This is a genomic window from Campylobacter sp. DY7 (genome assembly GCF_057802535.1).
This window is the reverse complement of record NZ_JBYJAU010000011.1, coordinates 1-49,461: the sequence shown is the minus strand read 5'-3', so window position 1 is coordinate 49,461 and position 49,461 is coordinate 1. Positions and strand designations below refer to the sequence as shown.

Annotated in this window: 32 protein-coding genes and 2 pseudogenes; 6 read left to right on the top strand and 28 right to left on the bottom strand. The window is 27.7% G+C overall.

Features of this window, described 5'->3' with window-relative positions; genetic code table 11:
• Positions 1–163: 163 nt before the first annotated feature.
• From AC1B00_RS07530 to AC1B00_RS07500, 7 genes are all read right to left on the bottom strand, one after another.
• Entirely contained in the window at positions 164–295 is a 132-nt protein-coding gene (locus tag AC1B00_RS07530) for an alpha-amylase (protein ID WP_488849079.1), read from the bottom strand.
• Positions 296–414: 119 nt separating this feature from the next.
• The gene (locus AC1B00_RS07525; RefSeq protein ID WP_488849077.1) at positions 415–3,324 is read right to left on the bottom strand and encodes a type I restriction endonuclease subunit R; all 2,910 of its coding nucleotides are present in this window, start codon (positions 3,322–3,324) and stop codon (positions 415–417) included.
• On the bottom strand, positions 3,321–6,080 hold the full coding sequence (locus AC1B00_RS07520; RefSeq protein ID WP_488849075.1) for a P-loop NTPase fold protein: 2,760 nt from the start codon (positions 6,078–6,080) through the stop codon (positions 3,321–3,323). Before AC1B00_RS07520 ends, AC1B00_RS07525 begins: the two co-directional genes overlap by 4 nt.
• A complete protein-coding gene (locus AC1B00_RS07515; protein WP_488849073.1) occupies positions 6,077–7,378 on the bottom strand; it encodes a restriction endonuclease subunit S in 1,302 nt (433 codons plus the stop codon). The genes AC1B00_RS07520 and AC1B00_RS07515 overlap by 4 nt, the downstream gene beginning before the upstream one ends.
• Complete coding sequence (locus AC1B00_RS07510) at positions 7,375–9,273, bottom strand: type I restriction-modification system subunit M (RefSeq protein WP_488849071.1); 1,899 nt, start codon at positions 9,271–9,273, stop codon at positions 7,375–7,377. The genes AC1B00_RS07515 and AC1B00_RS07510 overlap by 4 nt, the downstream gene beginning before the upstream one ends.
• Positions 9,274–9,403: 130 nt before the next feature.
• The gene (locus AC1B00_RS07505) at positions 9,404–10,618 is read right to left on the bottom strand and encodes an McrC family protein (RefSeq protein ID WP_488849068.1); all 1,215 of its coding nucleotides are present in this window, start codon (positions 10,616–10,618) and stop codon (positions 9,404–9,406) included.
• Complete coding sequence (locus AC1B00_RS07500; protein WP_488849066.1) at positions 10,608–12,971, bottom strand: McrB family protein; 2,364 nt, start codon at positions 12,969–12,971, stop codon at positions 10,608–10,610. The genes AC1B00_RS07505 and AC1B00_RS07500 overlap by 11 nt, the downstream gene beginning before the upstream one ends.
• Before the next feature lie 91 nt (positions 12,972–13,062).
• Between AC1B00_RS07500 and AC1B00_RS07495 the strand changes: the two genes are divergently transcribed.
• Entirely contained in the window at positions 13,063–14,133 is a 1,071-nt protein-coding gene (locus tag AC1B00_RS07495) for a hypothetical protein (RefSeq protein ID WP_488849064.1), read from the top strand.
• A 164-nt stretch (positions 14,134–14,297) separates the two neighbouring features.
• Here the strand turns inward: AC1B00_RS07495 and AC1B00_RS07490 are convergent.
• The 6 genes and pseudogenes from AC1B00_RS07490 to AC1B00_RS07465 form a co-directional block, all read right to left on the bottom strand.
• Positions 14,298–15,047: pseudogene (locus AC1B00_RS07490) on the bottom strand (DUF3387 domain-containing protein); the annotation flags it as partial.
• A gap of 11 nt (positions 15,048–15,058) precedes the next feature.
• On the bottom strand, positions 15,059–16,486 hold the full coding sequence (locus AC1B00_RS07485) for a hypothetical protein (protein ID WP_488849062.1): 1,428 nt from the start codon (positions 16,484–16,486) through the stop codon (positions 15,059–15,061).
• Entirely contained in the window at positions 16,479–17,534 is a 1,056-nt protein-coding gene (locus AC1B00_RS07480; protein WP_488849060.1) for a DNA cytosine methyltransferase, read from the bottom strand. Before AC1B00_RS07480 ends, AC1B00_RS07485 begins: the two co-directional genes overlap by 8 nt.
• The gene (locus AC1B00_RS07475) at positions 17,531–18,568 is read right to left on the bottom strand and encodes a DNA cytosine methyltransferase (RefSeq protein ID WP_488849058.1); all 1,038 of its coding nucleotides are present in this window, start codon (positions 18,566–18,568) and stop codon (positions 17,531–17,533) included. Before AC1B00_RS07475 ends, AC1B00_RS07480 begins: the two co-directional genes overlap by 4 nt.
• Positions 18,569–18,685: 117 nt before the next feature.
• Positions 18,686–18,796, bottom strand: a pseudogene (locus tag AC1B00_RS07470) (hypothetical protein); the annotation flags it as partial.
• Between the two features lie 82 nt (positions 18,797–18,878).
• Positions 18,879–19,925 carry a hypothetical protein gene (locus tag AC1B00_RS07465; protein ID WP_488849056.1) on the bottom strand — a complete coding sequence of 349 codons (1,047 nt, stop codon included), beginning with the start codon at positions 19,923–19,925 and terminating at the stop codon, positions 18,879–18,881.
• A gap of 131 nt (positions 19,926–20,056) precedes the next feature.
• On the opposite strand from AC1B00_RS07465, the gene AC1B00_RS07460 reads away from it, so the two are divergent.
• Positions 20,057–20,956: a hypothetical protein gene (locus AC1B00_RS07460; RefSeq protein WP_488849054.1), complete on the top strand. Its 900-nt coding sequence runs from the start codon at positions 20,057–20,059 to the stop codon at positions 20,954–20,956.
• A gap of 33 nt (positions 20,957–20,989) precedes the next feature.
• Here the strand turns inward: AC1B00_RS07460 and AC1B00_RS07455 are convergent, their stop codons facing one another.
• Positions 20,990–21,400: a hypothetical protein gene (locus AC1B00_RS07455; RefSeq protein WP_488849052.1), complete on the bottom strand. Its 411-nt coding sequence runs from the start codon at positions 21,398–21,400 to the stop codon at positions 20,990–20,992.
• Positions 21,401–21,533: 133 nt separating this feature from the next.
• On the opposite strand from AC1B00_RS07455, the gene AC1B00_RS07450 reads away from it, so the two are divergent.
• The 4 genes from AC1B00_RS07450 (at position 21,534) to AC1B00_RS07435 (ending at position 27,513) form a co-directional block, all read left to right on the top strand.
• Positions 21,534–23,621, top strand: coding sequence for a GTPase (locus tag AC1B00_RS07450; RefSeq protein WP_488849050.1), 2,088 nt, complete (start codon positions 21,534–21,536; stop codon positions 23,619–23,621).
• Positions 23,603–26,329, top strand: a complete 2,727-nt coding sequence (locus AC1B00_RS07445; RefSeq protein WP_488849049.1) for a LeoA/HP0731 family dynamin-like GTPase — start codon at positions 23,603–23,605, stop codon at positions 26,327–26,329. Before AC1B00_RS07450 ends, AC1B00_RS07445 begins: the two co-directional genes overlap by 19 nt.
• Positions 26,330–26,594: 265 nt before the next feature.
• Positions 26,595–26,903, top strand: coding sequence for a hypothetical protein (locus tag AC1B00_RS07440; RefSeq protein ID WP_488849047.1), 309 nt, complete (start codon positions 26,595–26,597; stop codon positions 26,901–26,903).
• A gap of 157 nt (positions 26,904–27,060) precedes the next feature.
• Positions 27,061–27,513 carry a hypothetical protein gene (locus AC1B00_RS07435; RefSeq protein ID WP_488849046.1) on the top strand — a complete coding sequence of 151 codons (453 nt, stop codon included), beginning with the start codon at positions 27,061–27,063 and terminating at the stop codon, positions 27,511–27,513.
• An 11-nt stretch (positions 27,514–27,524) separates the two neighbouring features.
• Here AC1B00_RS07435 and AC1B00_RS07430 read toward each other — a convergent pair whose 3' ends face one another.
• The 14 genes from AC1B00_RS07430 to AC1B00_RS07365 form a co-directional block, all read right to left on the bottom strand.
• Positions 27,525–28,082, bottom strand: coding sequence for a 4Fe-4S single cluster domain-containing protein (locus AC1B00_RS07430; protein ID WP_488849045.1), 558 nt, complete (start codon positions 28,080–28,082; stop codon positions 27,525–27,527).
• On the bottom strand, positions 28,082–29,890 hold the full coding sequence (locus tag AC1B00_RS07425) for an AAA family ATPase (RefSeq protein WP_488849044.1): 1,809 nt from the start codon (positions 29,888–29,890) through the stop codon (positions 28,082–28,084). The genes AC1B00_RS07430 and AC1B00_RS07425 overlap by 1 nt, the downstream gene beginning before the upstream one ends.
• A 9-nt stretch (positions 29,891–29,899) precedes the next feature.
• The gene (locus AC1B00_RS07420) at positions 29,900–30,994 is read right to left on the bottom strand and encodes a hypothetical protein (protein ID WP_488849043.1); all 1,095 of its coding nucleotides are present in this window, start codon (positions 30,992–30,994) and stop codon (positions 29,900–29,902) included.
• Positions 30,991–33,216: a PIN domain-containing protein gene (locus tag AC1B00_RS07415; protein WP_488849041.1), complete on the bottom strand. Its 2,226-nt coding sequence runs from the start codon at positions 33,214–33,216 to the stop codon at positions 30,991–30,993. The genes AC1B00_RS07420 and AC1B00_RS07415 overlap by 4 nt, the downstream gene beginning before the upstream one ends.
• Complete coding sequence (locus tag AC1B00_RS07410) at positions 33,206–36,913, bottom strand: AAA domain-containing protein (protein ID WP_488849040.1); 3,708 nt, start codon at positions 36,911–36,913, stop codon at positions 33,206–33,208. Before AC1B00_RS07410 ends, AC1B00_RS07415 begins: the two co-directional genes overlap by 11 nt.
• Positions 36,914–36,957: 44 nt before the next feature.
• On the bottom strand, positions 36,958–39,831 hold the full coding sequence (locus AC1B00_RS07405) for a type I restriction endonuclease subunit R (protein WP_488849038.1): 2,874 nt from the start codon (positions 39,829–39,831) through the stop codon (positions 36,958–36,960).
• A gap of 236 nt (positions 39,832–40,067) precedes the next feature.
• A complete protein-coding gene (locus AC1B00_RS07400) occupies positions 40,068–41,282 on the bottom strand; it encodes a hypothetical protein (protein ID WP_488849037.1) in 1,215 nt (404 codons plus the stop codon).
• A 234-nt stretch (positions 41,283–41,516) separates the two neighbouring features.
• Positions 41,517–43,493, bottom strand: a complete 1,977-nt coding sequence (locus AC1B00_RS07395; RefSeq protein WP_488849036.1) for a hypothetical protein — start codon at positions 43,491–43,493, stop codon at positions 41,517–41,519.
• Positions 43,494–43,506: 13 nt separating this feature from the next.
• Entirely contained in the window at positions 43,507–44,673 is a 1,167-nt protein-coding gene (locus AC1B00_RS07390; RefSeq protein ID WP_488849035.1) for a restriction endonuclease subunit S, read from the bottom strand.
• On the bottom strand, positions 44,670–46,304 hold the full coding sequence (locus AC1B00_RS07385; protein ID WP_488849033.1) for a type I restriction-modification system subunit M: 1,635 nt from the start codon (positions 46,302–46,304) through the stop codon (positions 44,670–44,672). Before AC1B00_RS07385 ends, AC1B00_RS07390 begins: the two co-directional genes overlap by 4 nt.
• Before the next feature lie 10 nt (positions 46,305–46,314).
• Positions 46,315–47,928, bottom strand: coding sequence for a hypothetical protein (locus AC1B00_RS07380; protein ID WP_488849032.1), 1,614 nt, complete (start codon positions 47,926–47,928; stop codon positions 46,315–46,317).
• A gap of 3 nt (positions 47,929–47,931) precedes the next feature.
• Complete coding sequence (locus AC1B00_RS07375) at positions 47,932–48,282, bottom strand: hypothetical protein (protein ID WP_488849031.1); 351 nt, start codon at positions 48,280–48,282, stop codon at positions 47,932–47,934.
• A 288-nt stretch (positions 48,283–48,570) separates the two neighbouring features.
• Positions 48,571–48,810 (bottom strand): hypothetical protein, encoded by a 240-nt coding sequence (locus tag AC1B00_RS07370; RefSeq protein WP_488849030.1) that lies wholly within the window; start codon positions 48,808–48,810, stop codon positions 48,571–48,573.
• Positions 48,811–48,825: 15 nt separating this feature from the next.
• The coding region (locus AC1B00_RS07365) for a restriction endonuclease (protein WP_488849029.1) at positions 48,826–49,461 on the bottom strand (636 nt) is incomplete at its 5' end.

Here is a 49,461-nt window from a genome sequence, read left to right as displayed (position 1 = left end):
TAAAAGGAAACATTGGTTTTTCATATAAGTTTTAATTCTTAATTCCTAATCCAAATTCTTTTAGAGTTTGGGTTGGGATTGGTTAAGTAATTTGAAAAAGAATTTGAAATAGGAATTACGAAAAGAAATTAATTCCTATTTTGATTAAAATAGGAATTTTAAATTATTTTTTATTATTTGGATTTAATTGCGCACCACGATTGCCATGAACTTTTGCATGAGCTGTGTTTTGACCTGGGGTGCCCTTGTTAGCATTAGCTTGGTTAGCTTTATGATTAGCGTTTGCGTTACTCATATTTACTCCTTTCTTGTTTTTTTAATTATACCCCCCCCCAAGCTTAAATATAACTTAATTTCAAGGCAAAGGGGCGAAAAGGAGCTTGTAAAATACTATAAAAATTTAATTTTTTTACTTTAAATACTTAAAAAATTCTCTTTTATATTGTTAAAAAGCTCATTAGATATTGCTTTTTTAAATTCTTTATCAACATTTAAAGCATTAAAAAACTCTTGATAATCAAAATATAAATCAGATGAGATTTTTTCTAAGCTATCATAAAAACTCTTTTTGGCATTATTTTCATCATAGTTAAATGTAAATGAGCTTTTTAGTAAAGAATCGTTTTCTAATTCTTCTATAATGGTGCTTAAAATCTCTTTGGTTTTATTATCATTATCTTTATAAATATCATTAAAGTTTTTAATAATTTTTACTAATTCTTCTAATTGCTCTTCTTTGCTCTTTTTTATTTTTATGCCTGATTGTTTGATTATAGGATTGCTTGCTAGTTCAATATTTGTTGTGCCTTGATATTTCACATTAAATTTTTGTAGTCTTACATGATCTAGCAAATCTTTTATATCTTGAGCGGTTTTTCTTTGAATTTTGCATATTAGATATTTTAAAAATATAGATAATTTTTCTAATTTTACATCGTCAATATCCATAATAGGACTTAAGTATTCATAATGGTTTATGTATTTATTGGCTACTTTGTAAAACTCATCTCCTAAACATTTTTCACCTATTAAAGTAGAAAATTTATCTAAATAAGAGCATATATTAGCCCCCATACTCTCATAATCAACTTTAGTTGTATCTTTTATATATTCATAATAAAGTCTTATAAACTCATCAACATCACATTCATTGAATACACCATAATTTAGCACTATATAATAAAGCTCATAAAGTTCATTTGGATCACTAGCCTTCTCAAGACAGCTAAATTCACAATATCTTGAAAAAGCATTTTGAATATTTTCATAATTATTAGCAAAATCTATTATACAAGTATCTATTTTGCCGTTTTTTGTGCGATTTAGCCTTGATAGGGTTTGCACTGCTGCTACATCGCTAATTACCTTATCAAGATACATAGTATGTAGCAATGGTTCATCAAAGCCTGTTTGGTATTTGTTCGCTACCACTAGAATTTTATTCTCATCTTTTTTAAACTCTTTTGGTAAATTATTTTCACTAAAGCCATTTAAACTTCTTTCTGTATATTTAACATTATCTAGCTCTAATTCACCAGAAAAAGCCACTAAAACACCTATTTTATAATCTTTAAACAATTCTTTTAGATTTAAATAATATCTTAAAGCACTTAGCCTATCATCAGCTACTACCATTGCTTTTGCTTGATTGTTTATCTTGTATAAAGTATTAGCCATAAAATGCTTTAAGATTATTTGTGATTTTTGCTCTATCGCTTGAGCTGAATTTGTAGCGAATTTAACAAGCTTTGCCATAGCTTTACTTTCATCATAAACCTTATTACCATTACCTTTCACACTTAATTCAAAAAAGCTTTTGTATGAAGTATAGTTTTGTAAAACATCTAAAATATAACCTTCTTCAATGGCTTGTTGCATAGAATATAAATGAAATGGGTAAAAACTCTCATCAATTTTAGTGCCAAAAGTTTGTAAGGTTTTGTCTTTTGGTGTTGCTGTGAATGCAAAATATGATATATTTTTATGATATTTGGCTTTATTTATTTCATCTAAAATTAAATCATCAATATCATAACATTCTTCATTAGTATTTGATAATGCACTATTTACACTTGAAGCTGTTTTGCCGTCTTGAGATGAATGAGCTTCATCTATAATTAGAGCGTAGTTTTTATTATCTAAATTAGCTAAATCTTTTATAATATACGGGAATTTTTGAATAGTTGAGATTATTATTCTTTTATTCTCTTCTAAGGCTTGTTTTAATTGCTTGCTACCTTTTCTAATGCTTTCTACATAGCCTTTGGTATTATTAAAATTACTTATGGTACTTTGGATTTGATTATCTAAAACCACTCTATCAGTTATCACAATAACAGCATCAAATACAGCTTTATTATCCACATGTAAATTACTAAGCTTAAATGTAAGCCAAGCGATAGAATTACTCTTGCCACTGCCTGCACTATGTTGGATTAAATATCTTTTTCCGATTTTAAATTCTTTAACATCTTTGCATAATTTATCCACCACATCAAACTGATGATATCTAGGATAGATTAGGCGTTTTTCTTTGGTTTTTTTATCTTTTACTATTTTCATATAATTTATGATGATATCACTTAAAGTATCTTTAGATAGCATTCTCTTCCATAAATAAGAAGTCTTGTAATCATTATTTATTGCTGGATTTCCTGCACCTGTTTTGATATCCAAGGTTGCTTTACCATCGTTTAAGCCTTTATTAAATGGTATGAATTTCGTTTGATTTCCTTGGATTTTAAGACTTAGATAAACTTCGCTAGAATCCATTGCAAAATGTATTAAAGAATGCCTAAATATAATCTCATCTGCTTTGCGTTTTTTATATTGAGTTTTAGCATTTTCTATATTTTGCCCTGTTAGCTCGTATTTTAGCTCTATTGTAGCTATACTTAAGCCGTTTATGAAAATTACTAAATCTATACTTTCGCTATCTTCATTAGAAAAATGAAGCTGCCTAATACATGAGAAAATATTCTTAGTATAATCATCACATAATTTAGAGTTTAAAGTATTGTTTGGCTTAGGAGAAAACAGCTTGAACTCAAACTCATCTAGCTTGATTGATTTTTGAAATAAATTCAAATAATCTATATTTGGGGTGTTTTTAATAATATTTAAAATCTTGTTTTTGTAGTCTTGATAGCGTGAGCTTAAAATGCTTAGTTCTTTAGGATATACGCTATTTAAATAAGTGAAAAAGATTTCTTCATCAAGCCCAAAGGCTTTATTATAATCTTGGCTAGTTCTTTTAATATAGCCTTGATTTAACAAATGCCTTTCTATGTAGCTTTCATAATCTTTTTCACTTGGTTTAATCATAACGCTTCTCCTTTAAAAAATGTTTCTTTAAAATCTTCTGATAGCTGTGAATGTTTATCTTTGTATCTTTTAAGATTTTCACAAATTAAACTATCCAATTTAACCTTTTTGTGCAAGCCTATATAAAATTCTTGCATTTTCAAAAACAACTCTTCATTTATATTTTTAAACATCTCATACATATCATAATAAATATCATCTTTAATTTCTTCTGCAACATTATCTTGCGTAATATTATCTAAGTATATATATTTTTTTATTTCTAACACTAGCTCCAAATGAGATGGAATAAAATCTTTTATAATATTTAAATACACAAGATTGCCTTTAAAGGTTTTAATATCTTCTAAAATATTATTTAAATACAATGTAATCAATTCATTTAAAACATTAGTTTCAATATTTTTGAAACCCTCTAAAATCTCTTTAATACTTTTTGAAAAAACCACCTTATCATCATATAAATGATTAATATTCATTAGATATTCAAAATTAGTTTTTAACTTATCCGCACCACTTTGTATTGCTTCATTAACTAGTATCGTAAAAAAATCTTGATTTATTATGTTTGTTAAATTATCTCGTTTTTGTATTTTACTTTCTATAAAATTTTTAGCATAATCAGCTTTATTCTGATAATTTACATTATTAAACCTACAAATAATTCTTATCAAGCTTTTTAAAATTTCACTATCTAAATTATCTATTAAATTATGTTTGTTTAATTTAAGAAGAACATTCATAACATTAGAGCTGATATCTTTTAGTTGTGAAACTAATTTATTGGCAATTCTATTATTTATAACTTTTTCTAAAATATCTACTTCTAGTTTCATATAAGGTTCAAAATGATTATATTCTGAATAAATATAAAAATATTCTTTAATTTGGGCTTTATCTCTATCGCTAAATAAACCTAATGCAACAAATTTTTCAAACCCATCTTTATATATTTTATGTATTCCTTCATAAAAAACTTGTGAGTTGCTATGAAATTGTTGGGTATCTTTAGTATATTTATCCCAAGTCTCTATTAAATTTTTCTCATAAAAATCAGCAAAAATATCAACCTTTCCTTTTTTACAAAAATACATAAATTCAATAAAACTATCAGCTATGTCATCAAACAAAGAAGGCAAAATTTCATCTATTAATCCTTCCATAAAACATTCAACTTGCTTTAAATTGTTTTTAAGATTAGAATTGTGAAAATTTTTATCTTCACGATAAATAGCCTTATGAAATAAAACTATTTTTCTAAAATACTCCCTAAGTTCAGTTTCATAAGCTTTCAACTCATAACCCTTTTTTAAATTATCCAATAAATACTTCATCACTTTTCGATAATCAGAGTTAAATACAGCCATACCATAATCATCATCTTTTGCAATATTTATCAATAATTGTGATGTATTTTCATCGCTACATTTATTATAGATAATAAAATCTACATCTATTTGCTTAGCATTACCCCATATAAATTTTGTATATCTTAAAAACTTCATCAACCTGTTATCTTCTATCGTCTCAGCATTTTCATTAATTAATTCTCTATTCAATAGATTTTTTAAACTATCAACATTATGAAATATTTTATAAAATAATTCTCCATATTCTTCTCTTAAAATAAGCAAAAATGCAATTAACGGCTCATTCTCTTCTACAAAATCTCTTTTGATATTCTTTTTATTTTTTAACAAGTTGCATTCAATTTGAAAATTATTTAAAAAATGGATAATTCTTCTTGGGTTACTTGCATATTCTCTTACTACAATAGTCCTTGTGTTTGGGTTTAGCTTATTTAAACCATATTTATCCAAAAGCTTATCATATAAAATTGATAAATCCCCATCATGATAACCTTTAATAAAAATATACATATTAAATATTTTTCTTAATTTTTCAAACTTATCTCTAACTTTATCATCAATAATCCGTGTATCATCAATAGGTATTACAAAAACAACATCCTTTAATCCTAAAAAATTCTTAATGTCTTGCAAAGTTGTATTTACCGTATCTTTTTCGCACCTATCAAGGTTATCTATAACTATCACTAACTTATTTATATCATTGTTTGAAAAAATTTTATTTTTTAGTTTTTTAAAACAATCTTCAAATTCTTCAGGGGCAAACATTAATGGCTCTTGAATAGTGGTTTTATAATCAATTGAAATATTCTTAGAAAAAGTAGCTATAAAAGATAACAAAGCCAGTATTCCAACTTGTTCAATTTTTATAGATTTCATAATTTGCATTATATTATCTATTTCAACACCATTAAAATAAATAATTTCTATTATTTTTAAAAATAACACTACTAAAATCCCAACACCAAACAATGCTAAAAATATACCTAAATATTTCCAATTAAATTTACTAGATACCACTATATCTTGAGTTTTGTTTGTATAAAAACTTTTACAACCCCATTCTTTTATATTAAATCGTTTTGCAACTTCTAGCAAAAAGGTTCTTCTAAATGAGTCGTGAGAATATTTCCAAACGTCATAGACAACAAAAGATACTTTTTCTTTACTAATGCCATAATTATTAAACTTATCTATAACATCTCTTATGATAGATGATTTGCCGCTGCCCCATTCTCCAAAAAGTCCTATCGTGCAAGGTGTATGAGTGGTTTTTATTATTTCTTGTAAAGTATCTGAATATTTTCTAGTTTCTAAAAAATCATTTTCATCATTTAAATTATCTAGTTCTATATCTTGTATAAGCTTGAGTTTATTATCACTCATTTTAGCTCCTTTAGCATGCCTTTGGTGGTGGTGTCTATTAGGCTTGTTTTGTATTCTTGAATAAGGCTTATTTGTTTTGTTATATTGTTTATCGCTTTGTCTATCTTCTCGCACTTATCATCTAAATATTTTGCGATTTTCTCTTGCTCTTCTAGTGGTGGTAATGGAGTTTTTATACCCATAAAAGTTTCAAGATTAATTACTTTTCTAAGGCTTGTATAATAAGGCTTTAATGCTTTTTTATCATCTACCGATAAATAGTAATAATAAATATATCTAGGATTTGCATTTTGTATTGAAAATACATTATAAGCTCCCGTTATCATTCCGTTATCATTTGAAATACCAACAGTTCTAGGGGTTTCATCAATATCAAATAAACAAAATACTAAATTATTTGGATTTACTATTTTATATGTATTAAATTCAGCTGGAAATTTTCCTTTTCCACTTTCCATGTCTCTAGGTATAATTCCTTGTTTTGTTAATGATAATAATGTGTAGCTGTGTGAATTTTCTCCTACAACTTCTTTTAAATCTGTAAAAATAAGACTGTTTCTTACCATTTCCCAATGGGTGGGGATTTTGCCTAAGTGGGAAATGTGGGTGTCTTTTAGTTCGGTAGATTTGTTTAAGCCTTTTGTGGTAGCTTGATTTATCAAAACTTGTTTTTGTTCTTTTAAAAGTTCTATAAATTTCGTTTGTTTAGTTACAAAATAATCTATCTTTTCAAGTTTTTTATCTAAAAAATCAGCGATTTTCTCTTGCTCTTCTAGTGGTGGGAGTAAAACTAATAAATTTTCTATGATTTCTTTTTTTAGATTAATCCTAATATCCCCATTACTAGAAGAACTAAAATAATATCTATATGTTTTTGATGACAATAAATAATTTATAAATAATGGATTTATTTCATTAGAAGTAAATCTAAAGCCCCTACAAAAAGAATTTAAATACAACTCTTTTTCATCGCCTAAATAGATAGCATTTTTTCCTATTTCTTCTTTTGTTTCACTACTTGACATAAAAAATAAATCGTATTTTAAAACTTTATTTTGTGTTTCATTTTCTTCAATTTTTACATAATGTAATAACTCATTATCTAAATAATGATTTTTGCAAATATTTATAAAAGGTATATATGGTTTAAAGTCTTGAATTTTATCTTTACTAAAATCTTTACCTTTTTTTCCACTTAAACCAGAGTATAAAAAGCCTAAATATTTTAATGGTTTTATTTCCCAATGAGCGGGGATTTTACCTAGCCATTTTATGCCACTTTCTTTGTATGCTGTCATGATAAAATCTCGCCTAAAAGGTCTTTTAGTTCATTTTCAAGTGAGCTTAATTCGTGTTTTATCTCATCTAATTCTCTTGGCTTTTCGTAGGTATAAAAATACTTGTTAAATAGTATTTCATAGCCTATTTGCTTACTTTCTAAATCCACCCAAGAGTTTGGCATAAATGGTTTTATTTCTTTTTCATAGTATTCGTTTATATCGCTAGTGAGTGGGATTTTTTCTGTGTTGGTGTTTTTGTCGCTGTTTATTAGGAGTTTTAGCTCTGATTTGCTTAGCTTTACGCCTAAAAACTTTGCAAATTCTAAAGAGTTTTTAAAATCTTTTGGACTTTGTTCAAGTTCTTTTAGTTTAGAGATAATTGTTTCTTTATCTTTTAGTTTGTTAAAGCTTTCGTTATTTTGTAATTCATTTAGCGTTTTTACTTGCTCAACTACTACTTTTATATAACCCAAATCATCATTATTTAAGATGATACAATCATCATTGCTAGCATTGTTTAAAAACTGCTCGGTGATTTTTTCTATTTGTTCGCTTGAGATTTCGTTTGATTTTGAGCCTAAGGATTTTTTCATTTTTTGATAATAATTTGTAGCATTCATTAGCCACACTTTGCCTTTTTTGTGCTCTGGTTTTTTGTTTGTAAGAATCCATATAAAAGTAGGTATAGCTGTGTTATAAAACATATTTGTAGGGAGTGCGATTATGGCTTCTAGCAAATCATTTTTTATAATATGGCTTCTTATGGCTACTTGACCGCTGTCTGAATTAAAAAGTGGGCTACCATTATGAACGCTAGCAATTCGGCTGCCTATACCGTTAGGATTCATCTTGCTAATCATATTTAGCAAAAACATCATCTGACCATCGCCTTTACCTGTAATGCCTATCTTAAATCTATCATCATTGCAAACGGTTTCATTTTTGACCTTTTTTACACCTAGTTTTCTTTGATCTTCTTCCCAGTTTTTGCCATAAGGTGGGTTTGTTAGCATGAAATTAAATTTTTCATTAGGGAAGGCATCTTCGCTTAGGGTTGAGCCAAATTTTATGTATTGAGCGTTTTCTCCTTTAATTAGCATATCTGCTATACAAGTTGCGTAGGCTTCTGGATTTACTTCTTGTCCGTGTAGGTGGATTGTTAATTGATTTTTATTTTTATCAATTTTATTTAGCAAAAAATCTTTAGCTTCTGTTAGCATTCCGCCACTTCCACAAGCATTATCATATATGGTATATGAACCACCTTCTAGGCTGTCTTTAATAGGTAAAAATATTAGATTTGTCATAAGCTTTATGATTTCTCTTGGGGTGAAGTGCTGTCCTGCTTCTTCATTGTTTTCTTCGTTAAACTTACGAATAAGCTCTTCAAATACATAGCCCATTCCAAGATTGCTTAAACCTTCGCTTATTAGATTGCCATTACTATCATACACTGGCTCTAGTGAGAAATTTATCTTTGGGTCGCAAAAGTTTTTTATGATTGGATACAGGATATTTGCTTTATCTAATTTATCAATTTCATTAAAGAAGCTAAACTTATCAATAATATCAACTACATTTTGGCTAAAGCCTCTAAGATATGCTTTAAAATTATCCTTTAAAAACTGCTCGTCTTTCAGTAATGTTTCTAAGCTAAATTCTGAGATATTGTAAAAATCATATCCACTTCCGTGTTTGATACTTTTTAGAATATTGAAATTTGAATTTTCATCTAGTTTTTTGTAGGTATTTAACACTTTTTCTTTTGTTGGAAGTAGCACTACATCAAGGCGACGAATAATACACATCGGTAAAATTACATCTCTATATCTGCCCTTTACATAATGGTCTCTTAAACAATCTGCTATATTCCAAATAAAATTAATCATATTTTGGTGTTTTTCTATATTCATAAAAATCCTTATATTTTAAATAGGCTATTATGGCAAAAGAATGCTAAAAATATTGATATTTTATTTTAAAAATATTTTATGATTAGAGAATTTAAAATAGGAATTTCGTTTGTTTATAAATATATTAATTTCAAGGCAAAGGGGCGAAAAGAAGCTTTAGCTTTATTTTGTTTTCAAAAATTTCTGGCTTATATTCTAAGGTTTTTCCTTGCAAAATATCATCTAAAAGTGGATATATAAGCCATACTTCACTAGCTTTAAACTTTGCTGCATAGGCAAATACTTGATATAAATCAGCTTGGCTAATATCACTTAAATCGTTTATGATTTTATACTTTGTATCAGCGATAATTGTTTTATCTTTAAGCCTAATCAAAATATCAGGTCGCATTAAAAAACAATCTTTTCTCTCATCTTTTATCAAATGTCTGCTTGATACTTGAGTATGTATGCTTATATTTGGATTTTGTTTTTGAAGCATAAAAGCTACAAAATCTTCAAAAAGCCTATTCATATCAAAAAGCAAAGCATAAGCATTTTTATCCCCTGCAAATGGCGTAAAACTAAAGCCATTTAGAAATAACTTGCACCATAAAAGTATATTTTCATAATAACTATAATGCTTATTTTTTATACTAAATTCACATTTTTTAATGTTAATTAAACTCACCTCATCAAAAAATCCTAAAAACTTCAAAATCTTTTTATTTTGACTTAGTTTTTTTAGATGAAAAAGCGTGGTTTTTATGGTTTGATTTGTCGCATTATCTATGATATATTCATCATTTTCGGTAAAAAATCGCTCTTTATGAGCTAGATTTTGCCTTAAATGCTCGCTAAAAATCAATTTTCCTTTTAAAAACGCTTTATTGTTTGATACTTTCACATAATCACTCATAAGCCCTTTGTTTAAAAGCACGAAAAGTTCTTCCAAAAACATCTCAACAAAGACTTCAAAAAGCGGCATTTTTTCATCTTTTAGCATTGCTTTAAGCGATTTTTTAAATGGACTTTCTTGTAAAGTTCTTAAAAGTTCTAAAAGTAGTTTTTTAGGATTTAACTCTCTTGCTTTACACTCCCTAAACATCTCATCTTTTAGCTCATAAGCCTTACTTAAATCTACGCTCGGAATTATCTCATCGCTTTGTTTTGAAACCTTAGGATAGATTTCTAAAACCCCACTTTTTGTTTTTATAAGCCCTACGAAATTTCTTGCTTTTAGCTTATTTTTACCGACTATTCTTAAAAACTCTGGGTTGTTTTCAGCAAAACTTATAAGCTCGTTTAAAAACTCATCGTTCTTAAACTCACTTATGATTTCATGCTCATAGGCTTCAATCTTCATAGATTTTCTTAAAATCCACTTCGCTAAAATCATCGCTTAAATAAAGCGTATCAGTATTTAAAATATTTTTAGTTTTTATCATGCCATTATCATTAAGCACCGATTTTATCTGCGAATAATCATTATAAAAATACTCTTCTAAAAGTGGTAAAATCTTATTTCTAAACACAGCTTTAAGCTCATCAATGCTGTTTATATCCATAAAATACGAATGTCCGATAAGCTTTTCATCGCCTATTAGACACTCAATTCTTTCATTCATTTTATCCAATAGTTTATCTAATTCAATCTCATCGAGTTTAAATTTTAAAAGAGAACTATCAGGCATAATCTTTTTAAACTCAAACCTACGCCTAAGCGCCGTATCAAGGGTAGTGATACTTCTATCTGCTGTATTCATAGTGCCTATTATATAGACATTATTTGGCACCGAAAAACGCTCTTTGCTATATGGCAACACCACTTCTAGCTCTTCAGCATTTCCTAGCCTTTTACTAGGCTCAATAAGAGTTATAAGCTCTCCAAAAATCTTACTAATATTCCCACGATTTATCTCATCCATGATGATTACATAAGGCTTTTTTATTGAATTTTCAGTATATTCTTTTAAACCTAAAATTTTTAAATACTCTATAATTACTTTTGCATAAGCAGAATTATAAATCTCTAATTTTGGATTTTTATACATTTCTCTTATTGATTCTATATTAACTGGATAATCCTTATATTTATCGCTCATTCCATCAAATTTAATTCTAAAAGTTCTACCATCTCTAAACTGAATATGGTATTTTGTATTTGGAATATTAAAATATTTTTCAGGGTCAGCTAAATCTATTGATGATTTTTCCTTTAATTTTTCTATTAAAGTATCAAAATTATTAATTAATTCTGTATTACCCTTTGCTTGTTCACACAAACTCTTAAAAATACCATTAGCTACAATATATTTTATTTCACCATTATCAGAAATGGGTCTAATTCCTTCTACAAATTCTTCATATCCGTAACTTTGATGAAAGGTAGTAAATACGATTTGTTCTTTTTCTAAATACTCTTTAAATTTTTCTTGCATAGCTTTTCTTTTTAGGGTTTTGTCTGAGTAATTAGAAAAATCTTCGCCCAAAATCTCTAAAGCTATATTTATGGTATTGTAAGTCTTACCAACCCCAGGCGCTCCGTATAAAATCTGATTTAGTGGGATATTTTTAAGATTTTGTTTTGGCTCATCTTGTAAAAATATATTTTTAGCATCGCTTGAGTAGTCTTTTATCAAAAATCTAATAAACTCTTTCATAGTTCTTTTAGCGTCGCTTTTGCTTGCTATGTAGTCGTTGTAGGTATTTTTGCTGATTATGTTTATTAGCTCGTTTAACTCTAAAATACTAAAAATATTTCTTTGATATTTAGCCAAAAACGAGCTTTTAAAATCATCAATTAGCTTTAAATAATCCTTGCTATCTCTTAAGCGAACTTCTAACCAAAAAGCAAATCTTTGCTCTTGTTCTTCTTCACTTGGGGCTTTGTTTTGTTTATAGTATTTTTCATTTAAATAATCAGCGTAAATCCTTGCTGTATAGACAAAATCTCTACCTTTTCTGCTATCTTGAATACTTATAAAATCATCGCTTTTTATATAATTTGCCAAATCTTTTAAGCTTTTATTTTTAATCAAAGTTTTTAGGGTATTTGTCTTTGAGCTTTCGTTTTTCTTGCTCTCATCTGAGTAAAACTCTCCGTTATCTTGCCTTGCATTTTTGCTAAGCCACTCATAAAAATCATCGTTATTTTTAGGATTTTTTGGGATAAAATCATCTTTGCTAAAACTCTCATAATATTCTAAAAGCTTTATAAAATCATCTGTGATTTGCTCTAAATCTAGTTTGTCATAAGTAAAATCAAGCTCAGTTAGTTTGCCACTTCGCTCCATTTCATCAACGGCTTTGCACCTTGCGTTTTCAATGTTACTCTCAGGAAAGCCAAACTTCACTTTAAAATAAATCTCATCATCAAAATATCCGCCGTATTCAAAGAAAGGATAAACGCCTTTTTGTGGAGTGATTTTGCTAGAATTGATAAGCTCATCATCTAGCAAATCTTTTCTTACAAACATTATCCAGCTATGCGGGTTCATAAAGCCACCTGAGTTGCCTAGACCGACTTTGTATTCTAGCTTGTATTTTTCTAAAAATCTTAGGTATGGTTTTAGATTTTTTGGATTTACACCTTTTGAGCTTAGTTGGTTACGCTTGGTTTGGTTGTTTCTTTTGATACATTCATTTACTTCTTTTACTAGCTCTTTTAAGGCTAATTGAAATTCTTTTCTTTCATTATCTGTAAAACTTATAGGCATTTTCTTCCCTTTGTTTTTACTAAATAATAATCAAACAAACTTCACAAGATATTAATCTGCTAAAATATGAAAAAATATTTAAAGGCTTAAAATGAGTATAAAAAAATACATAAACAAAATTATAGAAATATTTAAAAGTATTTTTCTATTTTTGAAAAAAATCTACGAATGGATAAAAGAAAAACTTACAACACCTATAAACAAAAAACAAAATGATGAAGATTTTTTTCAAACCAATAAACTAACAACAAGACGAATATATAAAAATATTAAAAAATATGGACAAATATCTCTTGCTTTAGGACAGATTTTATTGTTTTTACTAGTTGCTGGCTCTGCTTTTAATTATGGTGTAGTATATATTTTTAGATTAAAATATCCAATAGAACTTACATTTGAACAATTTTTAACTTTTGGTTTCTCAAATTTATTCACTATAGCACTAATAATACTACTTACATATATGCTAATTGAGGCTACAATCTCATTTTCTATTATGAAAATAATAAATTTTCTTGATGTTATTATGAAATATTCAATCATAGCAACAATAGTAATAATGCAATTGTTTATTTTTTTAATAATGAGTAAATTTGACACTACAACCTTGTTTGTTTCTATGGGTGCGTTTCTAATGTTTTGTTTATTAGTTTATAGAATATTAAGTCACAAAACGGAAATCAATACAATCAGATTTATATGGGCTTGTATTACAATTTGCCATTTTTGCTTTTTAAATTATAATGCATCTGCAGCAACTGGTTTGGGAAATTACAATGCCACAATAATGATTAGTAAAAATAGCTTTATAAAAGATATGTTTGATGGTTTTTACGACAAAAATAACAAATATCATTATAAAGGTAATTATATTGAACTAAAAGATGTAAAAATATTATCAACTTTAGGAGATATTGCTTATGTGGAGATATGTAGTGAAAATATGAAAATAGACAAAACATTAGATGATTGTAGAAAAAGCATAAGAGTTGAATTTATCAAAAAGGACATTCACATAATAAGAGATGGTAAAAAGCAAGAAAAAGGCAAGAAAGAAGATTGTAATAACAAAACAAATCAAAAAAGCAAAGAACGAAATGAACAAGATTTAGACAAATCTAAAGAAAGCAAAAAAGAAGAAAACACCACTAAAAATAACTAGAATTTAAACTCGGAATTTCGTTTGTTTGACACCACTTTGAGCTAGGATTTCAAAGTAAAAACCTAGCCAAAAAATACACGAAATAAATTCCTTAAGCAAACGAAATTTACTTTTAAATTCCTATTTCAAATTCCCAAAATCTCACTTAGTTTTAAATCAAATCTCTACTCGCTAGCTAATTCCATAGCTAAAATCTCAGCTTGAGCTAAAACCCCATCAATCGCAAGCTGTTGCATATCAGGTGGGTAGCCGTATTTATTCAGCACTCTTTTTACAGCTACTCTTAGCCTTGCTCTTACATTTTCTTTTATCATCCAATCTATACTTGCATTGTTTTTGATAATTTGTAGTATCTCGCTAACAAGGGCTAAAAGCTTTTCATTTCCTAGGATTTTTTCATACTCGTCATTGCAAGCAAGTGCTGAGTAAAAAGCGTATTCATAGTCTTTTAGCCCTAATTTTTTAGCCTCATCATCCATACTTGCTATGCTTTTACTCATATTTATTAGCTCATCTAGTGCCTCGCTTGATGAAATTAGCTTATTGTTATATTTTTTGATAGCTTCGTTTAGTATTTCGGCTAGTTTTTTAGTCTTTGTTAGACTTAGCTTTTGCCTTAATTTTATCTCATCGTTTAGTATCTTTTTTAGCATTTCAAAGGCTAAGTTTTTACGCTTCATATTCTTTACTTCTAGCAAAAACTCATCAGAAAATATAGATATATCAGGCTTTTTTATCCCACTAGCATCAAAAATATCCACCACACTAGATGATACGATAGCCTTATCCACCACTTGTTTTATTAAAGTTTGATTAAGAGAGTTCTCACTCTCATTTACCCTAGCAAACTTTAAAAATCTAGCCTTTATCGCATACATAAAAGCGATTTTATCCTTTATACTCAAGGCTTTTTTTATTAAACAAACTAAAATTTTACAGAATATTTTTCTACAATCAAAGAATTTATTTCTCTTGTTATATCTTTTCCATAAGATTGATTGATAATTTCATTAATTTTGCAAAAGTCAGCTTGCCCATCTTCTGATGATAAACATTCTTTCAACAAATAATTTGCTAAAGTTTCAGCTTCAACAAGAGTAATTGCATAATTATTTATATCATCAGCAACCCCACGATTAAATTTAGGAGCCACTATGATCGCATATCTAGATCCATGTTTTTTGATATGCTTATCAATCCTTACTGGATTTATCCCTTCTAAGCTATCTTTACGCTTTTTCGCATCAACATTTATTTTAAAATTATCTAGTTCAATACTAACATTACATAAGATATCCGTATTGCCAGCACCACTTATTTTACTTACATTTTGAACCTCTCTAAACAGTTCAAAGCAATCACCTAGAATATTCTCAAAGCTTTTTCCATCAATACTGCCATATTTTGCCTCTTTTGGCATTGATTCTATTATATTTCTTATCTTTTCAACTCTATTTCTATGAATTTTAATATCATAAAAATACTCTAACATATCAAACTCATATAATTCTCTGACCCAGTCATCTCTATTCATGCAGTCTGATTCTAATTTTGGTTTTAAAAAAGGTGAATGTATAGATATTAAATACCTTGCATAATCAATCAAATCAGAATTTAATACAATATAGGAATTGTAGAATAATTTTCTAACAGTGTCTTTGCCTTGTATAAAATCAAAACTCAAACTTTTTTTATCAATATATGTTTTAAACACTCCAAAACTCGTAAAAATTTTAGAAAAATAATTACGAACCTCATGGGTTGCATTAGAAAACACATTATGGTAATCATATACACTTTGAAACAACTTTAATTTCTCATCAAACGTTACAGCCCTATACTTTTTAATATCTTTTATAAGTTGTTCGTATTTAACTTCATCAATTGTTTCTAAAAATACCAAAAACCATACAAACTCATCATAATAAATCTTACCATCCAATCTTTCATCCAACAAAAGCTTTACTATAAGCCTTCCTATGTAAATTTGAAAATTGCTAGAAATAGTACTGTTAGGGTGTGGGTACTGCATGCTAAATAAATTAATAAAAGCAACAATTGACTCTTTTGTTCCCATTGACAAAAACTGGGTAGATACTGATGGTATAAATTCCTTATCTTTTTTATATCCGAACATATAAAAACATATTTGAGATGCTCTTACACCAAATGTACTTGATGAGCCTTTTGCACTTCTACCCTTATAAACCCCACTAGCTTTTGATTTTTGTAAAATATCATCTGCTGTAGCACAAGGATTAGAACTTAATAAACCAACCATTGATAAAATAAGCTCTTTGTTATTGATATTTTTTTGCAATATCCACTTATTGTCTTTTCTTCTATCATACATTGCTAATTCCTTTTAAAATTTCAAACATTAACTTAGGGGGAACACTCTCTCCTATTATTTGCCTAATAAAAGTATCTGAATATTCCTCTGGGTAATCCCAATCTGGATTTATAGATGATACTATAAAAAGCTCCCTTAGAGTTAAAACCCTAGCATCAGAGTATGTTCCATCTGCTTGTTTTCTACCTGGATGAACATTGTTATGCGAGCCAATATTTCCACTATTCATTGTTCTAGCAGGTGCTGGTTCATCCCATTTCATCCTTTTATAAGTATTATGAAAACCTTTTACTTTATCTCCATTTTCTTTTCTTGGATAGTAAAAATCATTCTTAAATGCAGATTGACCAGATGGAGTATGTTTCATACATAATATTTCTCTAAGATTGTGCATCTTTGCACTATGATGTTTTAAGTTAGAAATCTCACCAGATTCTAAACTTGGCAAATGTCCTATCGCCTCTTTTAGCGTTATTTCTCTTTGCTTTTTAGGTACATTCCAAATCAAATGCTTTTTACACATTCTTATTACTGCTCTAGGTCTACTTTGCGGGATTCCAAAATCTTTAGCGTTAAAAATATCAACTTTAATATCATATTTATTGCTAAATAACTCATATACCATCTCTTTAGTTGGCTTAACAATATCATTATATTTAATCAAAACATCTAAATAACGCGGAACATTTTCTATCAAAATATAATCAATTTCTTTTTGCTCAATAATCTTAAATACTTCTACAATCAACTGATTTCTCAAATCAGCATTCAAATCCTTATCTTGCTTATTCACCCCCAAAGTGCTAGCACCTTGACAAGGTGGAGTAGCTATTAAAAGCTTTACATCATCTGGAATATTACTAATATATTCATCAAAAACTTTCTTATCGGTTATATCTCCAACTATCATTTTAGAATTTGGATGAACTTTTTTATAAAATTCTGCTCTTTTTGGCAATAATTCATTTGATAATACCACCTTAATGCCTAAATTTTCCAAATCTAGTTCACCTATACCTGCACTAGAAAACATCGAGATTGCTTTCAACTTTTTATTCCTTTTATAACTTGATACATTAATTTAGGAGGAACACTCTCTCCTATTATTTGCCTAATAAAAGTATCTGAATATTCTTCTGGATAATCCCAATCTGGATTTATAGATGATACTATAAAAAGTTCCCTTAGAGTTAAAACCCTAGCATCAGAGTATGTTCCATCTGCTTGTTTTCTACCTGGATGAACATTTTCTTGCGAAGATATCGCATCACTTCTAATGGTGATAGTGGGTGCTGGCTGCTCCCATTTCATTCTTTTATATGATGATTTAAACCCTTTAACTCTTTCTCCATTTTCTTTTTTTGGAAAATAAACTATATTTTCAAACGCAGATTTTCCAGTAGGAGTATACCTCATACACTCTATATGACTTTCTTTGTGTACTCTTGCTTTATGATGTTTTAAATTAGAAATCTCGCCAGATTCTAAACTTGGCAAATGTCCTATCGCCTCTTTTAGTGTTATTTCTCTTTGCTCTTTAGGCTCATTCCAAGCTAGATGTTTTTTATACATTCTCACAATAGCTCTAGGTCTACTTTGCGGAATCCCAAAATATTTTGCATTAAAAACATTCACTTTGATATCATATTTATCTGAAAACATTGCTGATAAATAATCAGTCAACTCTAATAATTTACCATCATAAAAATATTTCATTTTTAAAAACTGTGGTACATTTTCTATTAATATATAATCAAAATCTTTAATTTTAATCACATCCACAACAGACAGAAATAAAAAATTTCTAGAATCATTTTGTCTTAAAAAATCAGTTTTATTTTTACCTATATTACTCATACCTTGACAAGGTGGAGTAGCTATTAAAAGCTTTACATCATCTGGAATATTACTAATATATTCATCAAAAACTTTCTTATCGGTTATATCTCCAACTATCATTTTAGAATTTGGATGAACTTTTTTATAAAATTCTGCTCTTTTTGGCAATAATTCATTTGATAATACCACCTTAATGCCTAAATTTTCCAAATCTAGTTCACCTATACCTGCACTAGAAAACATCGAGATTGCTTTCAATTTCTAAAACCTTTTTAATATATTTTACATATTATATTATATTGATAACTTAAAATAGTTTATTCTCCAATCTAAGTTTTTATAACAAGCTGGTTATGATAATATAAGTCCTAAAACTATGTGTTTATACTCTGCTGCATCGATGTTTTTGCATAATTTATCGGCACTTTTCCACAACGCATCTTCTAGTTTAATCTCTACTTTCTTTGCCATTTTTATCCTTAAGTGATTTTTCTTAGTGTAGCAAAAAAAGCCTTATATTTGCCTAGCTCTAGCTAGGCTTTATGGTTGTAAATCATTTAGTAACCTTAAAAGGAATATTAAATTTTTCTAAAATCTCTACTTGCTTTGTGTTAAAAGTTAATCTTATTTTATTCTTGCCATCTAAGTCATACTCTAAGAATGTTTTTTTGCCCATACTTGATAGAACTTTGATATTATTAAATCTTAAATTTCCCTTTGTTGTCTTGCAAATTTTTAATTTTTTAGTATTACTTTCTTCTGATTTATTATCTTCGTAACAAGATTTAAAATTAATATCTATCCCACGCTCTTTAAGATAATCAGTTATATTATCATTCATATAAACCATTACATCTGCTTTATAGTTTCCAATCCCAGCTATACCCATGATATTTACATTTTCCAATTCTACATAAGCTAAAATTGAGATAATTAGTATTATTCTGCCTGCCATCTCTTTACCACAATAGCCAATAACAATAGTTATTATATACATTATGAAAAGCACAATCGCACATAAGCAATGCCAATACCATTCTTTGTTTTCCGATAAAAGTAAGCTAAAAATAATAAATGCAACAAAAATAAACACATGCATTAAAATATAATAATAACCCATTATGCGATCTAGTATATTCATAGCTTTATTATCAATTTTTTTCTTATGCTTTAATGTGTCTTTTTCTATTAAACTGCATATGTACTCGCACTCTTCTTTTGAATATTCTTTATTTACTTTGCTTTTTAATGCATTTAACGCTTCTATATATTTTAAAACCAATACTTTTTTAGATTCAAATTTTTCTTTAATTCTTCTATCACTTACAAACCACTGAATAACATTTTCATAACAAAAATAAAAAAATAATAAAATTATTAAAAAGAAAACAAAAGTATGTAAAGCAAAAGCCAACAATTCATTCAAATCAAATCCTGGAACATCGCTTAGAGTAAATACATAATGTTTTATATATAAAAATATAGCACACACAACAAATAAAGTGAAAACTGCACTTCCTGCTGACTTAATTGTTCGAGAAAGCCTCTCACTCTTGTCAATAATATCACCATTCTTATTATCCGATAAGTTATTTTCCATTCAATCTCCTTCAACTTAAATTATCAAATATAGAAGTTATTATAATATATTTATAATTAAAAAACAAATTTTAATAATTTTATGCTATAAATAGAAAAATAATTATAAATATTTCTTTTTAGGATAGTAAAATGAAGGTTGATTATAAAGATTTGACACTGATTGATTTAATTTTTAAAAAAATTTCATCTAAAGATGAGCTTGCAAAAGCTTTAAATGTAAGCACAAAAACCATTGAAAATAGAGCAAAAAATCTAAGTGAAATTATAAAATATAGTAAAAAACTTGAAGGATATATTTTCACCGACTTACTCCCAAAATACATAAGCCCAAAAGTTGTTTTTAAGCACATTTTTGCTGAGATTGAAAATGCAAACCTTGAAAGCGAGTTTAAAGGGCTTTTTGATGAGTATTTTTGCTCACAAGAAAAGCTAATTGATACTTCAAAACTATCAAACCTAAACCAAAAAATCATCGTATTAAATCACGCTATAAATCACGATATTTTGCTAAGTTGCGAGTATAAAAACAAGCGAAAAATCATTCAAGCAAATCAGCTAAAAGTGTCTAATTCTAAACGCTATCTTTATGTAACCTACGACAAAAAAAACGGCGAAAACGCAGGAGAGCACAGAACCTTTGCTATTAATTCTATGAAAAATATAAAGGCTTTGGAGTATGTAAAAAATGGTAATTTTAAAAACACAAAAATAGGTAATGCTTTTGGCTATGCTGAAGGTAAAAAAAGCGTGATTTTATATCTTAAAAATGAAGCGGCTAGTTTTTTTAAAAGAGAAAATCCAAAAAGTTATAATTTTAGGTTTTTAAGAGAAGATGATAATGGGATAGAAATTGAGTTTTACTACTCTCAAAAACTAGATAAAGAGAATAAGCTAGAAAAATCAGTGGAGCTAGAAAGCTTCATCGCTTCTTGGCTACCGCTAATTAGCATAAAAAACGACGATGAACTAGCCTACAAAATCTACGAAAATATCCAAAATAACCTAAACGAACTAAGGAATTTAAAATAGGAATTTCGTTTGTTGGTGATAGTTGATGATTTATCAACTTTCGCTTATATATTTCACATAATCAATAAATTCTCTTTTATTTTTATAGTATTTTTTAATATCATTAATGATGTTTATTATCATAAGATATACGGTCATAAATGGTAAAAACAATACTGTATGACCTAAAGCAAATACAACACTATCAAACAACAAATAACTATAATTAGTATATACACCTATAACTTTCAGTGTTATAAAATTGTGATAAATATCCCAAAAACCAAAAATATACATAATCAAAGGATAAAAAACAAAAACTCCCCAAAATCCTTTCCAAATCACTATAAAATCTTCGTCTTTTAGTTTTTGAATAGACAACCCAGATATTTTTTTTGCTTTTTCATATTCTTTTTTTAAAATCAAATCAACTAAAATCTCACCAATTTTAATAAATACAAGCATAATAAACCGTAATATACCAATAAGTACAGATAATGCAATAATTACCAAAATAATTTGCAACATATAAAATCCTTAAGTATTTACTTAATTACACATATTATAATACTTAGCTTAAAAAACAAGTAGAAAAAATATGTATAGCGAAATTAACATTTTTAACAAAATCATAAAAGACATTGATAGTATAAAAGCTGACGGTGATTTGTTAGATTTTTTAACAAATCAAAAAGATAAAATCAAACACAAGTTTGAAGTGTTAAATAAAGAGCTTGAATGGGATTGTTTTAATATATCGTTTTATGGTGAGACAAATGCGGGAAAATCAACACTTATAGAAGCTTTAAGATTGTATTTTAAAGAAGAAACTAAACTACAAAACCATAAACAAATAGAACAAATCAACGAGACTATAAAAAACAATGAAACCAAAATAAATAATAACAACTTAACAATCGAATCTATAAATATAAGAAAACAAGAAAATGATGAAAAAATAAAAACAATAAATGCCACCAACAAAAACACCTTAAAATATGCTTTTTTATATCTTAAAGAGAGAAACAAAATAAAAGCGTTTTATTTTTGGACTATATTTTCCATATGTTTTGTTGTATTTAAACAAAGTATTGACAAAAAAGAAATTTTAAAAATTCAAGAGTACTGCAAATTAAAAGAAAGTTTTGATATTGAAACAAAAACACTAGAAGAAAATAATGATTTTCTTAAAAAAACAGTGCTAAAAACAGAACAAATGTTAAGTAATTGCATTTTTGACGGAGACAACACTAGTCAAAAAACCGATAAAACCACAGAAACAATAGAGTATAGAATTAACTTAAAAGATAAAAAGTTTAACATAATAGATATGCCTGGAATAGAAGGAGATGAAAACAAAGTAAGAAATGAAATATCAAAAGCTTTAAAAAAATCCCATGTTGTTTTTTATATATCAAATAAGATTGAAGAAAAAACACTAGAAAAAATCAAACTTGATTTAGATGCTAAAGCAGATGTTTATATTATAAATAATGTACGAACACTTACATTGAAACAGTTTGAAAAAATAAAAGAGCTAGAAAGTACTAATTTTGTAAAATCAAAGATAAAAGAAACTTCGCAATGTAACTACAATGATAAGCATTTTACATTATCAGCTTTGATAGCGTTTTTAGTACTATCTAAACACTTAAAAGAAAAACAACATATAAAGAAGAAGGATGAATGGCTTAAGAATAAAAATGCTGATGAGCTTTTAAACGATTCAAGATTTTTAGAATTTGCTAATTTTTTAGAAAATAGTCTTGTAGATAATATAAAAGAAAAAATTAAAATATCTAACACAAAAATGTTTATTAGTTTTTTAAGTGAAATAGCTAAAAATTTTAAATCAATACTATCAAGTCAGCAAAACAATGCAAATAAAATAAAAAATATAGAAAAAACCACACTGGAAAAACTTAGCAATCTAAATACCGCTGCTAAAACATATTTTATTTCCTTAAAAAACAACACAATGCAAAAACACATATCGCAAATTAGAAAAACAATATATGATTTTATAGATAAAAACCACAGCGATAAAGAAGTAGAAAACCAATTAAAAAAAATTGTTAAAACAAATCAAAGTAATTTTACACAACAAGCAGAGCAAGATATTATAAAAACAATAGAAAAAATTGATAAGGAAATTATGAATATTTTAGAAGATTATAAAAGTGGTGTTAAAAAATTAGAATTGAAAGGAATAAAAATAACCAACATAAAATATCCAGAATTAGATGACCTTACAAAAGATATTGATAATGGTATAGAGTATAGTAGATTAATAGGAGCTGGTCTTAGCTTGGGCGTTTTAATTGGTGGTGGTCTATTAGCAACTACCAATCCTGCGGGTTGGGTAGCTTTAGCTTTTGGAGCTATAAGTGTTGTAATAAACATAGTTAAAGCATTTGTAAAATTTTTTAGCGATGATTATAAGATGAAAGAACAAAAAAAAGCAACCGATAAATACTTAGATGAGCTAAAAAAATCACTGGATAAACAATTGAATAATTATTACAATGGTAATATAAAAAATATAATCAAAACACAAATAGTTACAATATCACAAAGTATTATAAACTCAAGGCAAAAACTAGAAAATGAATGTCAATCTTTAATAAAGATAGTTAGTGGATTAGAAAATATAAATAAGGAGCTGTTATGCAAAATAAAACATTAGTTAAATTTAAAGAATTAAAAGAACAAACTAAAAATGATTTAAATAATGTAAAAAACTTATTAAACCAATTAGAAAGATTTGGGGTTGTTACAAACAATACTAGTGAGAAAAAATTAGAAAATATAATAAATTCGCTAGATAATGAAAAATTAAAAGTAGTTTTAGTGGGTGGGTATTCAGAAGGTAAAACATCGATAGCATCAGTTTGGCTCGGTAAAGTTTTTGATAATATGAATATATCTCCATTAGAATCATCAAATGAAATAGTTGCTTACGAAGATGATAAAATATGCCTTATTGATACTCCAGGTTTATATGGATTTAAAGAAAAAAAATTAGATGATAATACAGTAGAAAAATACAAAGATATAACAAAAAAATACATAAGTGAGGCAAATATAATACTTTATGTAATGAACTCGATAAATCCTATAAAACATAGCCATCAAGATGATATAAAGTGGATGTTTGATGAACTTGGATTGTTAAAAAGAACTGTTTTTGTATTATCTAAATTTGATGAAGCTGCAGACTTATATGACGATGATGACTATGAAAGTACTTTAGCCACAACGAAAGATAATGTTACAAAAGCATTAAAAAATATGATTGTTAAAAACTCATCATTAATAGATAATGCAAAAATAATAGGAGTAAGTGCCAATCCATACGATGAAGGGTTTGAATATTGGCAACAAAATGATGATTTTGAAAAAATATCTCATATAAAAGATTTGCAAAATATCACTAGTGAAATTATCTCACAGTATAGTTTTGAAGATTTGCTATTGGACACAAAACAAAGCATTAAAGAAGAATTTAAACAGTTATATGAAAGTAAAATTTTAGAAATTTTGCAAAATTTTGATGAAAGAATTGAAAACTTAGAAGAAGATATCAGAAGACACAATAATAGATTAACAGACATACAAAACGAAGTAGCTGAAATAAAAATTAAACTGCCTGTAGCAATAGATGAATTTTTTAGTGATTTAATAGTGAGAGCAAGCAATTTAAGCGAAACTACAATAAATGAGTTTATCATGAAAAACATAGGAGAAGATGGTGGGGTTTTAGCAAACAAGGTTAATGAGCTTATTTTTGACAATACTAATGGTATAGCTAATTCTATAAAAGAGCAAGCTAGAATTTTAGATGCTGATATGGAATTTTATAATTCAAAATTTACAGACTACGGGAAACAAGGAATAAATTTTATCAGAAACGGAAATTTCATCAATAGAGATAATATTTTATTGGCTAGAGATGCCATAACAAATATAGCTAGTAAAATAGGAGTTAATTTAAATATAACTTTTAAACCTTGGGGAGCTGTAAATTTAGCTAAAAACTTAAGCGGGGTTTTGGCTATTTTTGAAGTTGCGTTAGAAGTTTTTGATATCTACAAACAAGCAGAAAGAGATAAAAAACTTCAAGAGGCTAAAGATGAGATAGTAAAAGTTTTAAAAGATGAATGGAAAAGAATAATAAATATAATTAAAACTGAAAATGATTTGTTTCCAGAACTTAAAGTTATTAATAACGAAATAGATAACCTAAATGAAGCAAAAAACTTGATTCAAAGCAATAAAGATGATTTAAAAGAAATCAGCTTAAAGTTTGAAAATATAGGGTATACGATGAAATATCTTACAAAAGACTTAAAAGAATATGCTTTATTATCAAAATTAGCATATTCCAACTTTGACAATTCCAAGCACTTATTACAGATTATACAAAAAGAACTAAGTACACTAAAAGATGAAAATGACAATAATATACACGACACGATATCTAAAGATTTTATTAAACATTATAAGCTTATTTATAGTCAAAACAATATTCCGGCGATGGTTTTGTTTCAAAATAATAAAAATGAAAAAATATTATGCATTAAAGGCACGGATAAACCTAGTGATTTTATAGCGGATATCAACATTTTATCAAATGATATATCATTACATTGCGTAAAACTAATAGAAAGTTTTAACAAAAATATCATACAACATTTAAAATCTAATGAAAAAATAATTCTAACAGGACATTCACTAGGTGGATATCTAGCTCAAGTCTTAGCTATACTATATCCTACAAAAGTCTCTAAGCTTTATACATTTAATGCTCCAGGAGTGTTTCAAGGTGATTTGTGTAAAATTATTTTTAATTTACTAGATTTAATAGCAAACAAATTTAGCTCACTTCGAAATCTTAAGACGGCTTGTACATTAGTAAATCGTAGCGCTAAACAATTTTTACAAGTAAATAGCAACTTTAAAGATGATATAAAAAGATTAGAAAATATCCTTTCAAATCCAAACAGTAAAAATATAAATTATTTAAATCTATATTCTGTATTTCATGTGAAAACATGTCAAAATAAAGAAGACAAAAATAGCTTTTTTAAAAATCCTATTCAAGATTTTGGTGACCATGTAAAAGGAACACCCATTTATATAAACATAGGTGATTTAAGTTGTAAAAATATAATTGCTACACACAGCATAAATAATTGTTTTATATCGCTTAAATTTGCTCATTATTTACTAACAAAAAATTACCAATTAGATATTAGCGTAGATAAAGAACATATCTATATCAACCCTTATTACGATAATTTTTCCAACAACCCCATAGTCCAAGCACTATTAAACGACTTGCAAAACAACAGACCATACAAAGCTCTGGAGTATATAAAACAAAATACTTAAAGATTTATTGTACAATTTAAAATAAAAATATGAAAGTTTATTCACTTTTATATTTTCACCTGTTGGCGTTGTTTTAAACTTAGGTTTCATAGAAAAACATAACTAAAATACACAAAATAATTTAGAGTTTAAATTCTAAAATACGAAAATAAATTCCAAAGTCTAAACAATTCATATTTAAAGATTTTATAGAATTTATTTTGTGTATTTTTGAAGAATTTAAAATAGGAATTTTATTTGTTAAAATAAACATTAAGGATTTACAATGAATATTGAAACTAAAATAAAAAGATGGCTTAAATTATTAACTTTAAAAGCATTAAAAACTACCAATAAGCAAATATTTCAAATCAAACAAAACATTGCAAGCACAATAAAACACTATTCTGAAATTTCTGGACATTTACTTAAGATTTCATCAATAGCCTCGGCAGTTATTATTGTAGCTTCATTTATTACATATAATTATTTTTTCTTCACACATTTTAAAAAAAATACCAGAATACAATCTAGATATATTTCTTGCATTTGGAGTTATAAGTATATTGGCATTTGTTTTCGCTTATTTACCTAACCATATTCTTATAAGTATTGTCATAAAAATAAGCAATACAAAACATAAAAAATCAAATAAGATAATAAAAAATTTTATTCTTAGGTGGCTATATAGAATATATAAATTTGTTTTAAATGAATTTGTATTTTTAATACTCATATGTGTTATTATCATCATGCAAATACATGTCATTTCATATTTATATGCATTAGAAATCATAGAGCATAATTTAAGTCAAATAAGTGGTATAAAAACCTTGCCTATTATTATTTTTATTTTAATTTGCACTATTTCTTTTTACACTAAAATATTTAATAAAGTTTTTAAAATTTTATGGATTTTAGTAACTTTATTATTCTATCTTAGTTTAGATTTTAATATTCACAACTTTTTAGGAAATGGAAACTATAAAGCTGATATTACTATATTAAGAAATGACCCAAGCCATAGCTATATATTCAATAAATTAAAAGAATTTAAACAAGAACAAATAACAATACAAGACGATGGTAATATAAATATAAAAAACATCACAATATTATTTGATTTAGGAAATACTGTGTATATAGACAATATTTTTAAAAAAGATAAACATATAGAAATAAAAAAAGAAAATGTATATAGATAAACTATAAATTATCAAATAATAGGCCAGCCATTAATTTTGATACAATCATTACTTACAATAAATTCAACTGATATATTTGCCTTAAAATCATCTATATTGTATCTATTGGTAAAAAAATATATATTTTGATTTGAAGAACCTACTATTCCACGGCTTTCATCATATAGCTCGTCTATATATTCCCCATCTATTAACACATCAATATTTTCAAGCAATTCTACCGAGCCTTCAAGACTCATTTTATGTATTTCATCTAGTTTATATCCACTAAATAAGATTATAGAAACATTATTTTCTTTACACCATTTGGATATTTTTAAAAGCCCTTTTGATTGTAAAATAGGCTCTCCTCCTAAAAAAGTTACACCTTCTATACCATATTTATCTATAGAATTTTGTATTATTTTTATAATGTCATCGCAAGTATAAATATGCTTTTTTACCAATGCTTGCATATGTGGATTACAGCAATTTTTACATCTTTTTAAACATCCTTGAACCCAAAGAGCAACTCTTTTACCAGGACCTTCTGATGTTGTGCATTCTCTAACACTTGCGATATTTAGCATTATTCTAAAACAAACTCAAAATATGCAAATTGATAATTTAGCAGCCTTATTTTAACAACTCTACCTTCTAGATTATTATAATTGTTAAATACAAAATCAGATAAAGGATTTATAACATTACTTTCAAGCATATTTAAAACCCCACGGCCACCATTGTTTTTGTCTATTTTCTCAACTAAAGCATTATAACACTTCTCTTTATCATCAAAATCAATATCTAAAATTTTATATTTTTCTTTGGTAAATTGCTTAATCTTTTCAAATTTAGATTTTGCTATTTGGATTAAAAATTCATTACTATTTATAAAATTAAATGGAACTATATTATCACCTATTCTATTTAAAAGTTCAGGTCTTTTTAGCTCTTTTATAAAATGCTCCCTCACAGAATTAATAAAATCACTAAACACCACTTTTTCATCTGTATTATTTTTAATTTCACTTGCACCTATATTTGATGTAAATATGATCACCGATTCAGCAAAAGACATAGTTTCTCCTTTGCCATCAGTTAGTCTTCCATCCTCTAAAATTTGTAAAAATTTATCCAAAATTTTTCCATGAGCTTTTTCTATTTCATCAAATAATATTACACTAAATGGTTTTTCTTTTATAGCATTTGTTAATTGCCCCCCTTCTTCATATCCTACATATCCAGGAGGTGCACCAACCAACCTTTGATCGCTATGCTCGTGATTAAACTCAGACATATCAAATCTAATGCAAGCATTTTCATCTCCAAATAAAAATTCAGCTAACGATTTTGCTAATTCTGTTTTACCAACACCCGTAGGTCCAACAAAAAATAAAACACCTTTAGGCTTTTTACTATTCAAAGAATGACTTATGCCAGAAAATCCAGTAAAAGCTCTAATGATTACTTCTTTTACTTTATTTATAGCGTCATCTTGACCCTTTACTCTTTTTTGTAAAATTTCTACAATATTTGCAAGCTTATCGCTACTTAAATCCTCCCAAGGGCTTTTGCTTTCTCCATATTTATATAAGTTTATTATTCTTTCACCACTAATTTGTGGTTTTAAAATCTTAGAAAGCTTAATAATTTGAGTTATATCTTTTAAAGTAAATGAGTCTAAAGAATCAATAAAATCATCCATATTCTTCGCATCCAAGCTAGGTTCTAAAAATATTAAAGCTTTATGCTCTTTTACAAATTCTGCCCTTTGCATTCTTGTAGGCATCGGTATATTTATTGTAGATACATCTGGATTATTTAAATAAAAAGATGAAGGTATGGTAGAAAGCTTATTTGCCATAAAAATTATTAAACAATTTTGCTGCACTAAATCATTGCTCAACAAATCATAACTAGAGTTATCTTTAATGCTTTTTTTAATTATGCTCAACCATTGTTTTTCTTGATCGCTTAAATTTGTATTTGAGCTAAAAATATAATCAGAATAATCAATCAAAAAACATATCTTTTCCCTAGATTGTATTTTTTGCAATATATAAGTAAAAAATTCATCAATTTCTTTAAGCTTACCTGCTCTACATCCACACCCTTGCTCTTCATTGTCATCAATATCATAATCATCATCTTGTTTTTCATTATCAGTACTAGTATCTACATAGTTTGACATAGCATTATCAACACCATTTACTCTATCCCACTTAATAATGTTTGTATATCTTAGATCGTTTTTTAAAATTTCTAACAAATATTGTTCTATATTTTTATATGTATTATCAAAGTGGCTTTTAACAATATCGTTTATATTACCACTTATGATTACTGAACTTTTTAAGCGACAATTTCTTATAAATTTTTCTACCCATTCACTCATCTTTAGCCCTTATAAAGTCTTTTTATCATCTATGTTGATATCCAAAGAACCTTTAGAAATTTTATCTGGATTTTCCCACAAAACTCTTTTATCTTTAATTTTTAAAGAATATATTTCTTCTAACTCTTTTTCAAATTTAGCAATATCATTAACACAAGCATCACCCCTATAATTATCAAACCTATAATTAATTTTTCCGTCTAAATGTATCGAACATCTAGCTTGCTTCCCAGATGGTTTTTTAGCAGTAATTTTAACAACATCATTTTCTATTTTAGGTTTATCTACAGAAAAATCATTGTTTTTCAAAGTTTTGATAATTGATTTTACAACTTCTTTTCTTGTATTCTCATCAATGATAAAATTATCAATATTGGTATTTAAATTGCTCATATCATCGTTAGTTAGCAAATCATTATCTATATCAGCTTTTGCTTTTTGTATTTGTTCTAATAATATTTTTTGTTTTTCTTTATTCTCTTCGGTTGTTTTTTGATTTTTCAACTCAAGCTCTAAATCATTTAAATCATTTTTTAAAGCGATATTTTTATTATTTTTATTTTTTTGTTCTCTATATTCTTGTGCTTTTTTGCTAGAATCTGCGATAATTTGACTTATAGAATTTGATATTTTATTTTTAAAATCATCCAAATCTTTACCATTATAATTTTTTAGTTGATTTTTAATGCCATCTAATTCATCTTTTGCAAATTCTATAACAATAGGGTCTTTTAGTTTTGATATTTCTTGATAAAAAAAATCATTCATTTCATTTTTATAAGCTTGTTCTCTCTCTTTCTTAATAGTTCTAGCTGTTTGTTCAATATTATCTATATAACTTGCTACATTAAAACTAATATCTCTAGCATAAAAAGGGTCATTTTGTAAATTATATTCTATATTGTCAATGTCGCTAATTAATGTATCTAATGATATAAAATTATTTAATCCTTGAGATAGCATAGCATCTAAACGATTTTTGTATTCTACTAAACGCACTCTAGTATTTTCTCTTACTCTATTTTCATTTGCTATCTGCCTAGCTAATCTTTCTTGCTCTCTTTGTCTTTGCATAATAAAATACGCATCGTGTTCTAAACTCATTTTTTACCTTTCTTTTTTTTATTTTTTTCTTTCTTTAGGTTTAAAAACTCACTTAAAGTTTGACATTGTATGTTTGAAATCTTTGAATAATTTTGCATATTTTTATCACTAGTTAAAATCAAAACTTCCTTATTTTGATATTGTTTTTTATAAAAAATAGCAATATTTATTATTTTTTTATCATTAATGTTTTCTTCTAGCTTATCAACAGCTAATGTACCTGTATCTTTATATTTTATAATTTTGGGTTTTTTAGCTATTATATTATCTATAGCTACTCTTACATCTGGAAGTTCTTGTTTTTTCCTATCAAGCTCATCCAACACAATGTCAGAAATTATCGCTATATCGCTTTCTTTAAAACTATCTAAAATATTTGGTTCATCAATCAAAACATTTGTATCTAAAATATAGATTTTATTATATTTAAAAAGACTTTCATCGTTAAAAATATCCTGTATCTCTTTCAAAACATCATCATAAAAAATACTTTTTACATATTCTGTTTTTCTTGATGTTTCTGCAGAAATCATTTGAATATCTCTATTTATTTTTTCAAAATAACTTTGAATTTCACTAATCTCTTTTAAATTAATCTTGTTTTTTATATTATCATTAATTGATTTTATCTCTAAATATTCTTTTAATTCTTTTTGTACTTTTTTATAATTACTAATGCTTTTTTCTATTTGTGTAATTTCTGTTAAATCGTCTTTTTTGATTAAATCTTGTAAAAAGTCACCATAATATTTTCTAGATATTTTGGTAAAATCTAATTTACTATTAAATTTAAAAAGCTTTATCACATCATCGTAATTTTTAAAAATAATATTTTGCAAAAGCTCTTCACTCTGTTTTAATTCACTTATTGTAATATACTCTATAAATTTATCAATATTATCAATATTTTTAGCAATCTTATTGTTTAATAAAATATAATTTAAAACTTTTAAGGATTCATCACTATTTAATTTTATATCTTTAACTAAATCTAACAATTCTTTTAATTTAATTAAGCCATCTTGTAATTTTAAGCTATCAAACCAACTCAACACATCATCTTTAAATTCATCTTTTTTAAACAAACTTAAAAGTAATATTTTAAAATCATCCTTGATATATTTACTTATAAGAGTATTGATATTTTGTATAAAATTATTTTTACTATTCAAAGTATACGCTAAATGAATTTTTCCTTGTTCTTCATAATCATTATAAACACCAAAATTAGCAAAACAAATATTCTCATAATTTTGATTTAGCATAAAACAATTGTTTAAAACCATTTCGTCTGTTGCATAAACAATAAATTGTTTATTTTCTATTTCAATTTTAAATTCATCAGAAGCATATTTGATTACAAGTTTAGATTTTAATTCTTTATCACCTAGTTTTAAATTGATAAAAACACATTCGCTTGCTTCTATATTCTTTAATTTGCTACCTACTTTATCACTATCTATTATTTCCTTTATATTCATAAAATCATCATAATTAAAATCTCCAACCTGCTTAATGGTCTTTTGGTTTTCTAATAAATATTCTGTAGCTTTTTTAATAAATATTTCTTCATTATTCTTTTCAAGCGATATTTTTCCATCACTTTGCAAAATTATATTATCTTTTATTGTTTCATACTCTTTTACTTGCCGTGTTTCTTTTATGCTTCTTATTGCTGTAGTTTCATTTAGCCAAGAATTTTTTTTACTATTTTTTAAAACTTCTTTTGCAGATATTTTATCAAGCTCTATATTGTCACTATCACATAATAATATACCACTAGATATAGGATTTAAATTTTTCCTATGTAGTTCTAGCTTATTTTTTAAAATGTCATAAACAAAATCAATACAAATTTCATTACCTTCATCAGGTATTTTTTCTGTTCTTAAAAACTCAACCCCTTCTTCAGTTATATCACAATCTTTTAAACTAATATTTTGCAAGTCATAAACATTATCACAACCTATCATTCCTTTATTAATAAGCCTTTTAAAAATAGGTAAAAATGTTTTATTAGGCTCCATAATATTAAAAACATTTATCAATAAATCTTGTAAGCTTATATTACAAAAACAAGGATTATTTTTATACTTATAAATTAATTTCAAGCAAAGCCATTCAAAAGCTACAATTTTTCTTAAATTTGAATATTCTATTGTAGTTTCATATTTTATATATGGTTTTGAAAAGTTTATGCTTAAAATCTTTTTATTGTTCATTTTCTTTTCCTAACTTTGCTTTATACTCTTGGTATATTTTATTTGCTAAATTATTATTGATAATTCTATCGCTCATAAATATTCCAGATACTCCTAAATCCTCTATAATATCTTTATATACTTCTTTTATATCATATCCTCTACTTCCCATTTTTGGCAATTTAATTTTAATTTTCTCAAAATAATTCTTTGCACCAATTATAAACAATGCCTTTTGAGCTCTTGAAAACATTACATTTACCCTTTCAAAAGCTGTAATATGACTAGTTACCTTTTTATCTTGTGGATTTCTTACTAAATTTGCTATTATTATTTCTTTTTCTTTTCCTTGAAATCTATCCACAGTATTTATATCCACACTAATTGATTTAAACTCAATATTATTTTTCTTATCTTTTAACATAGAGCGTATTTTATTTACTTGCAATTGATATAAATTTACAACACCAACTTGCACTTTTTTCTTTAAACCCATTTTGCTATAAGCTTCATCTATCATTTTTAAAAGCTCTATAGTAAGATAAGCTTCTAAAATATTATAAGTTGAAGTGCTAGTACTTTCTTTTAATTCAAATATATCTTTTTCCCTATTATCAAGTATTAACTTACTAGAATTAATCCAATAAACATGCTTTTTAGTCTCTATAAAATTTAAACCATTAACGCCTTTTACCTCAAGCTTATGATTTTTTTCATCCCTTTCAATTTCTCTTGGTAATCCTGCTATCAGCTTATTCTCATAAAATCTATTAATCACACTCATTATCTTTTTATGCATTCTAAATTGTTCTAAAAGAGTATGTTTTATGTTTTGATCAGCTTTTTCAAAATATTCTTTAAAAATAGATGCTGTTACCATTTTTTCATATTTTTTAAAATTTTCAAGAGTTAAAAGTTCTTTTATCTCATCTTCATCATCTAAATCTTCGCATATCTCATTATAAGTTTTATTGTTCTCTCCAAAAAGTGGTGGTAGCTGTCTATGATCACCTACTAATATAACTTTTTTTGACTTTAAAATAGGAAGTATTAGCTCAGGTGGAGTAGCTTTACTAACCTCATCTATAATCACTACATCAAATGCATTAAAGCCTTTACCTTCAAGGATTTTAGGATTATCAGTGCAAGATATACCTACAACATTGCATGAATTTATATATGTATTAAGATAATATTCGTTCTCCATATTTAAATCCATATTTTTTAATCTATTATCAAAATCTCTTAAGATTTGCCCATAATTTTCTTGAACAAATTTAAAATTATTTTTTTCATTATCTAATTTTTGTAGTTCTTCATCTAAACTTTTTAATACCAAATCATTTTCTAAATTATTTAAATTATATTTAATCCTTATTTTTTCTAAATTTTCTCCACAATCTTTTTTAAATTTTACAACCTTTTCTAATTCATTTTTATTACTAACAAGCTTACCTTCAACTATTTTTACTTCATCATAATTTATTTTCATTTCATTTAAACCCGATAAATATTCTTTACACTCTGATGCAAAATTTGTAAAATCTTTTTGTAATTTTTTTATAATTTTTTCATTATCTTTTACTTGGTTTTTTACTTGTTTTATATCACTTATATTAAAAATTCGTTTTTCAAATTCATTCAAAACAAAACTATTTTTTAACTTATTTTCTAATTCATCTCTTTGTTTTTTTAATTTTATAAATTCTTCCTCATCTTTTGCATCGGCAATTCTATCTTTAATTTTTATTAATTGATTTTGTAAATCTATGTTTTCTGCTGTAAAATTATTTAAATTCAAATGTTCTAATCTTTTCTCTACATCAATAAAACATAAAATATTTTTATAAATTTCTTGTAAGCATTTTGATAATTTATGCTCTTGCATATTTTGATTTATGTTTAAAATATCTATTTTTATATCTTTTAAATTATCTAAATCATTATTGATAACATCTAATAATTTTTTAGCTAAATCAAATGGTAAAATAAAACCAAGATTATTATTTGGTGAATCTATAAAATCTATAAAATTTTCTACCTCTCTTTTTTCTTTCTTTATTTTCTCGTTTTTAGTTTCTAAATTTTTTATATCTGTATTTAAATTTTGCAAATCACTTTTAAATTTAACTATTGTATCTTTATAATCATTTTCTTTATTAATATTATCTTTAAACTGCTCTAGGTAAGATTTAAAATCTCTTATATCTACTCTAATTTCGTTAATTTTTTTTGAATTATTTTCCCATTTTTGCAAATACTCATCATTTATTTTATTTGATATATTTTCAAAAAAATATCCCAAAACTTCTTTTTCAGTTAGATGTTTTATATCATCTGTTGCTTTACTTGGATTTAATCTTATCGCTTTTACTAATGGATTTTTAGATAATCTCTCAAGTGCATTATCCACTGCTAAATTTGTTTGAGATGCTAATAAAACTCTTTCGTTATTTTTTACAAATTGATATATAGCTTCTGCTATTACAGTGGTTTTTCCAGTACCAGGAGGCCCTTGTATTAAACATACATCTTTAGTTGCTAACATTTTTTGAACTGCTATTTTTTGTTCTTTGTTTAATTTCTTATTGTCCCAATCATATTCTTTGTTTATTTCACTATCGCTTGGTATATTAGCCTTGGCTATATCAAAAAGCCAAAGAATTAAATTAGGTGCAAAACTTTCATCGCTTTCTACTTTTAATATCGCATTCTCAAGTCTATTTATTAATGCAAAATCACCAACTTGATTTAATGCTAAAAATCCATCTTGGTAATTTTTTAATACTTCATCAATCTCTTTTTGATTAATTTGTTCATTTTCATCTTTTTCAAAATATTCATTACTAATTTTAAAGCTTGCAAATACTTTATAATGTTTTTGAGTTTCATCGTCTGCTTGAGATAATTTTATTTCTTTAAAATCTCCAGATAATTTATCCAAAATCTGCAAAGATTTTTTATTTTTATGCTTATCGTTATAATTAAAATTAATCTCGTCTTTTGAATAACTATTATCAAATATCTCTAAAGTATTTTTCTTTAATATTCTTTTAATTTTATCAAACTCTTCTTTTGATAAAGATATTAATTTAAATTGAATTTCTTGATTTTCTTCATCAAAACCTTCATATTCATACTTTATGCCTATTAGCTTTTTTTCTACTAATTTTTTTCTCCATTTTAAATAATCTCTCCATTCTTTTAAACTTTCTTGTGCTTTTATACATACAGATTCGGTTTCATCCAACTTTTCGTTTAAAAAACCACCTCTATACTCATTTGGAATTTCAGCGTGATACACAATAGCTTCAATTTCATACTCTATACCCTTTCTTACATCAGAATAATTATCCACTATCGCAATTTCATTAATTACAAAAAATCCTTCTCTTATATACCCTCTAAAAGACAAAGACTTTCCATTTAAATTATCATTAATAAACATATTTTCACAATCTGGTCTAAGCCAAATTTTTCTATCTATTTTATCCTCTCCTCTTTTGTTTGTATATTCTCTTATAGCATTTGTAAAATAAATAGTATTTTGATAACCATCATGAAAGCATTTATCTATTAAATGATTGATTTTTTCTTCTGTATCATCACCGCTTATCTCTATGTTTAAAAAAGCTTCAATATCTTTTATGTTTTGTTCCAACCTATTTCTTCTATCGTTAAAATCATCATCTATTCTTATATATATTTTATTATCCATGTTAATCCTATTTTTCCTGCAATTACAATCCCAAAAGCCACAAATTACCTAACGCGTTTGCCTAGGTAGATTTTGATTAGGGAGTTTATGTAGTTTTCTATGTCGTTTAATTTGTTGATTTTTGTTAAAAATGGCAGCATTTTTACTATGAGTTCGGTTGCGATTTTGTTTTTGATACTTTCATCAAATTCAGGCACATTAGAAAATTTACCAAATTCACTATCAAGCAAGGCAATGATTTGCTCCACATCAGCCTTGTCAAAATCCCTAGCAAGATTACGCTCAAGCGGGTCATCAGCTAAATCCTTTTTAAAATCCTTAGCCAAATCACAGCTAAGTTTGTAAAACTCGCTCTCACTAAGCCTTTTTGCCCTATAATCTTCCAAAATCTCCTCTATCCTCGCACTAAATCTTTCAAACATATCAGGGTTAAACACTTCGTATTTTTTCACTTCTTTTTCTAGTGCGTTTAGCTTTCCATGAGCCTTCACCTCATCGCTAAAATCACCCGCCACCCTTGAAAAATCATCACTTAGTATATCAAGCGGTTCATTTAGCGTATAAATTTGCCCTACTTTTAAATGCTCATCTAGTAGCTTTTGCATACTTTGCTCGTATTCTTTTATGCTAAAATCCTCAGCATAAAAGACCATAGCCGTTCGCCTTAGGCTTAAATATTTTTTAAGGCTTTCCTTGATTTTCTCCCTTTCATCTTCGCTTAAACTAGCCCTTAGCTTACGAGTATTTAGCACCACGCCCACAAGGTTACTAAACCTTGCTAAAACCTTGCAAAACCTATCCCTAAACGATAAATCCTTTAAAATCTTTAGCTTTTTTACTTCATCATCAAGCCCTGCAAACATATCATCAAGCACGGCTAGGCTCTCCCACATATCATTCAAAGAGCCATCTATTTTAAAAACCGCCCCCACCAAATCACTCTCATCATACCCGCTAAGCGCATCGTATCTACTAAGCGTGGTATCAAGCTCACTAAGTAGCCCTCTGTAATCTACGATTATCCCCTCATCTTTGCCCTCTTTTAGCCTATTTACCCTTGCTATGGCTTGAAGTAGGTTGTGTTCTTTTAGGTTTTTATCTATATAAAGTTTTTTAGCACAAGGAGCGTCAAAGCCCGTAAGTAGCTTATCTACCACGATTAGCAAATCCACCTTCCTATCCTTAAAATCACTCTTGCACTGCTCTTCATACTCTGCGTGATTTAGCTTTGCATACTCATCGCTTACCCACTTTTCTTGCTCGCCTTCGTTTTCTTCTCCTGCATTTACTGATATCACGACCCTAACTTCTAAATCCCCAAGCTCTTTAAAAACTTTATAATATTTCATCGCCTCAAACTTAGAATTAGTTGCAAGCATTGCGTTAAATGGCGTATTTTTAAGGCTTTGCTTAAAATCTTCGTTTATATCAAGTGCGATGTATTCAAGCCTAGAAATTGAAGTATGAAGCTTTTTAATTTTCGCCCATTTTTGCTTGATTTGCTCTTTTTGCTCGTTACTAAGCCCAAGTGTTAGCTCATCAAATCTTTTTTCTAGCTCATCTTTATCGCTAAGACTAAGCTCTATCATTTTGTTTTCATATAAAAGCGGCACGATAGCACCATCTTCTACTGCTTCGCCGATATTATAGGTATGCAAAAGTCCGCCGTATTTTGCTATGCTTGATTTTTCTTTAGATAAAAGCGGCGTTCCTGTAAAAGCTATGATGTAGGCATTTTCGCCTAAGTTATCTAGCATTTGCATATGAAGTTCTCCGTTTTGGCTTCTGTGGGCTTCATCTATTAGGATAAATCTTGTTCTATTTTTTATGTCTTTTAAATCGCTAAATTTAAAAATCGTAGTTGTGATAAGCCCCACTCCATCATCGTTTAAAAGCTCGTTTAAATGGCTTGTGTTTTTGGCATGGTGCAAGGTGTCAAGATTTGCCGTGCCGTTTATGGTCGCTGAGATTTGCTCATCTAGTTCTATTCTATCTGTGATGATGATTTTTTGGGCGGTGCTGTTTAGCCTAGCTAGGATATTTACTAGCATTAGCATTGTGTAGCTTTTGCCGCTGCCTTGAGTGTGCCATACTAGACCGCCGTGCTTATCTTTGATAGCTTTTATCACTTCTTTTATGCCAAAGTATTGTTGATAACGGCTTGCGATTTTGTTAGTTTTGTCTTTAGACTTGCTAAAAAATATAAAATCACTTATAAACTCAAGCAAATTTCTAGGCTCTAAGATATTGTTACAAAGCACTTTTACGCTATCATCGCTGCTTTTATCCTTAAAGACATTGTAAAATTTGCTAGGCGTTAGCGTTGTGCCGTATTTAGTGATGGTGCCACAACTTGCAACGCAAAGCTGAATGAACTTATAAAAGTTCTCAATCCTATCTGGGTGCTGGTGGTTTAGGAGTTGGTTTATCGCTTCAGCTGCTCCAACGCACGAGTTTTTAAGCTCAATGCTAACAAGCGGGATACCATTTACAAACAGCACCAAATCAATCCTAGTGCTTTTCTTTTGCTCGTTTTTGGCGTTTGTAAGGCTAAATTCTTCTGTGATTATGAATGAGTTTTTAGATGGATTTTCGTAATCTATGTAGTTTATATGCCTTGAAGGTTTGCCTTTTTGCTCTAAGCCTTCGCCAAGTAAAATAAGCTTTGTGATGGTTTCGTTAGCTGTAATTAGGCTAGTAATTGGGGTTTTTAGCTTGTTTATCATTATGATGAGTTCATCATCACTTAGCTGATAATTTGTCCTTAAAAACTCCTTAAGCTTAGCTAAAAGCAAAGGCTCACTAAAGTCGTTTTGCCTAAGCTCGTTGCATTCTTTTTCGCTTAAATACTGCCAGCCTAAATCCTTTAAAGTCTCTATAAAATACGCTTTTACATTGCTTTCTATACTAAAATCCATCGCTATGCCTTTGAAATTTTAAATACATTTTAAACAACTTGCATTAATTTAGGCTAAATGCAAAAGCCCTTGCGTGGTGGGAATTTATTTCGTGTATTTTTGTGGAATTTGAAATCGGAATTTAATTTGTGTATTTTTTGTGAATTTATTTTCGTATTTTGGTGGAATTTTATATCGTATTTTGGGATTTAAAGCTTGGAATTTATTTTCGTATTTGAAATTTCTATTTTAAATTTTTACTCTTCCTTATCATTCGTATCTATGTTAGATAAATTAGTCTTAAATTGATTTATCAGCCTTTCTTGTTCTTTAAAAAATTCCAAAAATGGATTTGCAAAGTTTATATTGGATTTTAAAAGCTCTGAAAATCCAGATAACTTACTATAATAACTTTGTAAAATCTCACTCGGCTTTGTTAAATTTGCTAGTGCTTCGGTAGGTAATGTCATTTTTTTAAACACTTCTGAGTAATTGTTATTCATAATTTCAAAAGGTAATGTCATTCTTTTAAACACTTCTGAGTAATTATTATTCATAGTTATCGCATAATGTGATAATAATTCTTGCATTGTTTTTACAAAATTTAAGTCTAATTTAAAATTCAAAGACCTATATTTTTCTTTCTCCACTTTTTCAATTTCTTTTTCTAGTCTTTTTATAACTGCTTTTATAGTTTTTTCATGTTCTTTATAGTCTTTTAAACAAATTGCGTGATTATGGGCGATTTTATTTCTTATTTTTTGTATAGTTGATAAATCTTCTTTTAGTTTATCTACTTTTAAATTCTCATACCAATGTTCTATGTGTGGTTTTCTTGCAATTTTTTGTAATTTTTCCATTGCTTTTTCTTTATTATTGTTATCTAATTCTTTTTTCGCTTCTTCCATAAGCTCTTCAAGATTATTAGGATATGTAGGTTGAAAAAATCCATTGATATAATCTTGATATGTTAGCAAAGATAAAAAAGCTTCATTTAAATCTTGATTGGTTTTATCTTTGCGTTTATCTCTTGCTATATTTTCATCTACAATTTTATACCAATTATCCCCACAAGCCCCTATCATCAACAAATAAATCAATTTTCTAAACATAATTTCATGTTTTGATATTAATTTATACAGCTTTTCTGAAAAATACAAAGAACTATCGCTATAAACTACAGCGATATAATATTCTTTTCTGTGTTCGCCATCTTTAATATCTTTATAAAATCTATCTAACAAAGTAGCTTTATCAAGGCTTTTCCCATTTATTTTAAACTTAAATAAAATGGCATGTTTCATAGCTAATTTATCTTCTATAATAATTCCTTTATAACATTTCTTACCATTTTCTAATCTATTTAATCTCTCTTCTATTATATTTGTAATATTTCTTGTATCTTTAACTAAAACCGATTTATTGCCTTCTCTTAGCTTTTCTTTTACGCTAAATAATAATTCCAATCTCATAAATACTCCTTTATTTTAAAATCATATCTTTTTGATATTAAAAATAACAATTACTAAAAGATTAAAATAAATTTCGTATGTTTGAAGCTTTAATTTTATGGCAAAAATACACGAAATAAATTCTACAAATCCCAAATGTCACTTGTTTGGCTTTGGAATTTATTTTCGTATTTGGAATTTGAATTCGGAATTTCGTTTGTTTGGCAAGTTTAAGCAAACAAACGAAATTTGGTTTTAGCTTGGGATTATTGAGTTTTTACGCATTGTTTTTTGCAAGGCAAATATACAAAGCACAAGGACTAAACAATAAGCTATATTAAGCCTTGAGACCCCACCATCTATCGCTATGGCTCGTTTTAACTCTGGGCTTTCATTTAATAACTTTGATGATTTTAGCTCATCTTTGTAGTCTTTTAAAATCTTTTTGGCGTTTAGCTCACTTGTTGGCTCTTTGGCTAAAATCTGTCTTGATAATTCTAGTGCCTTTTGACTGTCTAACTCGTCTATGGCTTTGTATAAATAATGATTTCTCGCATCTTCTGAGAATGCCCCTAAAAATGGGGTTATTATGTTAGGGGTGTATAATATACCAATAAACCCTGCCGCCGCAAAGCTTATAAAGGTATATTTGACATTGTTGGCTAATAATATAAAAAGCATTGCCAAAATCCCTATAAAAATCATCGGTAAAATCACACTAAATTCTGAAACATTAAAACTATAAGCCAAACAAAACCAAGCCACGCAAATGGCTAAAAATATAAAACTTAGCCAACCTTTATCCTTGCTAAAGCCTTTTAAAACAAATAAAAACTCATAACCCAAACAAAGCAAGAAAATCACAACGCTAACGCCATATATAGCTAAGCCTAAATCTAAAAAGTTGCAAATACTACTTATGATTTTTTCATCAAAAGACAAGCCAAAATTTATCATAAAATACCCACCGATGACACTGAGAGTAAATAAAAGTATCTTTAAAAAATCAGTGTGATGGTCGCTTGTAAGTCTATTTATAGATAATTGTATGTTATCTACATATTTCAAAATTTTATTTCTTTTAATCTCATAAGTATAAGCCTTTGAAATTTCATCAGCGTTTTCATCTTTTTTTATCAATAGCTCATTTGATAATAAAATTTCATTCATATACATTTCAAATTTATTCCAATATTTTGCATGTATAATATTATTTTGTTCTATTCCTATATTTTTAATAATTCTAAAAGAATCCAATATAATAGCTGAAATATTTACTTTGTTAAATTGATAGTCATCTAAAGCATATCTAATAATTTTTTTACGCAAACTATCAAAATCTGATACTATTTTTAAACCTGCTATTTGCACTATATTGCTATCTCTAAACGCCACACCAACAAAAGATATATCGTATTGCACCAATGCACTAGTAAAAATAACTTCATTTTTAAAATCAACATACGACAACATAAATGCATCACCCATAAATACACTATTAAATTCTGCTGTTTTATAAAAAGTGCATTTTTTAAAACTTAAAACTTTGTGAAATGTGGAATGAATAAATGTGGTGTTTTCTTTAAAAAATACTTCCGAAAATTCTACACCGCTAAATGCTTTACTATGTCTAAAAGCAAAAGAGTGATTAAAACGAACATTGAAAAACATAATATCAGTATAATAACCATTATTATGGGTATCATCTTTAAAGGCTACACCAAATTTACAATGGGAAATATCTATAAAATTATCAAAATTAACATTGTTTATGACAAAAGATTTTTCAAACTCAACATTAGAAATTTTAATAGGTGCTTTTACCGTAGAACCTAATAAATTAAACTTAATATCATTCTTAAATTTACAATTATTAATTTCAATCCCAAAATCAAGTTCATCATAAATCATAAAAACTTGTTTTTCAAAATCTATTCCATCTATCATTAAATTTTCTATGTTTGATTTTCGCAATACAAATACAACATCTATATTTATTTTTATTCTATCACTTGTATCAACATATTTTTTATCAATTTTATTTTTATTGTAAGCAAATAAAAATTGTAAATTAACCAACTTTGCTTCTTTTTTAGGTTTTATAATCAAAGCATCATCAACAACCTTAAGCATACAATTCTCAGAAACTTCACTTGGGAAAAAAGTTGCATTACCTAACAAGTGATACAACTCTTCCATAGTAATTGTTTTTTCTATTATTTCTTCTGTCACAATTATTCCTTTATTAGATATTTACCCTAATGTTTCCACTTAAAAGTTCGGTTAAAAGGTGGGATTTGAGAGTGGTCTGGGCTGTTATTAGCTCGTTTAGACACTCCAAACGCTCATCACACGCACTTAAGACTTCCCCTATCTTCTTCTGCTCTTCTAGGCTTGGGAGCTTAAACTCTAACTCTGAAAAAGTTTTTTTATTTAAAATATGTGTAGCACTACAACCCGCAAACACTAACATATAATCTTTTTTATATTCTATGAGATAATATAAAAAATCAGTATCGTATTTATCAGATGGTAATATTGCGTTAATTTGTTGATTACAACTTCCATCAACTCTTAATATTGCATTTTTTCCTATGCTTGCTATACAAGTAACTAATAAACTATTTTTTGGCACAAATCTACCATTTTTTAAGCCTATTTCTGTAAGGGTTCTTTCTGATTTTTCTATATCTTTTTTAAAATCTATGTCAGTTGGAGTTATCCACGGATATTCTCCTCCATAGTTTTCTTTATCTTTTGTAGGTGGTGTTGTTCCTGTAATAATATCTCCTAAATCCCCAAGCTTTACTTCTTGCCAAGGGGTGGTGAAGCTACTAAAACGGGTTTTGCCACTTAGTAGCTCGTTCATTAGGTGGAGTTTTTCTTTTTCTAATTCCGATTTTAAATTCTTTAGATTTTTTATATGCTCATCGCAACTACTCAAAATCTCAGCGATTTTTTCTTGCTCTTTTAGTGGTGGGAGTTTTATTGTTATATTTTTTAAATCATCACTATAAATCCTTTTGATAGTTGTTTGCCCTAGATTATCCCACTTATGATTGCTTAGAAAATAATATAAAAATGAATTATCCATTATATTGTATTTTAATCTAAGCCAAACAATATTTGAATCTTGATAATACGAATCATGCCCGTCAAACACAATGCACTTACCAACTGTTCCCGAGCAAGTTATAAGAACTTCGCCCTTTTTAGGATAATTAAATTTATTTTTGTATTCCAAAAATAATTCTTTGCTAATGTAAGCGTCTGCTTTATCTCCGATTGTTCCTATTTTATAAAATGGGATTTCTCCTTCTTGTGTAGTTTCATCTTTAAATATTCTTTTACACATTTGAATAGAACAAATATCCCCCAGCCTTACTTCTTCCCAACCTTTTGGAATACTCATAACCCTAGCTCCTTTAAGTATCCTTGTAATTTGGCGTTTGAGAGTTCTAGTTTGGCGTTTAGGCTGCTTATTTGCTCTTTTAGTTCGGTGTAGTCAATTTGTAAGGTTTCATCTTCTGCTGCTACATATCTTGGTATGTTTAGGTTGAAGTCGTTTTGCTCTATCTCATCAAGGCTTACTATTTTGCAAAAGCCGTTTATGTCGGTGTTTCCGTGATAGGCTTTTAGGATTTTGTCAATGTCTTTTAAGGTGTTTTGGTTTTTGCCTTTTTCATAGCAAGAACTTGCGTCTATGAAAATCACTTTTTCGTTTTGCTCCTTGCTAAAAATCATTATACAAGCCGGTATGCTCGTGCCATAAAAAAGGTTACTTGGAAGTCCGATGATGGCTTTTAGGTAGCCTTGTTTTATAAGACTTGCTCTTATTTTGCCCTCGCTAGAGCCACGGAATAGCACTCCGTGGGGCATTACTACGCCTAAGGTTCCGCCGTTTTTTAAAGACTTTATCATGTGGAGTAAAAAGGCATAATCGCCCTTGCTTTTAGGTGGCATACCGTAGTTAAATCTTGAAAATCTATCCTCTTTAAGCTCATCGTAGCCCCATTTATCAAGGCTAAAAGGTGGGTTTGCGACTATTTTGCTAAAGCGTCTTAAATCGCCGTTAGCATCTAGGTGAAGTGGGTTTGTGAGTGTGTCGCCCCACTTTATCTTGGGGTTTGGGATATTGTGTAAGAACATATTCATAACGCATAGGGCGTAGGTTTGGGCGTTTTTTTCTTGTCCGTAGATGAAGTTGTTTGTGCCTTTTTGGCTTGCTTTTAGCAAAAGTGAGCCTGAGCCACAAGTAGGGTCGTATATCTCTTCGCCGTCTTTGATACCGACTAGCTCGGCAAGTAGGACGCTCACCATGCTAGGGGTGTAAAACTCGCCGCCCTTTTTGCCTGAATCGCTTGCGAATTTTGCGATTAGATACTCGTATGCGTCGCCTATGATGTCTTTGTTTTCTAGGCGGCTTGGGCGTAAATCAAGGCTTGAAAAGTCGTTTATGAGCTGTTTTAGGGTGGTGTTTCTTTGCTGAGTGTCGCCTAGCTTAGAAGGGTTGTTGAAATCTATGTGGGTGAATATGCCTTCTAGCTTTTCTTTGTTTAGCGTTTCTAGGCTGCTTAGGGCGGTGTTGATTAGCTCGCCTAGGTTGGTGGCGTTTTTGTGCTCTTGTAGGTAGGCGAATGTTGAGTGAGCTTCTAGTTTAAAATCTAGCTGATTTAGTAGGGCTTTATAGACTGAGTCGATGCCACAGCTTTTGGCTTTTAGCTCGTTGATTTTTTCGGTGTAGGTGTCGCTTAGGTATTTGATAAATAGCATGGTGAGAATGTAGTCTTTGTAATCACTGCCGTCCATAAGCCCACGGAAGGTGTTGCATGCATCCCAGAGTTTGGCGTTTATCTGAGCGGTGGTGGTTTTTGGCTCTTGTGGGGCTTTTTGGGTGGTGTCGGTGTTTGGGGTTTCGGTGGTGGTTGGGTTGGCTTGTTGAGTTGGGTTAGCTTGGGTGGTGCCTTGTGTTACTTCGGTGCTGTTGGTCTCAAGTATTTTTGTATCGGAATTTAAATTCGGAATTTCGTTTGTTTGTTTCATCTTATGTCCTTTAAATCGTATTTTTTCTAAATGTCTTTTGCATTGAGTAAATACACAAAATCATAATTATAAAAAAGATAAAGTATATCGTATCAAGCTGTAAATCTATCCAAATGGCTTTGATTATGTTGTTATAGATTTCATTACTTGATTTTACGCTTGTGTAATACATTAAAAGCTTATTGTCTTTTATGAATTGCTTTATGTCTTGGATATTTTGTGCGTTTTTGGTTGGTAGATTGACAATATTTGTGCCAAAAAATAAATCATAAGGCTCTTGTGCTTGGTTTATGCTGATGTTTGAGCTAACTTCGTTTTGGCTTATGGTGGCTTGTAGATTTATGATGTTTTGGTTTGGTTTTGATTCTTCTTTTGGCTCTTGTTTTGGCTCTGAATCTTTTTTAGTTTTTTTAAATTTTTCTTGATTTTCTACACTTGCTATTTTTAAAGCATTTCTAATATCTTCTTGGGTGTATTTATTTAAGGTATTATCTAAGTAATAAATGCTTGGTGAAGTTATGATATTTTTTGAAAAAATCGGAAAGCATATAAAATAAATTATTGCAGATAAACCAATAAAATAATAAACAAAGTTTTTATTTATATAAAATACCATTAAAATTATAAATAAAATTCCAAAATATATCAGTATAAGATAATCAGGAAAAATAAATAAAACAATATTGAATATCATAAAAATAAAAAATATAAATTTACCTACAGGATTTTCAATTTTATAAATAAGCCAAATAAGTAATAGCGAAATACCAAAATATACTCCTAAATGATAACCGCTAAAAAAATTAGTTAAAATATGATTAAAAAATCCTGTATTGAAAAAGCTAAATATTTTTACAATAGATAATTCTAAATATAATGAAAATACAATAGCTAAAGTAAAGTTGATAATCCTTGCAAAATTTGTATGGTGTTCGCTTGTAATTTCATAAAATTTAAGCAATGAATGCTCTAAAGTAGCTTTCCACATGGGCATTGATATATTCTTTGGCTTGTTTGTGGTTTTTTGCTTAAAGTTATCTTCACCATCTAAAAACTTTCTTAATTCTTTACTTTTTATATTTCGCTCTGCTTTCAAATATATCTCATAAGCAAAAAGTTCTAGCTTTTCGCATTCTTTAGCATAAATCTTATTATTTTGAGTGATGGCGATATCTTTTAATAGCCTGAATGTGCTTTGTAGTTTGTTTGCGTTTTGTTTTTTAATCTCTAGGTCTTTAATCATGTTTTCATAATCTTTTTTGTCATGATTGTTTTTTATGTTTTCACTTACTTGCTCTTCTAGTGTAGCTTTGCTAATATGCTCTAAACTCGTATAATCAAAATAAACTTGCTTGGTATCTTTAAAAATTGTGCTTGAAAAATCAGGAATTTTAATAAATCTTGAACCATTAAAAGATACCATACCATTAAACACAGCATTTAAAAGCGAAAAATTGTCTATAAAATTAGTTTTAAAATAAGTATTAGCACCAATATATAAATCATCTGATTGTAGATTCTTAACCTCATTAAGCTTTATGGATAAATGATTATTTATTTTACAATCATTAAAGATTATTGATACATTTTCCCCTTTAAAATCAAACGAATCTTCAATACGCAAAGTCTAAAAAGCAACATGATTGAAAGTAATTTTGATATTTTTAGGATTATAAATTTGAGTATCTTTTTTAAAAGTGCAACAATTAAAATAAATTTCATCAATATCAGGTAGACTTTGCTGTAAATAAATTTCTGTTTTTTCAATAATATCTAAACCTGTTATAAAGATTTTTTCAATATTTTCATTTTTTATCTCATCTAAAAAATCCACCATATTAGCAACCTTATCCTTTAAGCACATTAAAAAAATATATTTATCATCCCCTATAAACAAATATTCATTTATCTGCTCTAACTTGCTTATGTTTATTTTAAAGTGTGTTTTAATAACATCAATCATTTTTATTTCTAGCATTTAAAATCTCCTTTGAGTTTATGCCTATAAGATTATGTTTTCATAAATTTGTAGCTTTTATTGATTGTAAAAAATCCTAGCTTCAATGATTATATCATTTTAAACAATAAAAAAATAATCCAAGAAGCGCTTCATTAACCTCTGCAGTGCATGATGGATGCATTTTATTTAAGGAGAAAAAATGCATTCTAAGTTTTATAAAAAATTAATAATACTTATTATTGTGTTAATACTTTTATATCCTACAAATTTGCTTTGATATATTGCGTATTTTGATGAAATCTGAGCTTAAATTTCGTTTGTTTGTCGGTCACTATCTAAATATAATTTTAAATAATTATTAGATTTGATTTTAAAATACAAAAACAACGCCAAAGAAATCAAATTTATATCTAAAAACACGCTCAAATAAATCCCGCCTAAAATGAGATTAAAAGCTAAATTTATAAGATAATACAAAAGATACAAAGAACTTAAAATCATCATCACATAATTTAACGCAAACTTTATTTTATAAATCTCTTTCATTTTGCATCCTTTGGCTCATTCTTCAATGTTTAAGTATTCAATTAAATCCTTATAATTGTTTAAGTAATGCTCGGCACTTGCTCTTGTGGTGCTTGAGCTTATAAAAACTTTTTTAATAATTTTATTTTTAAGCATTTTTTCGTTTTCGCTGATAAAAATAGTGCAATCACCTATAAATTTTCTTAGCAAATCTTGACCTATTGGGGTTTTGTGGTTTTTGCATTGGATTAATACGCATTCGTTTTCCTTATGACAAACCAAATCTATCCCACCATCATTTTTGCTATTTACAAAGCCATGTGGGAAAACTTTATAGCCTTGCTCTTCATAATGCTTTTTGATTTTTAGCTCATATAATCTTCCTTTTTTCTCGTTTTCACTTTCTGCTTTGTAGATTATGGTTTTTGTGATTTTGTGATAATTTGGCATTTTAGCACTTAAGTTTTCGCTAAATTTATATTTATTTATAACCTTTAAAATCGCATCTTCAAGGTCTTTTTCGTATGCTTTTAAAATATCTTCATCTATAAATTGCAAGCTTTTTTGCTCTTCTTGTAAGGTATTTTCATCAGTTTTATCTACTTGATTTTCTTCTTTTGCCTTTTTGATAGCAAAAAACCTTTTTCTAGCTTTCTCATCTTTAAATGCCAT

Bases quoted from the DNA above. Each gene is read 5' to 3' on its own strand.
- AC1B00_RS07445 (WP_488849049.1), top strand. From the start codon at position 23,603: ATGCAAAATAAAACATTAGTTAAATTTAAAGAATTAAAAGAACAAACT.
- AC1B00_RS07375 (WP_488849031.1), bottom strand. From the start codon at position 48,282: ATGCTAGAAATAAAAATGATTGATGTTATTAAAACACACTTTAAAATA.
- AC1B00_RS07405 (WP_488849038.1), bottom strand. From the start codon at position 39,831: ATGGATTTTAGTATAGAAAGCAATGTAAAAGCGTATTTTATAGAGACT.
- AC1B00_RS07515 (WP_488849073.1), bottom strand. From the start codon at position 7,378: ATGACAGCATACAAAGAAAGTGGCATAAAATGGCTAGGTAAAATCCCC.
- AC1B00_RS07435 (WP_488849046.1), top strand. From the start codon at position 27,061: ATGCAAATACATGTCATTTCATATTTATATGCATTAGAAATCATAGAG.
- AC1B00_RS07495 (WP_488849064.1), top strand. From the start codon at position 13,063: ATGAGTATAAAAAAATACATAAACAAAATTATAGAAATATTTAAAAGT.
- AC1B00_RS07455 (WP_488849052.1), bottom strand. From the start codon at position 21,400: ATGCTTGTATTTATTAAAATTGGTGAGATTTTAGTTGATTTGATTTTA.
- AC1B00_RS07505 (WP_488849068.1), bottom strand. From the start codon at position 10,618: ATGAAGATTGAAGCCTATGAGCATGAAATCATAAGTGAGTTTAAGAAC.
- AC1B00_RS07370 (WP_488849030.1), bottom strand. From the start codon at position 48,810: ATGAAAGAGATTTATAAAATAAAGTTTGCGTTAAATTATGTGATGATG.
- AC1B00_RS07425 (WP_488849044.1), bottom strand. From the start codon at position 29,890: ATGAGTGAATGGGTAGAAAAATTTATAAGAAATTGTCGCTTAAAAAGT.
- AC1B00_RS07410 (WP_488849040.1), bottom strand. From the start codon at position 36,913: ATGGATAATAAAATATATATAAGAATAGATGATGATTTTAACGATAGA.
- AC1B00_RS07520 (WP_488849075.1), bottom strand. From the start codon at position 6,080: ATGAGTGATAATAAACTCAAGCTTATACAAGATATAGAACTAGATAAT.
- AC1B00_RS07430 (WP_488849045.1), bottom strand. From the start codon at position 28,082: ATGCTAAATATCGCAAGTGTTAGAGAATGCACAACATCAGAAGGTCCT.
- AC1B00_RS07460 (WP_488849054.1), top strand. From the start codon at position 20,057: ATGAAGGTTGATTATAAAGATTTGACACTGATTGATTTAATTTTTAAA.
- AC1B00_RS07420 (WP_488849043.1), bottom strand. From the start codon at position 30,994: ATGAGTTTAGAACACGATGCGTATTTTATTATGCAAAGACAAAGAGAG.
- AC1B00_RS07440 (WP_488849047.1), top strand. From the start codon at position 26,595: ATGAATATTGAAACTAAAATAAAAAGATGGCTTAAATTATTAACTTTA.
- AC1B00_RS07525 (WP_488849077.1), bottom strand. From the start codon at position 3,324: ATGATTAAACCAAGTGAAAAAGATTATGAAAGCTACATAGAAAGGCAT.
- AC1B00_RS07500 (WP_488849066.1), bottom strand. From the start codon at position 12,971: ATGCCTATAAGTTTTACAGATAATGAAAGAAAAGAATTTCAATTAGCC.
- AC1B00_RS07385 (WP_488849033.1), bottom strand. From the start codon at position 46,304: ATGAAACAAACAAACGAAATTCCGAATTTAAATTCCGATACAAAAATA.
- AC1B00_RS07530 (WP_488849079.1), bottom strand. From the start codon at position 295: ATGAGTAACGCAAACGCTAATCATAAAGCTAACCAAGCTAATGCTAAC.
- AC1B00_RS07450 (WP_488849050.1), top strand. From the start codon at position 21,534: ATGTATAGCGAAATTAACATTTTTAACAAAATCATAAAAGACATTGAT.
- AC1B00_RS07485 (WP_488849062.1), bottom strand. From the start codon at position 16,486: ATGTATGATAGAAGAAAAGACAATAAGTGGATATTGCAAAAAAATATC.
- AC1B00_RS07415 (WP_488849041.1), bottom strand. From the start codon at position 33,216: ATGAACAATAAAAAGATTTTAAGCATAAACTTTTCAAAACCATATATA.
- AC1B00_RS07510 (WP_488849071.1), bottom strand. From the start codon at position 9,273: ATGAATATAGAAAAACACCAAAATATGATTAATTTTATTTGGAATATA.
- AC1B00_RS07400 (WP_488849037.1), bottom strand. From the start codon at position 41,282: ATGAGATTGGAATTATTATTTAGCGTAAAAGAAAAGCTAAGAGAAGGC.
- AC1B00_RS07390 (WP_488849035.1), bottom strand. From the start codon at position 44,673: ATGAGTATTCCAAAAGGTTGGGAAGAAGTAAGGCTGGGGGATATTTGT.
- AC1B00_RS07475 (WP_488849058.1), bottom strand. From the start codon at position 18,568: ATGTTTTCTAGTGCAGGTATAGGTGAACTAGATTTGGAAAATTTAGGC.
- AC1B00_RS07465 (WP_488849056.1), bottom strand. From the start codon at position 19,925: ATGGAAAATAACTTATCGGATAATAAGAATGGTGATATTATTGACAAG.